The sequence below is a fragment of the Nesterenkonia sandarakina genome (assembly GCF_014138825.1).
In the GTDB taxonomy this organism is placed as follows: domain Bacteria; phylum Actinomycetota; class Actinomycetes; order Actinomycetales; family Micrococcaceae; genus Nesterenkonia; species Nesterenkonia sandarakina.
Window position 1 is genome coordinate 2,167,247 of the sequence record NZ_JACJIH010000001.1, and the last position, 56,177, is coordinate 2,223,423.

58 protein-coding genes (2 of these 58 running past the window's edge) are annotated in these 56,177 nt (G+C 66.7%); 41 read left to right on the forward strand and 17 right to left on the reverse strand.

Features of this window, described 5'->3' with window-relative positions:
* From HNR24_RS09785 to HNR24_RS09795, 3 genes are all read left to right on the forward strand, one after another.
* Nucleotides 1–1,168, forward strand: partial view of a protein kinase domain-containing protein gene (locus tag HNR24_RS09785; RefSeq protein WP_182495678.1) — the 3' portion only. Its footprint begins 1,112 nt before the window's first position; 1,168 of the gene's 2,280 nt are visible here — the last part of the coding sequence; its start codon lies off the left edge, out of view; it ends in the stop codon at nucleotides 1,166–1,168.
* 184 nt (nucleotides 1,169–1,352) lie between these two features.
* Nucleotides 1,353–2,666 carry a Mur ligase family protein gene (locus HNR24_RS09790; protein ID WP_182495679.1) on the forward strand — a complete coding sequence of 438 codons (1,314 nt, stop codon included), beginning with the start codon at nucleotides 1,353–1,355 and terminating at the stop codon, nucleotides 2,664–2,666.
* On the forward strand, nucleotides 2,666–3,415 hold the full coding sequence (locus HNR24_RS09795) for a type 1 glutamine amidotransferase (protein WP_182495680.1): 750 nt from the start codon (nucleotides 2,666–2,668) through the stop codon (nucleotides 3,413–3,415). Before HNR24_RS09790 ends, HNR24_RS09795 begins: the two co-directional genes overlap by 1 nt.
* A gap of 76 nt (nucleotides 3,416–3,491) precedes the next feature.
* On the opposite strand, the gene HNR24_RS09800 is transcribed toward HNR24_RS09795, so the two are convergent.
* A complete protein-coding gene (locus HNR24_RS09800) occupies nucleotides 3,492–3,788 on the reverse strand; it encodes a cell division protein CrgA (protein WP_310735425.1) in 297 nt (98 codons plus the stop codon).
* A 147-nt stretch (nucleotides 3,789–3,935) separates the two neighbouring features.
* Between HNR24_RS09800 and HNR24_RS09805 the strand changes: the two genes are divergently transcribed.
* The 3 genes from HNR24_RS09805 to HNR24_RS09815 are packed head-to-tail and all read left to right on the forward strand — an operon-like array spanning nucleotide 3,936 to nucleotide 5,537.
* A complete protein-coding gene (locus HNR24_RS09805) occupies nucleotides 3,936–4,697 on the forward strand; it encodes a class E sortase (RefSeq protein ID WP_182495682.1) in 762 nt (253 codons plus the stop codon).
* 2 nt (nucleotides 4,698–4,699) lie between these two features.
* Entirely contained in the window at nucleotides 4,700–4,903 is a 204-nt protein-coding gene (locus tag HNR24_RS09810) for a hypothetical protein (protein ID WP_182495683.1), read from the forward strand.
* Nucleotides 4,896–5,537, forward strand: coding sequence for an aminodeoxychorismate/anthranilate synthase component II (locus tag HNR24_RS09815; RefSeq protein ID WP_058887913.1), 642 nt, complete (start codon nucleotides 4,896–4,898; stop codon nucleotides 5,535–5,537). Before HNR24_RS09810 ends, HNR24_RS09815 begins: the two co-directional genes overlap by 8 nt.
* A 131-nt stretch (nucleotides 5,538–5,668) precedes the next feature.
* Here the strand turns inward: HNR24_RS09815 and HNR24_RS09820 are convergent, their stop codons facing one another.
* Nucleotides 5,669–6,610, reverse strand: a complete 942-nt coding sequence (locus tag HNR24_RS09820; RefSeq protein WP_058887912.1) for a hypothetical protein — start codon at nucleotides 6,608–6,610, stop codon at nucleotides 5,669–5,671.
* A gap of 137 nt (nucleotides 6,611–6,747) precedes the next feature.
* On the opposite strand from HNR24_RS09820, the gene HNR24_RS09825 reads away from it, so the two are divergent.
* Nucleotides 6,748–7,281, forward strand: coding sequence for a peptidylprolyl isomerase (locus tag HNR24_RS09825; RefSeq protein ID WP_058887911.1), 534 nt, complete (start codon nucleotides 6,748–6,750; stop codon nucleotides 7,279–7,281).
* Between the two features lie 201 nt (nucleotides 7,282–7,482).
* The gene (locus tag HNR24_RS09830; protein ID WP_232301702.1) at nucleotides 7,483–8,190 is read left to right on the forward strand and encodes a rhomboid family intramembrane serine protease; all 708 of its coding nucleotides are present in this window, start codon (nucleotides 7,483–7,485) and stop codon (nucleotides 8,188–8,190) included.
* Between the two features lie 251 nt (nucleotides 8,191–8,441).
* Here the strand turns inward: HNR24_RS09830 and HNR24_RS09835 are convergent, their stop codons facing one another.
* On the reverse strand, nucleotides 8,442–9,521 hold the full coding sequence (locus HNR24_RS09835; protein WP_058887910.1) for a CNNM domain-containing protein: 1,080 nt from the start codon (nucleotides 9,519–9,521) through the stop codon (nucleotides 8,442–8,444).
* Nucleotides 9,518–10,879 (reverse strand): hemolysin family protein, encoded by a 1,362-nt coding sequence (locus HNR24_RS09840; protein ID WP_058888157.1) that lies wholly within the window; start codon nucleotides 10,877–10,879, stop codon nucleotides 9,518–9,520. The genes HNR24_RS09835 and HNR24_RS09840 overlap by 4 nt, the downstream gene beginning before the upstream one ends.
* Nucleotides 10,880–11,379: 500 nt before the next feature.
* Between HNR24_RS09840 and HNR24_RS09845 the strand changes: the two genes are divergently transcribed.
* Complete coding sequence (locus HNR24_RS09845) at nucleotides 11,380–11,688, forward strand: helix-turn-helix domain-containing protein (protein ID WP_135446956.1); 309 nt, start codon at nucleotides 11,380–11,382, stop codon at nucleotides 11,686–11,688.
* An 11-nt stretch (nucleotides 11,689–11,699) separates the two neighbouring features.
* Here HNR24_RS09845 and HNR24_RS09850 read toward each other — a convergent pair whose 3' ends face one another.
* The 3 genes from HNR24_RS09850 to HNR24_RS09860 all read right to left on the reverse strand — a co-directional run bounded on the left by HNR24_RS09850 (nucleotide 11,700) and on the right by HNR24_RS09860 (nucleotide 13,232).
* Nucleotides 11,700–12,092, reverse strand: a complete 393-nt coding sequence (locus tag HNR24_RS09850) for a hypothetical protein (protein ID WP_135446954.1) — start codon at nucleotides 12,090–12,092, stop codon at nucleotides 11,700–11,702.
* A gap of 195 nt (nucleotides 12,093–12,287) precedes the next feature.
* The gene (locus HNR24_RS09855) at nucleotides 12,288–12,860 is read right to left on the reverse strand and encodes an ImmA/IrrE family metallo-endopeptidase (RefSeq protein ID WP_135446952.1); all 573 of its coding nucleotides are present in this window, start codon (nucleotides 12,858–12,860) and stop codon (nucleotides 12,288–12,290) included.
* A 3-nt stretch (nucleotides 12,861–12,863) separates the two neighbouring features.
* Nucleotides 12,864–13,232: a transcriptional regulator gene (locus HNR24_RS09860; protein ID WP_135446951.1), complete on the reverse strand. Its 369-nt coding sequence runs from the start codon at nucleotides 13,230–13,232 to the stop codon at nucleotides 12,864–12,866.
* A 313-nt stretch (nucleotides 13,233–13,545) separates the two neighbouring features.
* On the opposite strand from HNR24_RS09860, the gene HNR24_RS09865 reads away from it, so the two are divergent.
* From HNR24_RS09865 to HNR24_RS09890, 6 genes are all read left to right on the forward strand, one after another.
* Complete coding sequence (locus HNR24_RS09865) at nucleotides 13,546–14,505, forward strand: SMODS domain-containing nucleotidyltransferase (RefSeq protein ID WP_200489059.1); 960 nt, start codon at nucleotides 13,546–13,548, stop codon at nucleotides 14,503–14,505.
* Between the two features lie 26 nt (nucleotides 14,506–14,531).
* On the forward strand, nucleotides 14,532–15,116 hold the full coding sequence (locus HNR24_RS09870) for a ubiquitin-conjugating enzyme family protein (RefSeq protein WP_200492499.1): 585 nt from the start codon (nucleotides 14,532–14,534) through the stop codon (nucleotides 15,114–15,116).
* A complete protein-coding gene (locus tag HNR24_RS09875; protein ID WP_135446947.1) occupies nucleotides 15,103–16,401 on the forward strand; it encodes a HesA/MoeB/ThiF family protein in 1,299 nt (432 codons plus the stop codon). Before HNR24_RS09870 ends, HNR24_RS09875 begins: the two co-directional genes overlap by 14 nt.
* 23 nt (nucleotides 16,402–16,424) lie before the next feature.
* Nucleotides 16,425–16,955: a Mov34/MPN/PAD-1 family protein gene (locus tag HNR24_RS09880; protein ID WP_135446946.1), complete on the forward strand. Its 531-nt coding sequence runs from the start codon at nucleotides 16,425–16,427 to the stop codon at nucleotides 16,953–16,955.
* Nucleotides 16,952–18,256 carry an SAVED domain-containing protein gene (locus HNR24_RS09885; protein ID WP_135446944.1) on the forward strand — a complete coding sequence of 435 codons (1,305 nt, stop codon included), beginning with the start codon at nucleotides 16,952–16,954 and terminating at the stop codon, nucleotides 18,254–18,256. Before HNR24_RS09880 ends, HNR24_RS09885 begins: the two co-directional genes overlap by 4 nt.
* 109 nt (nucleotides 18,257–18,365) lie before the next feature.
* The gene (locus HNR24_RS09890) at nucleotides 18,366–19,868 is read left to right on the forward strand and encodes a nuclease-related domain-containing protein (RefSeq protein ID WP_135446942.1); all 1,503 of its coding nucleotides are present in this window, start codon (nucleotides 18,366–18,368) and stop codon (nucleotides 19,866–19,868) included.
* A gap of 58 nt (nucleotides 19,869–19,926) precedes the next feature.
* Here the strand turns inward: HNR24_RS09890 and mobF are convergent, their stop codons facing one another.
* Nucleotides 19,927–23,466 carry a MobF family relaxase gene (gene mobF / locus HNR24_RS09895; RefSeq protein ID WP_135447033.1) on the reverse strand — a complete coding sequence of 1,180 codons (3,540 nt, stop codon included), beginning with the start codon at nucleotides 23,464–23,466 and terminating at the stop codon, nucleotides 19,927–19,929.
* 187 nt (nucleotides 23,467–23,653) lie between these two features.
* Here mobF and HNR24_RS09900 point away from each other — a divergent pair, with 187 nt between their 5' ends.
* On the forward strand, nucleotides 23,654–24,826 hold the full coding sequence (locus HNR24_RS09900) for a restriction endonuclease (RefSeq protein ID WP_200489064.1): 1,173 nt from the start codon (nucleotides 23,654–23,656) through the stop codon (nucleotides 24,824–24,826).
* Between the two features lie 482 nt (nucleotides 24,827–25,308).
* Here HNR24_RS09900 and HNR24_RS09905 read toward each other — a convergent pair whose 3' ends face one another.
* The 4 genes from HNR24_RS09905 to msrB form a co-directional block, all read right to left on the reverse strand.
* Nucleotides 25,309–25,677 carry a thioredoxin family protein gene (locus HNR24_RS09905; protein WP_135446940.1) on the reverse strand — a complete coding sequence of 123 codons (369 nt, stop codon included), beginning with the start codon at nucleotides 25,675–25,677 and terminating at the stop codon, nucleotides 25,309–25,311.
* Nucleotides 25,678–25,926: 249 nt separating this feature from the next.
* Nucleotides 25,927–26,568 (reverse strand): TetR/AcrR family transcriptional regulator, encoded by a 642-nt coding sequence (locus HNR24_RS09910; RefSeq protein ID WP_182495685.1) that lies wholly within the window; start codon nucleotides 26,566–26,568, stop codon nucleotides 25,927–25,929.
* Nucleotides 26,569–26,801: 233 nt separating this feature from the next.
* Nucleotides 26,802–27,362 carry a peptide-methionine (S)-S-oxide reductase MsrA gene (gene msrA / locus HNR24_RS09915; RefSeq protein WP_135446938.1) on the reverse strand — a complete coding sequence of 187 codons (561 nt, stop codon included), beginning with the start codon at nucleotides 27,360–27,362 and terminating at the stop codon, nucleotides 26,802–26,804.
* Nucleotides 27,359–27,835: a peptide-methionine (R)-S-oxide reductase MsrB gene (gene msrB, locus HNR24_RS09920; protein ID WP_241548410.1), complete on the reverse strand. Its 477-nt coding sequence runs from the start codon at nucleotides 27,833–27,835 to the stop codon at nucleotides 27,359–27,361. Before msrB ends, msrA begins: the two co-directional genes overlap by 4 nt.
* Nucleotides 27,836–28,069: 234 nt before the next feature.
* Between msrB and HNR24_RS09925 the strand changes: the two genes are divergently transcribed.
* From HNR24_RS09925 to cysS, 7 genes are all read left to right on the forward strand, one after another.
* Nucleotides 28,070–28,522, forward strand: a complete 453-nt coding sequence (locus HNR24_RS09925; RefSeq protein WP_135446935.1) for a GNAT family N-acetyltransferase — start codon at nucleotides 28,070–28,072, stop codon at nucleotides 28,520–28,522.
* A complete protein-coding gene (locus HNR24_RS09930) occupies nucleotides 28,515–29,027 on the forward strand; it encodes a carboxymuconolactone decarboxylase family protein (protein WP_135446933.1) in 513 nt (170 codons plus the stop codon). Before HNR24_RS09925 ends, HNR24_RS09930 begins: the two co-directional genes overlap by 8 nt.
* The gene (locus tag HNR24_RS09935) at nucleotides 29,024–29,875 is read left to right on the forward strand and encodes an RNA polymerase sigma factor (protein ID WP_135446931.1); all 852 of its coding nucleotides are present in this window, start codon (nucleotides 29,024–29,026) and stop codon (nucleotides 29,873–29,875) included. Before HNR24_RS09930 ends, HNR24_RS09935 begins: the two co-directional genes overlap by 4 nt.
* A 570-nt stretch (nucleotides 29,876–30,445) precedes the next feature.
* Nucleotides 30,446–31,039 (forward strand): molybdopterin-dependent oxidoreductase, encoded by a 594-nt coding sequence (locus HNR24_RS09940; protein ID WP_135446929.1) that lies wholly within the window; start codon nucleotides 30,446–30,448, stop codon nucleotides 31,037–31,039.
* Nucleotides 31,039–31,770 carry an FAD-binding oxidoreductase gene (locus HNR24_RS09945; protein ID WP_241548411.1) on the forward strand — a complete coding sequence of 244 codons (732 nt, stop codon included), beginning with the start codon at nucleotides 31,039–31,041 and terminating at the stop codon, nucleotides 31,768–31,770. The genes HNR24_RS09940 and HNR24_RS09945 overlap by 1 nt, the downstream gene beginning before the upstream one ends.
* On the forward strand, nucleotides 31,767–32,024 hold the full coding sequence (locus HNR24_RS14385) for a DUF6510 family protein (protein ID WP_220477203.1): 258 nt from the start codon (nucleotides 31,767–31,769) through the stop codon (nucleotides 32,022–32,024). The genes HNR24_RS09945 and HNR24_RS14385 overlap by 4 nt, the downstream gene beginning before the upstream one ends.
* Nucleotides 32,025–32,073: 49 nt before the next feature.
* Entirely contained in the window at nucleotides 32,074–33,474 is a 1,401-nt protein-coding gene (cysS, locus tag HNR24_RS09950; RefSeq protein ID WP_135446925.1) for a cysteine--tRNA ligase, read from the forward strand.
* A 47-nt stretch (nucleotides 33,475–33,521) separates the two neighbouring features.
* Here cysS and mshC read toward each other — a convergent pair whose 3' ends face one another.
* The 4 genes from mshC to HNR24_RS09970 form a co-directional block, all read right to left on the reverse strand.
* Complete coding sequence (gene mshC, locus HNR24_RS09955; protein ID WP_135446923.1) at nucleotides 33,522–34,760, reverse strand: cysteine--1-D-myo-inosityl 2-amino-2-deoxy-alpha-D-glucopyranoside ligase; 1,239 nt, start codon at nucleotides 34,758–34,760, stop codon at nucleotides 33,522–33,524.
* A gap of 492 nt (nucleotides 34,761–35,252) precedes the next feature.
* Nucleotides 35,253–35,876: a TetR/AcrR family transcriptional regulator gene (locus tag HNR24_RS09960; protein ID WP_200489067.1), complete on the reverse strand. Its 624-nt coding sequence runs from the start codon at nucleotides 35,874–35,876 to the stop codon at nucleotides 35,253–35,255.
* Nucleotides 35,877–35,915: 39 nt separating this feature from the next.
* Nucleotides 35,916–36,539 carry a DUF1003 domain-containing protein gene (locus HNR24_RS09965; protein WP_135446921.1) on the reverse strand — a complete coding sequence of 208 codons (624 nt, stop codon included), beginning with the start codon at nucleotides 36,537–36,539 and terminating at the stop codon, nucleotides 35,916–35,918.
* Nucleotides 36,536–37,234 carry an RraA family protein gene (locus tag HNR24_RS09970; RefSeq protein ID WP_135446919.1) on the reverse strand — a complete coding sequence of 233 codons (699 nt, stop codon included), beginning with the start codon at nucleotides 37,232–37,234 and terminating at the stop codon, nucleotides 36,536–36,538. The genes HNR24_RS09965 and HNR24_RS09970 overlap by 4 nt, the downstream gene beginning before the upstream one ends.
* Before the next feature lie 597 nt (nucleotides 37,235–37,831).
* Here HNR24_RS09970 and HNR24_RS09975 point away from each other — a divergent pair.
* From HNR24_RS09975 to HNR24_RS10035, 13 genes are all read left to right on the forward strand, one after another.
* Nucleotides 37,832–38,740, forward strand: a complete 909-nt coding sequence (locus HNR24_RS09975; protein ID WP_135446917.1) for a helix-turn-helix domain-containing protein — start codon at nucleotides 37,832–37,834, stop codon at nucleotides 38,738–38,740.
* Between the two features lie 234 nt (nucleotides 38,741–38,974).
* Nucleotides 38,975–40,090 (forward strand): ArdC-like ssDNA-binding domain-containing protein, encoded by a 1,116-nt coding sequence (locus HNR24_RS09980; protein ID WP_135446915.1) that lies wholly within the window; start codon nucleotides 38,975–38,977, stop codon nucleotides 40,088–40,090.
* Nucleotides 40,087–41,061, forward strand: a complete 975-nt coding sequence (locus HNR24_RS09985) for a bifunctional DNA primase/polymerase (protein WP_135446913.1) — start codon at nucleotides 40,087–40,089, stop codon at nucleotides 41,059–41,061. Before HNR24_RS09980 ends, HNR24_RS09985 begins: the two co-directional genes overlap by 4 nt.
* On the forward strand, nucleotides 41,061–41,822 hold the full coding sequence (locus HNR24_RS09990) for a DUF2637 domain-containing protein (RefSeq protein ID WP_182495686.1): 762 nt from the start codon (nucleotides 41,061–41,063) through the stop codon (nucleotides 41,820–41,822). The genes HNR24_RS09985 and HNR24_RS09990 overlap by 1 nt, the downstream gene beginning before the upstream one ends.
* The gene (locus HNR24_RS09995) at nucleotides 41,819–42,217 is read left to right on the forward strand and encodes a hypothetical protein (protein ID WP_135446911.1); all 399 of its coding nucleotides are present in this window, start codon (nucleotides 41,819–41,821) and stop codon (nucleotides 42,215–42,217) included. Before HNR24_RS09990 ends, HNR24_RS09995 begins: the two co-directional genes overlap by 4 nt.
* Nucleotides 42,218–42,223: 6 nt before the next feature.
* The gene (locus HNR24_RS10000; protein ID WP_135446909.1) at nucleotides 42,224–43,117 is read left to right on the forward strand and encodes a hypothetical protein; all 894 of its coding nucleotides are present in this window, start codon (nucleotides 42,224–42,226) and stop codon (nucleotides 43,115–43,117) included.
* Nucleotides 43,114–44,133 (forward strand): ParB N-terminal domain-containing protein, encoded by a 1,020-nt coding sequence (locus HNR24_RS10005; protein WP_135446908.1) that lies wholly within the window; start codon nucleotides 43,114–43,116, stop codon nucleotides 44,131–44,133. Before HNR24_RS10000 ends, HNR24_RS10005 begins: the two co-directional genes overlap by 4 nt.
* Before the next feature lie 66 nt (nucleotides 44,134–44,199).
* Nucleotides 44,200–44,907, forward strand: a complete 708-nt coding sequence (locus tag HNR24_RS10010; protein WP_135446906.1) for a hypothetical protein — start codon at nucleotides 44,200–44,202, stop codon at nucleotides 44,905–44,907.
* An 18-nt stretch (nucleotides 44,908–44,925) separates the two neighbouring features.
* Complete coding sequence (locus tag HNR24_RS10015) at nucleotides 44,926–46,584, forward strand: M23 family metallopeptidase (RefSeq protein ID WP_135446904.1); 1,659 nt, start codon at nucleotides 44,926–44,928, stop codon at nucleotides 46,582–46,584.
* 6 nt (nucleotides 46,585–46,590) lie between these two features.
* Complete coding sequence (locus HNR24_RS10020; protein WP_135446902.1) at nucleotides 46,591–46,857, forward strand: DUF6112 family protein; 267 nt, start codon at nucleotides 46,591–46,593, stop codon at nucleotides 46,855–46,857.
* Between the two features lie 194 nt (nucleotides 46,858–47,051).
* Nucleotides 47,052–47,372, forward strand: a complete 321-nt coding sequence (locus HNR24_RS10025) for a DUF6112 family protein (RefSeq protein ID WP_135446900.1) — start codon at nucleotides 47,052–47,054, stop codon at nucleotides 47,370–47,372.
* A gap of 38 nt (nucleotides 47,373–47,410) precedes the next feature.
* Entirely contained in the window at nucleotides 47,411–48,823 is a 1,413-nt protein-coding gene (locus HNR24_RS10030; protein ID WP_135446898.1) for a conjugal transfer protein TrbL, read from the forward strand.
* Between the two features lie 6 nt (nucleotides 48,824–48,829).
* Complete coding sequence (locus HNR24_RS10035; protein ID WP_182495687.1) at nucleotides 48,830–50,302, forward strand: SCO6880 family protein; 1,473 nt, start codon at nucleotides 48,830–48,832, stop codon at nucleotides 50,300–50,302.
* Between the two features lie 12 nt (nucleotides 50,303–50,314).
* On the opposite strand, the gene HNR24_RS10040 is transcribed toward HNR24_RS10035, so the two are convergent.
* Entirely contained in the window at nucleotides 50,315–50,755 is a 441-nt protein-coding gene (locus HNR24_RS10040) for a hypothetical protein (RefSeq protein ID WP_135446894.1), read from the reverse strand.
* 119 nt (nucleotides 50,756–50,874) lie between these two features.
* Between HNR24_RS10040 and HNR24_RS14095 the strand changes: the two genes are divergently transcribed.
* From HNR24_RS14095 to HNR24_RS10065, 5 genes are all read left to right on the forward strand, one after another.
* Entirely contained in the window at nucleotides 50,875–52,107 is a 1,233-nt protein-coding gene (locus HNR24_RS14095; protein WP_240689143.1) for a hypothetical protein, read from the forward strand.
* On the forward strand, nucleotides 52,104–53,591 hold the full coding sequence (locus HNR24_RS10050; protein WP_135446892.1) for a putative type IV secretion/conjugal transfer ATPase: 1,488 nt from the start codon (nucleotides 52,104–52,106) through the stop codon (nucleotides 53,589–53,591). The genes HNR24_RS14095 and HNR24_RS10050 overlap by 4 nt, the downstream gene beginning before the upstream one ends.
* Entirely contained in the window at nucleotides 53,588–54,172 is a 585-nt protein-coding gene (locus tag HNR24_RS10055) for a hypothetical protein (RefSeq protein ID WP_135446890.1), read from the forward strand. The genes HNR24_RS10050 and HNR24_RS10055 overlap by 4 nt, the downstream gene beginning before the upstream one ends.
* Nucleotides 54,169–55,956 (forward strand): type IV secretory system conjugative DNA transfer family protein, encoded by a 1,788-nt coding sequence (locus tag HNR24_RS10060; protein WP_135446888.1) that lies wholly within the window; start codon nucleotides 54,169–54,171, stop codon nucleotides 55,954–55,956. The genes HNR24_RS10055 and HNR24_RS10060 overlap by 4 nt, the downstream gene beginning before the upstream one ends.
* A gap of 91 nt (nucleotides 55,957–56,047) precedes the next feature.
* Nucleotides 56,048–56,177, forward strand: partial view of a single-stranded DNA-binding protein gene (locus HNR24_RS10065; RefSeq protein ID WP_135446886.1) — the beginning only. It continues 317 nt past the right edge of the window; 130 of the gene's 447 nt are visible here — the first part of the coding sequence; it begins with the start codon at nucleotides 56,048–56,050; its stop codon lies beyond the right edge, outside the window.

Consider the following 56,177-nt stretch of genomic DNA (forward strand, 5'->3'; position numbering starts at 1 on the left):
GTTCAACCAGGTCCTGGCCGCAGGTGCCGCCCCGCTGGCCCCTCAACTCTCGGCGCGGACTCCCGAGGACCCGGACCTCTATCAGAGCTATGACCAGCCGCAGGAGCGACCACGTCGTCGTCGCGGAGGTCTGATCCTGATCTGGACGCTGCTCATCCTCGCCCTGGTCGGCGCGGGCACCTGGGCTCTGATGAGCACGCTCAACAGCTCTGAGGTCTCGATCCCAGATGTCACCGGGATGGATGAGGACCAGGCGCGCGAGGAGCTCACCGCAGCGAACCTGAACCCGAGCGTGGAGACCGAAGCCCACCCCGAGATCGAGGCGGACCTGGCGATCCGCACCGACCCCGAGGCCGAGACCACGGTGGAGCCGGACACCGCCGTGGTGCTCTACATCTCCACCGGGCCTGAGAGTGTGCGCGTGCCCGACGGGCTGCAGGGCTCCTCCGAGGACGAGGTCCGCGAGGCCCTCGAGGAGGTGGGCCTGGAGGTGGGAGAGATCAGTCGGGAGAACCACCCCAGCATCGAGACCGACATGCTGATCAGCACCGACCCGGAATCAGGCACCAGCGTGGAGCCCGGATCCGAGGTGGACCTGGTGCTCTCCACCGGACTGGTGGAGATGCCCGGGGTCTTCAACCGCAGTCTCACCGAGGCGCAGTCGATCCTGGAGAACCTGGGGCTGAGCGTGGCCACCGTCGAAGACGAGCGCACCGACTATCCCGCCGGCACCGTCGTGGGTCAGCGGGTGGGCGGGTCCTCCGTGGTCGCCGGTGACACCATCCCGCAGGGCTCCACCGTGACCCTGGTCGTGGCGGTGGCCCCGGAACAGGCTCCTGAACCTGAACCGGAGGAGGACGAGGCGACCGATCCGGAAGGCGAGGACGCTCAGGAGAATGAGGAGTCCCCCAGCCCGGAGCCGGAGGAGTCGCCCAGCCCGGAGCCCGAGGAGTCGCCCAGCGAGAGCGCCGAGGAGAGCGGAGATCCCGAGGGCGGCTCCGGGGAGGAGGAGGCTGACGCGGAGCAGGAGAACTCCGAGGCCCCCGAAGAGTCGCCCCAGGAACAGGAGTCCCCGGAGGCCAACGGCGGGGCGAACAACGGCGGGCAGAGTCCCAGCGGGGCAGGCAGCCCGGGAGCATCCCCGGGGCGCTCCGCCGGCAACCCCTGAAGCGGCGGAGATAGCGGAGACGACAGCGGCACCGGCAATCGCAACGGCGGCACCGGCAGCTGAGCCCCGGTGCCCCGAACAAGAACTGCACGACGGGGATCTGCACAACAGAGAACTGCACCACGGAGAACCGGGCGGCCCTGGCTGCGCGGCACCCCAGGAATGAGATGAAATAATCGACCCCATGTCCAGACTCCCCACCTCACCGCGCCGCCTCGGCGGCACCCTGAGCTCTTTGGGCTCGGTGCTCATCGGCCGAGCTGCCCGCACCGTGACGAAGCTGCGCGGGGGCGGCGGATCGGCCTTCCCCGGACTGGTCGTGGAGAAGCTGGACCCGCATTTCCTGGCCCGCACGCTGCACCGGCTTCCCCGCGGCGTCATCGTCGTGTCCGGGACCAACGGGAAGACCACCACCACCAAGATGGTCGTGGAGCTGTTGCAGGGCCAGGGCCTGAAGGTCTTCACCAACCGCAGCGGCTCCAACTTCACCCGCGGCGTCGTGGCCTCCATCCTCGAAGAGGTGCGGCTCACCGGAAAGCTCGACGCCGATATCGCGGTGCTCGAGCTCGATGAGGCCCACGCGGTGCACTTCGTCAAAGCCGTGCGCCCGAACCACAGCCTGCTGCTCAACGTGATGCGCGATCAGCTGGATCGCTTCGGAGAGATCGACACCACTGCCGGGATGCTGCGCACCATCGCCGCGCACACGGTCGAGGCCGTGGTGCTCAACCGCGAGGACCCGCGCGTCCGGGCGATCGCCGGAACCCTGGACACCCAGCGGGTGGACTACTTCGGTCTCAGCGAATCCCTGCGCAGCCACTTCCCCAGCGATGACGACTTCCACTCCTCACCGGCGGGCGCGGCGGATCATCCGCATGCCGATGTGGTCCTGGAGGAGCTCACCGAAGGCGGTGGCCGCTTCACCATCGACGGCGAGGCGGTGACCACCTCGCTGACCGTCAACGGCGCCTACAACACCTTCAACGCGGCGGCCGCGCTGGCGGTGGTGCGCCAGGCCCTGGGTGAGGCCGTGAACCCTCAGGCCCTGATCGATTCGCTCTCCAAGGTGTCTCCAGCCTTCGGCCGCGGCGAGAGCCTCACCGTGCAGGGCCGCCCGCTGGACCTGGTGCTGGTGAAGAACCCCTCCGGCTTCCGGCTGGGCCTGAGCTCCTTCGCGGCCGAGGGCGTCGCCACGATGATCGCGATCAACGACAACTACGCCGACGGCCGGGACATGAGCTGGCTCTGGGACGTGGAGTTCGCCTCGCTCGCCGAGCAGGGCGTGCGGATGGTCTCCGGGGTCCGCGCCTATGACATGGCGCTGCGGCTGAAATACGACGACGTCGACTTCGACGCGGTGGAGCCCGACCTCTCGCTCGCGCTCAACCGCTTCCTGGATGAGAATCCCGACAAGCCCGCCAGGATCTTCTGCACCTACACCGCGATGCTCGCGCTGCGGAAGCGGCTGAGCGCCTATACCGAAGTGGAGGCCTTCTGATGGCTGCATCCAAGCCCGTCCATGTCCTCCAGCTCTATCCCCGGGACATGAACATCTACGGGGACTTCGGCAATGCGCTGGTGCTGCAGCGGCGTCTGCAGTGGCGCGGCTATGAGCCGATCCTGCACAGCTATGACCCTGAGGACGAGTTCCCGGAGCAGGTCGACGTGGTCATCGGCGGCGGCGGCCAGGACAGCGGCCAGGACAAGATCCAGCAGGACCTGCTGCGCATCGGAGACAAGCTGCACCGCCTGACTGAGGGTGGCACGCCGATGCTGATGATCTGCGGGCTCTATCAGCTCTTCGGCCATTCCTTCCGCACCCGCGAGGGCCGGGAGATCAAGGGTGTGGGCATCCTGGACCTGCACACCGAGGGCACCGACACTCGTCTGATCGGCAATGTGGTGGCCGAGTCTGCGGAGTTCGGCGAGATCCTGGGCTACGAGAACCATTCCGGACAGACCTACCTCGGCCCGGGGGTCCAGCCGCTGGCGCGGGTGACCAAGGGCGAGGGCAACAACGCGAAGGACTCCTACGAGGGCGCGCGCTTCAAGAACATCGTGGGCAGCTATCTGCATGGTTCGCTGCTGCCGAAGAACCCTGCGATCGCTGACTTTTTGATCGCCAAGGCCGTGGAGAACCGCTACCAGGAGCAGATCCAGCCGCAGATCGAGCCTGCCGGGACGGGTCAGCCGGTGGAGGAGCTCACCCGCGCCGCGAGGGCCACAGCCACGAGACGGCCACGCTAGGCGCGCGCCGTCTCCTGCGGGGCATCCGCATCTCAGACGCCGTCATCTGCGGGGCATCGACACGTCCAGCACATCGTCACTTCCAGCGCATCGTCATGAAGAATCCGACCATGGTGATGCCGAAGCCGATGATGATGTTCCAGCCCCCGGCGGCCTGCACCGGGGCGGAACCCTGGGTGATGTACCAGACGATCATCCAGAGCAGTCCCAGGATCATCAGACCGATCATCGTGGCCCGGTACCAGAGCGGCAGCGACTCGTCCTCGAGGTCGAGGTCTCTGACGTCCTTGGGATCGGCGTCGTTCAGCGGAGACTTCTTCGCCTCGGTCTTGCCACGCGTCCTGCGGTTCTTGCGCTGCTTGGACTCAGCCACGTCGGTTCGATCCCCTCTGGATCCGGCACGGATCTCGGTTCGGTATCCTGGTCTCGCGGCCGGGCACCCTGGTGGTGCTGGCCGCGGTCTGCGCGTCATTCTACCGTTTCACCGTGATGGACGCCCCACCCAGCCTTCGGAGGATTCATGTCGGGACACCGCGGCGCTCGCCCCGGCGCCCGGATCCTCGGGGTCACCGGCGAGCTGCTGATCACCCTGGGCGTGCTCGGTCTGCTCTTCGTGGTGTGGGAGGTGTGGTGGACCGGACTTGATGCGAACCGGGAGGCTCAGGCCATCGAGGAGGAGTTCCACGCCCGCCTCGAGCAGCAGGACACAGACTCCACGCCGCAGCAGGCCGCACAGGTGCAGCAGGAGTGTCAGCAGCTTGGCGACGGAGAGGCGGCGGCGTGCCCGGAGAATATGGCCGCCGTGGAATCCGGTGCCATGGCCGTGGTCTACGCCCCCGCCATCTCAGCGGACTGGTCCGCCCCCGTGCGCTCCGGAGTGGATGACCAGACGCTGAACACCGGGGGTCTGGGGCATTATCCGGACACCCAGCTTCCCGGGGAGCCGGGGAACTTCGCCGTGGCGGGACACCGGCTTACCTACGGTGATGTTCTGCGCGATCAGGATCGGCTCACCGCAGGGGATGAGATCTACGTCGAGTCCCCCGACGGCTACTACACCTATGAGGTCTACGAGACCCACGTGGTGCTGCCCCATCAGTCCGAGGTGATCCTGCCGGTGCCCGGGGAGCCGCAGGCGCAGGCTGACCGTTCGCTGCTCACACTGACCACCTGCCATCCGCTCTTCTCCAACCGGGAACGGCTGATCACCCACGCCGAGCTCGTGGACTTCGCCCCGCTGAGCGCGCCGGCACCAGCTGCGATCTCCCAGGGAGGATCCTGAGCATGTACGCCTGGCTCTTCCGCTCCCTGCCGGGGCCTCTGCTGGTGCAGATCCTGCTGGCCCTGGCCATCCTCGCCGGTATCGTGTTCCTCCTGATGCAGTACGTCTTCCCCTGGCTGAGCCAGTACAGCCCGCTCAATGACTCCACGCTTGAATCGATGACCGCCCCGGCGCAAGGCCGGGCCGAAGGGACCCCACATGAGTGAGAACCCCGCCCGCATCCTCGTCGTGGACAACTACGACAGCTTCGTCTACACCCTTGTCGGGTATCTGCGCGAGCTCGGCGCCGAGGCCACCGTGATCCGCAACGACGACCTCTCGGTCGAAGATGCCAAGAAGCTCGCCGCGGAGCACGACGGCGTGCTCATCTCCCCCGGCCCCGGGACTCCGGGCGAGGCAGGCGTCTCAGTGGAGCTGATCCGCTGGTGCGCGGAGGCCCAGGAGCCGATGCTCGGGGTCTGTCTGGGGCATCAAGGCCTGGGCGAAGCCTTCGGTGCCACGGTCACCCACGCCGAGCAGCTGATGCACGGCAAGACCTCTCCGGTGACCCACACCGGACACGCCTCCTTCGCAGGGCTTCCAGAGACCTTCGTGGCGACCCGCTATCACTCTCTGACCGTGGCGCCCGAGACCATCCCTGCCGTGCTGGAGGTCACGGCTCGCACCGAGGACGGGGTCATCATGGGCCTTGCGCACCGCACAGCGCCGCTGTGGGGCATGCAGTACCACCCGGAGTCTGTGCTCACCGAGGGTGGCTACCGGATGCTGGGCAACTGGCTGGAGAGCATGGGCCAGACCGGTGCGGCCGAGAAGGCCGCGCAGCTCAACCCGATCCGCTGAGCACCGGCGGCGCAGCCGATCTGAGCTCACTCTGCGGCTGGTCCACCACAGGAGCCCGAACGTAGAAAGCGGACCTGGCATGATCGCCAGGTCCGCTTCCTATCTTGCTACGTTCTCCGCACGACGTCGGCTCAGGTGGCCGGCTTCGGGGAGGGGACGTTGTTGCCCTTGGCCTCGTCAGCGTTCTGCGCATTGACGTTGGTCACGCCCGAGGGTCCCGCCTTGGACTCCGGCGCGCCGGAGCTCTTCGGGGCGTCAGGAGCTGACTTCGGCGCAGCAGCAGGAGTGCCTGCCACCTTGCTCGGTGCCGCCGAACCGCCCGGTGCCGCCGGCTTGGGAGCCGATGCGGCGGGCGTGGTGGACGAGGTCACCGGCTTGGGAGCCGCTGTGGAGGAAGTCGCTGGCCGGGTCACCGGAGCGGGCTTCTTCCACGGATCCTCCACCGGCTGGCTGGCGCGCCATGCGGCCACTCCTGCCGTGACAGCCGCGGCCACCAGTCCGAAGACCAGCAGACCCTTCTTGCGGCTGTTCGAGCGCTGCTGCTTCTTCAGCGTCTTGGCAGCGCCCTTGGCGTAGTTCTCGGAGCTCTTGCGCAGCTTCTTGACGATCTTCTTGTCACCGGTGGCCTTGATCAGCGCCTTCTCCACACGGGGATCCAGCTCAGCGCGGTGGATCAGCTTCGCGGTCTTGTCTGCGTAGCCGCCGAGCTTTGCGGAGGTGGCGGGAACATACTCCGAGGTGAACTGCGTCTTGGCAGTGTCGTACTTGGCGATGACCTTGGCCACCTCGGCCTTGGCCTGCGGGGGAAGCTTCTCATACTGGGACGAGATGCCGCCGCCGGCGACCGAGGAGTACTCCTTGATCTTCTTCCCCGCCACCGAAGCGCCGTCGTTGACAGCGCTCAGAGCGCGGCCCGAGGCGTCGTGCACCTTCGGGGCACCCTTGCGGTAGGTGCCTTCGGCCCAATCTGCTGCCGCACCCAGTTTTGGTGCGGTCCAATCACGTGCGGTCTCCACCCCTGCGAGCACCAGGTGCTCCCAGCTGTGGTTCCGCTTCTTCTTCTTGCCGAACATGCATGTCCTCCGAATCCGGATCGGTTGCTGGCTTCAGCTTACGTGGTCTCTTCCTGGCCTGCTACGGCCCAGCCGATCCCTTCATCATGCACCGAGACTGAGAACACGCAACCACCAGGAGTGAGACAATGAGGCTCATGACTGCTATCGCAACACATCAGGCAACTATCCGTACCTCCCAGGGAGAGATCCGCGTCGAGCTCTTCGGCAACCATGCGCCGAAGACTGTGGAGAACTTCGTCGGTCTCGCCACCGGCGAGCGTGACTGGACCCACCCGGAGTCCGGCGAGAAGATGGTGGACACCCCGCTCTACAGCGGCACCGTCTTCCACCGGATCATCTCTGACTTCATGATCCAGGGCGGGGACCCGCTGGGTCTCGGCGTCGGCGGCCCGGGCTACAAGTTCGGTGATGAGATCCACCCGGAGCTGGACTTCACCTCCCCGTACAAGCTGGCCATGGCCAATGCCGGCCCGGGCACCAACGGATCCCAGTTCTTCATCACCTCGGTCGCCACCAACTGGCTCCAGGGCAAGCACACCATCTTCGGAGAGGTCACCGACGAAGCCTCGCAGAAGGTCGTCGACGCCCTGAACACGGTTCCCACCGATAACCGGGACCGCCCGAAGGACGATGTCGTCATCGAGAAGATCGACATCGAGAAGCTCTGAGGATCTAGAACGATCAACGCTACATTCTGTTCGCAGCACCCGGACAGGCCGGCCAGTGTGCAGTGTCAGCGCTGTGACCGCCCGGCCTGTCCTGAGTGCCTGCGTCAGGCCCCGGTCGGGTTCCAGTGCGTAGACTGCCTGGCGCGCGCCCGGGACGAGTGGCAGGCCCGTCGGCCACCGGCGCGTTCCCAGTTCGGCGCCGTGGTGCGACCCGGGAAGCGCCCGATCATCACCTTCAGCCTCATCGGGCTGTGCGTGGTGCTCTTCGGCCTGCAGCTGCTCAGCGGCACCATCACCGGCGCCAACCCCGATCCGGTGACCGCGGCGCTCTGGTATGCCCCGCTGCAGACCTCCCCGTGGGTCTTCGAGCCCTGGCGGATGCTCAGCTCCGCGCTGGTGCATTCTCCCAGCAACGCCATGCACCTGCTCTTCAACATGTTCGCCCTGTGGTTCATCGGGCGCGCCATCGAACCGGCCCTGGGGGCGCTGCGCTACCTCGCCCTGCTGCTGCTCTCCGCGCTCGGCGGCTCCGTGGCCGTGCTCTTCCTGACCCCCGCCATGACCCCCACCCTCGGCGCCTCCGGTGCGGTGTTCGGGCTCTTCGGCGCGCTGTTCATCCTGATGCGCGCCACAGGATCGCAGACCGGCGGAATTCTCACCCTGATCGGGATCAATGTGGTGATCAGCTTCGTGATCCCCGGCATCTCCTGGCAGGGTCACTTCGGCGGGCTCGTGGTCGGCGCGCTCTGCGCCCTGGTGTTCGCCAAGTCCGCTCCCGCGGCCTCCGGCGACCGACGCAGAGACTCTGCGCGGCAGGCCCGCCGTCAGGGTCTCGGGCTGCTGGGCATCACGGGGCTCCTGCTGCTTCTCACCATTGTGGGCATGCAGCTGGTCACTCCCGCCGGCTGAGTCTCGGCCGGGTTCTCCCCAGGTTGTGCAGGACTCCTCCACAGTTTTATGCACAATCTGCAGAATCCTGTGGATATCGTTCTGACAAGGGGAAACACACGCGTGTAACTTATGCACACTGTGGATAAACCCTGTGGATAACGCATCCCAGAGGGTTCTCCACAGAAACCACGATGCCGGACCCACAGGCTGTGGATCCTGCATCGTATGGCAAGGCCCGTGGAAGACGGGCCCGTGAGGCGGCGGCCCGCCTAGCGGGGTGCCGCCGCACTCTGTGTGCGGGCCTGGGCCGTGGCCTCAGATTCGCTCCACTGCTCCTCCATGGTGGGCCACATCCGCTTCAGGATGTCGTTCCAGGTGATCGCCCCGGCCAGCACCCCGTTGGAATAGACCACGGCGAGCTGTTCACCGGCCTCCCGCATGGTCTGGAACGCCTCGTAGACCGAGGCGCCGGTGGAGACGACCAGGGCCGGGCGCGCCAGCTCGCTGACCGGGTATTCCGGCTCCACGGTCAGGGTATCCCGGACATGGACCACCAGCGGACTGGTCCCCGACTCAGGCAGGACCAGGATCCGCAGGTGCCCGGTGCGCTGGGCGGCAGCCTGCACGTCGGCGGCCGTGGCGGAGAACGGCACCGTGGTGGTCTCCTGACGGGTGCGCGCTGCGATGACGTCGTCCACGGTCAGGGTCTCCAGATCGATCACGCGGGAGATCTGTGAGGCCGAGGCCTGGTCCAGCGTGCCGGTCTGGGTGGAATGCGCCACCAGATGTCGGATCGTGTCGGAGTCATAGCCTCCCGCGGCAGCACTGTCCACGGGTGTGACACCGGTGGCCGAGACCAGCCGGTTGGCAATGCCGTTGATCCAGAGCAGCAAGGGTCGGAAGCCCCAGAGGACCACCTGGGCGGGCAGCGCGATGAGCTTCGCCGCGCGTTCTGGATGCGCGATCGCCCAGGACTTCGGGGCCATCTCGCCGACGACCAGGTGCAGGAAGGTCATCAGGAACAGCGCCAGGGCGAAGGCCAGCACATCGGCGGCCCAGAGCGGCATGTTCCAGGACTCGAAGATCGGAGTCAGTGCGTAGTCCACCGCCGGCTTGCTCACCGCACCGAGTGCGAAGGTGCACGCGGTGATGCCCAGCTGGGCTCCTGCGAGCATCACGGTGAGCTCATTGAGCCCGCGCAGCGCGGCCCGGGCGGAGCGGCTGTGCTCCGCCTCCTCCTCCAGACGGTGACGGCGAGCGGCGAGCAGCGCGAACTCCAGGATCACGAAGAACGCCGAGACCGCGATGATGCCGATGGTGGCGATGGTCGGGATCAGCCAGTCGCTCATCGTTCCTCCTCGAAGTGTTCGGTCAGGCGCAGATGCACCGACTCGGGAACGTGGCGGTCCACGCTGATCACCGTGACATCCACCCAACGCGTCGGGGGCGAGGATTCTCCATAGTCAGCAGGATCGGCCGGCAGATCGATGCGCACCTGCTGACCCTCGGTCAGCAGAGCGCCCTCCTGGGACATCAGCAGCCCGGAGAGCGTCTCATAGTCGCCCTCTGGGAAGTCCTGGCCGATCACCCGCTCCACCTCGTCCAGGTGCAGGTCGCCGTCGACCCGCCAGTGGTTCTCACCGACATTCTCGATACCGGCAGGGGCCTCGTCGTCGTGCTCATCGGTGATCTCGCCGAGGATCTCCTCGGCGAGGTCCTCCATGGTGACCACGCCGGTGAAGCCGCCGTACTCGTCGATGACGCAGGCCAGCTTGGCATTGGCGTCGCGCAGGGTGCGCACCGCCTCGGGAAGCGGCATCAGCGTCGGCACGATCACCGGGGCGCGCATGATCTCGGTCGCCGCGGCCGCGTCGGTGAACTTGGTGCCCAGCAGGTCCACGAGATGGACGACGCCGATCGGCTCGTCCTGCGTGTCCACCACGGGATACCGGGTGTGCTCCTCGGCCATCAGGGCGCGGATCTCTCCCAGCGTGGTGTCTGGGTGGATCAGCCCGGTGCGCGAGCGCGGGATCATGGCGTGCTCGACGTCGTGGTCCGGGAAGTCCAGGATCCGATCCAGGGTCAGGTACATCTCCTCGGCGAGGTCGCCGCTCTCATGGGAGCTGGTCACGATGTGCTCGAGGTCCTTCGCCGTGGCGCTGGACTCGACGTCGTGCACCGGTTCGATCCGCAGCAGCTTCAGCAGCGCGTTCGCCGAGACGTCGAAGATCCAGATCAACCAGCCGAAGGCCGCCAGGTAGAGCTTGGTCGAGCGGGCGAGGCCCAGCGAGAGCGGGGTGGGGTTGGCGATCGCGTAGTTCTTGGGGAACAGCTCGCCGAAGATCATCTGCACGATGGTCGAGACGGCCAGCGCGGTGATGGTGCCGATGGTGATCCCCAGTGCGGCGGGGATCCCGATCCCGCCGAGCATGGCGCCGAGACTCTCACCGACCAGCGGCTCGGCCACATAGCCGACGAGCAGACCGGTCACGGTGATGCCCAGCTGAGCTCCGGAGAGCATGAACGAGGTGCGCCCGGTGACGTCCAGGGCGCGCTTCGCGGATTTGTCACCCTCAGCGGCCAGGGCTCGCAGCTTATTGCGGTCCACGGACATGTAGGCGAACTCTTGGGCGACGAAATAGCCGTTGCCTGCGATGATGACCAGGATTGCCAGGATGCCCAGCAGAAGGAGCAGGATTTCGATCACCGGGTCACCTGCCTCGTGCACCGAAGGCGATCAGGGGTTCCTGCGTTCGCAGCACTCGCGGGACGATATCGTCGGCGGCGAAGTGCTGCGCGTTCTAAGTCGTACACCTGTGTCAGGCACCTCTTCAGACTCTAGAGTGATCCATTAGATCGAGACTATAGCTCAAGTTCGCGCAGAAGGAAGTCCGCGCCCGAGGCTGGCCCGCCGTGACGTCACAGAAGGGATGCCCTCGCAGCGGCGCCGCGGACTCTTGAGCCCCGGCTCGGTGGAGCGTCCACAGCACGAAAAAGCTCCCCGCACATCAGATGCGGAGAGCTTTCTCGGTTCTCTAGCCTCGGGTGGACCTCCGTAGCAGCTTCTCAAACCCCCGGAAGCCGCTCGGATCGCTGATTTCCCGCGTTCTACGGGGTTCGCGGGCTCGTCGGCCGCGCACTCGGGGTGCTCAGATCGCCGATGAGCGCGGTCCGGTGCGTGAGAATTCGCGTCAGTCTCAAACCCGTTTGAGCGTCTCCAATCGAGCCGAGCTGATCGCCGGGTACGCCGATGGTGTGCCCGTGCGGGAGCTGGCGACGCGGTTCAACGTGCACCGCGGCACCGTGCGGGAGATAGCCCGGCAGGCGGGCCTGGCAGCGCGCCGACCGGAGTTGCCGGACGCGACCCGACAGGACGCCGCCCAGCTCTATGCGGGTGGGCTGACGCTCGCTCAGGTCGCCGCACGACTCGCAGTCAGCACCGAGGCCGTGCGCTCGGCGGTGATCGCAAGCGGTGGAACGATCCGTGCTGGCGGTCGTCGCCGGGTCGGTGCCTGAGTTCTCACACTTCACCGGACACCTATCGCGTCCACCGCGGCGCGCTCTTCGGCATCGTCTGCTTCGGAACGCAAGCTGGCGCGCTCACGACGGGCGGTGACGGTCTCGCGGACATGGGCGCGGATCAGGAGCACAGCGCTGACCGGCCCGATCCAGAGCATCTTGAGCATGTTCCAGATCGCCCACAGCACTACAAGGTGGAGCCATCCGGGGCCACCCTGCTCGACAAGTTCGACGCAGACGTTCGCGATCAGCAGGTACGGGATCGCGAGCAGCATCGCGGGGATACCCCACTTCAAGCCGCGTCGGCGGGTGCGGATCGCATCCAGCAGGATGTTGGTGGGCATATAGCGCCGCAGGAAGTAGCGGGTGTGGACGCTGACGGTCCAGATCAGACGGATCATGGTCTTGTTCCTCTCCATCGCACAGTGCATCTGGTGAGGCAGTGCGTTGGAGAGTGACCCGGGGGTCTGCCGCGAGCGGCGCGCTACAGAGGAGAAATCCACCTCAACGCCGAGTATACGCCCGGGCCGGACAGGACGGAAGGGACCGGCGAACTCGCGCCGAGCGCGGGTCGATCGCCGGTAGCGGGATCGCGGTTAGCGGTAGGAGCTGGCTGTGTTGGCCCACTTGGCGCGAGCGCGTTCCATGACCTTGCGGGCGCCGCTGTGGTTCATCCTCCAGCGGGCGACTGCGAGGCTGACGTCGTAGGCATCTGCTGCCTCCTCGTCGGTGGCGTTCGCTCGGGCGAGCCGGAATGCTCCGTCGTTGGGGATCAGCATCTCCCCTGAGAGCCAGTCGGCTTCGGCTTCTTGGTCGCCGCCGAGCCCGCACTTCCTCTCGTCGGAAAGAGAGACGCCGAACTTGTGCTCCAGGACGACGTGGGCGAGTTCGTGGCACATGGTGGTGCGACGACGGGTCAGTGGCTGAGCGTCGTTCTCCAGGATGACCACGCCGCTCCCGTTCGGGATCAGCGCCCCGGACAGTGCGCTTCCGTCCGCTCGCAGGAAGTGGTCACGCGCGCCACCATCGAGGTCGCTGAGTTGGACGACGGGGATGCCGTACTCAGAAGCGAAGGTGTAGGGGTCGAAAGGCGCGTGGGCGTCGAGACCGATCTCGGCTCGTAGCTCCAGTGCGAGGCTCTTCGCCTCGGTCTTGAATCCTCGACGCACGAGTCATCCCTGTGCCCGTGCACGTTCGATGGTCGCGCCGATGACCTGTTGCAGGTACTTGACGTCGGTCTCGCTGAGGTCCTTCCGGGCGCGCAGGAGCGGCGCGAGCTGCGCCATGAGGTCGGGTTCACGGTCGTCGTTGGCGTCACGTTCTCCCTCGTGCTCGAAGAAGTCCTCGGCCGGGAGTCGGAGCCAGGCGATGATCGTGGCGAAACCGTCGGTGTCCGGCTTGAGGCCGTTGCCGAGCCGAGACAGCAACGAGGGGCTCACGCCGATCTCGCCGGCGAGTGCCCGCCAGGAGATTTGCCGCTCCTGACGCGCGGCGTCGAGGGCGGAGTGGAGCGCGGCCGTGTTGATCGTGGTCTTGGCCATGCACCCAGTGTGTCACATCTGCGACACCTCGTCGCCTCCGAAACGGAGTGTGTTAGAATTGAAACGTAGCATCGAGTGTGGAACGCAAAGGAGGTGAGGAGCATGGCAGGCAAGCGAGGGCGTAGCGCGGTCACCGGGCGGTTCGTGAAGCAGTCCACGGTGAAGCGTCACCCGAAGACCACGACCAACGAGAGCAACGGCAGGCGAGGCAAGAAGAAGTAGGCAGCGAGCCTGCCCTGCCCCGCGCAGCAATGTCGGTGGCAGTAACTACGGTGATCGAACAGACGGACCAATCAGGAGAACGATTATGAGTGTGACTGACGCCTTCAAGACCTTTCAGGACGTCGTGAATGCCGACATCACACACGTCCGCGAAGCACGCACTCGCCGCGATCTCTTCAAGGGCGCCTTCGGCACCGAGGACGATGTGAAGGAAGTCATTGCGTCCGGATCGCTCGCGCGAGGGACACACAAGGACCCGATCCATGACGTCGATGTGATCGTCGTCTTTGATCAGGATGAGCATCCTGAGTGGGGCTCGCCGGGAAGCTCCGCCGCGGACGCTCTCGATCACACCCGCGAGCGCGTCAACACGCTGCTCGGGGCAACGAACGGCACATACGACCAGGCGGTCCGCCTGGCCCGGTGGCGCAACCATGCCGTCAAGTGCTTCCTGGATGACCCTGATGATCCTCACGCGTTCACGGTCGACGCCATGCCCGCGCTTCGCCGCGATGGGCGACTCCTCATTCCTGAAGCACTCTCAGAAGATTGGGTCGCTTGCGACCCCGAGTTCCTAATCGCCGAGGTCGCGGATCGACACGCGCAGTGGAACAAGTTCGCCGGCACTGTTCGGATGCTCAAGTGGTGGGCCGCCGAGCAAGACACCAAGATCAAGTCTCTCGTCATGGAGGTCCTCGCACTCGACTTCCTGCCTACGGACGTCAACCAGGCGGCTGCGATCAAGCAGTTCTTCGTAAGCGCCTGCTACCACATCGAGGGCGGGAACGACGTCGCCGATCCCGCTGGACTCTGCGGACCGATTCAGCCTGACATCGACTACGACGCGTTCGCCGACGCCCTGCGGTCCGCGCGAGACAACGCCATCAAGGCGTTCCAGGCACAGGCGAACAATGACGCTGCGGCTGCGATCAATCACTGGGGTGAGGTCTTTGGGGACGACTTCCCGAAGCCTCCTGCCTCCACTGGCAATCCGGCGCCCGCGGTCGTGCCCGCGGCGCCCCGTCCGGTGAAGGACACTCCGCAGGGATGACTCGCGCAAAAGGTCCAGATCGCGGTGTGGGCACCACGGCGCTCAACCCCGTCCTCTGGACTGAGCGCGAACCTGTGCGACTGGCGCGCGATCAGAATGAGGTCCAGGCGTTCGCGCCATTGCTCGAATACCAGAGCCCCGCAGACGACGGCTTGCCGCACGGCGGATGGATCGGCGTCCTCCCCCGCTGGCCGTTCGAGCGGCCACAGCCCGATGCTCTCGATGAGCTGCTCGGGGACCAAGAACTGCGAGTGCTCGTCATCTACTCCGCAGCGCACCCGATGGTTCCGCCGACCATCTACTCCCTCGATCCGGAGCCGTCGATCTGGGAACAGACACAGTCCGCATGGCACGTTGCCCCAGGAGGATCGCTCTGTCTGCTCCAGAGCGATGGCGGCTGGCAGCCCGAGGCCAGCCTCACCGAGCTTCTGGCGAAGGCATCGGGGTGGCGGATCGAGTACGCCCTCATGAAGGCGGGAGTCATCAATGAGATGTCGGTCAATGGCATCGTCTCTGACCCCTCGCACGACCACCTGATTGACCGAGCGATTCAGCGAGCAGCTCCAACACCGGACCCGACCGAGGCGGGAGACACAGGTGTCTCCTCGTAACCCCTACATCGTGATGCCCAGAGACGCGGTCACCAAGATCGCAAGCTCCAACCTCTCGGGCGGAGCGCTGGTACTCCGCCGCGTTCCCGCGGACGATATGTACGTCGTCCAGGCCGTGGAAACCGGCAAAGACATCCGTCTTCCAGCCGACGTCCCACGCGAGTACGCCGCGCTTCGTTCAGGCGACCCCCACCATGCAGCTCAGTGGATCAGGGTGGCACCGAACGACGCCCATCTTCACCATCTCTTCTTGTCCAGGCGCCCCGATATCTCCATAGGCTTCAAGGATTTCAGGGAGCTGGTGCCGGGCGTTGCCGACCCCGGCAACAACCTTGGCGTGGTCGTCACTCACGACCCCGATCTTCCACCAGAACTGGTGGAGGCCGGTGCCTCGGAGTTTGCGGGCTGGGCCGTCCGGCGCGATGGTGTGGAACCGCTCGCTATCGAGATCGAGCCAGAAGTTGTTGGCCTGGCACAGTTGGCTGGCAAGTGGCCGATCGAGCAGCTCGCCGCCAACAGCATCATGGTCGTGGGCTGCGGCAGCATCGGTAGCGCCGCAGCAGAGGCGCTCGCAGGATACGGAGTCGGACGCGTGGAACTTGTCGACCCGGACCGATTCCTCTGGCACAACATGCTCCGCCACACTCTCGGAGCCGAAAGCGTCGGGCGATACAAGGTGACGGCCATGAAAGATCACCTGGCCCAGCACTGGCCGCAACAGACAGTGGTCGCCCACCGACGCGACCTGGTTGCCGAGGCCCACTACATCCGGCCCATCGTCGACCGCGTCGATCTGGTGCTGTGTGCCGCAGACGGTATTGCTCCCAGGCGTGTCGTCAGCCACCTCTCCAGACGCGCACAGAAGGCGGCGATCTTGGCGTGCGTGCTCGACAATGGCTCGATCGGAGAAGTCATCAGGCTGCGACCAACGCCCCGGTTCGGATGTCTCCTCTGTCTACGGCAGCAGCTTGCAGATCAGGGAGCGATGGACGCTGAGGCGGATCAGGAGTTGGATTACGGCACCGGGCGCGTCCATCAGCCTATGACGGCTGTGCCGCCCGATCTCCGATACGTCGGCACGTTCGCCGCGAAAGTAGCGATCGCGACACTGCTGGAATCGCTTCACGGCGACCACACCCAGCAGGTTCCCGGCGAACACGCCATCATCGGTCTTCGACCAACGGGTGACCTCGCAGCCCCGTTCGACCTCAGCCAAGCCGGCGATGTTCGGTGGTCGTCCATCCCCAGACCTCGCGCATCGTGTCCGACCTGCTCGCCAGGATGACAGCGCGGCGAGAGGTGACTCCGGTGACGATCACTGACGTCGCACTCAGCGCAATCGCGCGCGAGGCGTTGCGGTCCGTCGACGGACTCGAAACTGGCGGCATCTTGCTCGGGGACGACGCGACTGATGGGATCGTCATCCGACACGCCGGCGGACCTGGACCCAAAGCCACCCGCGGCGAACGCACCTTCATGCGCGACCTCGACCATGCCCGGCGTCTCGCGGACTCCGCCTGGTCGGAGGACCGTAGCCAGTGGATAGGCGAATGGCACACCCACCCGACCGGAGGACTCTCCCCGAGCGAGGTTGATCTCCACTCCTACATGCGCCATCTGCACGACCCCGAACTGGGGTTCGACAAGTTCGTCGCGATCATCGCTGGATTCGATTCATCGGCACGCGTGGTCGTTGCAACTTGGCTCGTAGAACGGGACCGCATCGTGGCAGTGGTACCCGAGAGGCTTCCTACGGCGCCTGCCGTAAACAGCCCGTACGCCAGTGATGCGGTGAGGCACGCCGCCTTCGTAGCTGATGAACACAAGGAGACGCCATGACATCCGATTCCGCCGCCCCTGACCCAGCAGACCCTGTCTTCATCTCGTACCGACAGAAGGACGGTACTGGTGTTGCTGGGGAGCTCGCCTGGCTCCTGCGGGCTGCCGGCATCCCTGTCTGGCGGGACCGAGACGATCTGCCGCCAGGCGACACCGAGGCCCGACTCAAGCAAGCGATAGCGGGCGGCATCTCCGGCGGCGTTCTTGTGACGACGCCGGACGTGGTGAACAGCAGAGTCGTGAAGACGCTGGAAGCACCTCAACTCCTTGAACTACACCGCGACCACGAAGTGTTTGCGCTCGGCATCGTCAACTCGGTGAAGACAGAGGACGGCGGAACAGATTACGACGCTCCTGACCGGCTCCTAGAGATTCGTCCCGGCACCTTGAGCGGTGTAGATCAGCGATCCGCCGAGCGCGATGGTCTGCTGGCATTGATCCGCGGTTTGGTCTGGCACCGGATCGCGTCTCTTCGCAAGCGAATCGAGGCAACCGACCCGACGTTCCGCCTGAGCCTCCAGACCAGGAACACGCCACAGGTCTATGACCGAACCGGTGACGAACTGGACATCCGGCTCAGGCCCTCCGATCACGAACGGCTTCCGAGCACCGAGGGGCTCCGAGATCTCAAGGACACCATTGGCCTCCTCCCCGATGCCGTGACCCGTTCCGGGGCACATCGCCTGCGTGTCGCTGGAGGGGCTCATCTCTCCGTGGCCTTCGCAATCGGGGCGGCTTTGCCTTCGTCTCGAATCGGGCACATGGACGTGATCGACCAACAGGGCGCCACCTGGGCGAGCGATGGCGAAGCGCGGTTCATCGAACAGCCGCAAGTACAGATCGCAGATCAAGGCGGCGACCCATCTGCCATCACGACCGGCCGCCCCTCCGTAGCCGTGTATGTCGATCTCCTGCCCCAACGCAGTGACACCGCCTTCACCCGCTATATCGAAGACCATAGGCCGTTTCTTGCGGCCTGGCGTCATCTCACAGGTGCGAGCGGCACGCTCCTCGACCCCGCTGATGCAGGCCTGATCGCTGCCGACGTCGCCGCGCACATCCGTGCCCTGTCGAACGACAACGCCAACGCCGAGGTGCACCTCCTGCTGCGGTGCCCGTTCCCACTTGCGCTTCTCATCGGGCGATTGACCAACACCCTGCGCGTAGTAGTCCATGAATGGGACGACTCCGACCCCATCGACGGTGAAGACTACCGCGCAAGGTACGTGCCCACGCTGCGTGTACGTACATCTGCAAGCTCCGGTGTCATCGAAGATGTGCTCCTCCCGGATGCGTCGTGACTGCGCCAACCGACCTTGCGGCCGCCCGTAACACCATGTTGAGCGTCACTCTCACGCGGAGGATTCGCTCAACGTTGAGACAACGGCGATCCGAAGGACACGGGCGTCTATGAGCTTCTCGCGCGATCCGAGCTTGTCCTACTCGGCATTCACTCAAGCGTGCCGCGCCTTCAAACCCAGCGAGCTGATCCCGGCGATCGCGCAAGCCTCGGCATCGCTCGGCGAACCGCCGTATCCAGATGCTGTGAAACATCGGATGCCGCCGTGGGGATTGGCTGCGGCCGCGCGAGATTCGCTTCTCTACGGCAATGAGTATCGCTCGAAGGTCGTCGATGAGGAGGCGCTGCGGAAGCTGATGCACAAGTTCCAGATCGCGATGGACATCGACGATGCCGATGTGGGGTCCGAGGACTTCCTCGTCAGACTGATGACTCGGGTCACGTACGAGCAGTTCCCCTACCAGGAGTCGATGTTCGAGGAACTTGCTCGCTCCCACGCCTGGATGGTCGAGGGCCTGCCCGATGTCGAGACCCGAGTGATCACAGAGGACTCGCTGGCGGCCATGCTCGACGGAGTTCCGTTCCGCGAGGCGATCGGCGCGACGTTCTTCCTCCAAGTGGGTGCCTTCCAGAACGGTGGAGCATATAAGCCTGGCTGGCTGGATCAGCCAAACTTCGCTGAGGTGCTGAAGCTCTATCCGCGGAGGAACATAGAGACGATCGCCTCTAGGCTCACCACGACACCCGCAGCCTTTCGGACTGCCTTCAACGACCACTCCGTCGGAACAGCCACAGCGGCCCGATTCGATTACAACCCGTTGATGGCGACGCCGTTCGTGGACATGGGCGACGGGGAGCCGGTTGCTCCAGCGACGCGTCTGATCATGCGGACGGTCACGCCGGGAGGCTTGTACTACGCCGGGATGGCCAAGCACGGCAAGGCTTTCGCGGATGATCTCGGAGGCCTGTTCGAGCACTACATTGGTCGACAACTCAGACTGATCGAGGACGCGGAGGTCGAACCCGAGATTGTCTTCGGCAAGGGTGGCGGTCACAAGAGCGTTGACTGGTTTGTGATCCTGCCCCATCTGGTCATCTTGGTTGAGGTCAAGTCTCGCCGCCTCGGCCCGGCAGCACGCGCCGGCGATGCGACGCTGATGAACTCGCTCAGCGAGACCCTGGGCGGCGCACGGAAGCAGTTGACCCGGACCGTCAGCCATCTTGCTGACAATCACCCGGCGTTCACGCACATCCCAACGGACCGCCCCATGTTGGGGTTGATCGTCACGGCGGAGCCGTTCTATACCGGGGCCGCATACCTTCTCGACCATGACGTTGCGGCCATCCCCGGCGGGAGGCTCCCAGATGTTCCTGTAACCGCGGCGAGCGCGCGTGAAGTCGAGTGGCTCGTGACGCACGGCAAAGACGTTGAGCCGCTGCTCCTCGCAGAGATGGCGAAGAGTGCAGGAGGTGTCGTCAGCCTGCGTGACATCGGTAAGAAGACTGATACCGAAAATCCGATTCTGTTGAACGCTTGGAATGCGTATCCCTGGCCGACCCGCAAAGGACGTGGCGATGGACAATCATCAGCGACGCCGACCGGCAATGGCTGACCCTCACAGTCAGACCAAGTCGATTGCAAGCTTCGGAAATGCCGAAATCGCGCCACGCTTACAACGAGCGCTCGACGTCCTCGCGTCCCGGTGAATGCTGCGGTACATCGCTCGCTTGGACGATGAAGCCACGTGCTCGATCGAGAGCAGTTCGTGCACGAGCGGCGTCGATGCTCTGCGCCGTGGACTGCGGCGGCGATCCCAGCGGTCGGTCATCCGTGACGCCGTATCTGTCGCGGTAGGCCGCGACAGTGCGCCCATAACGTCGCCACGCAGCGGCTTGGCGCTGACCGCGGGGTGGCTCGCCAAGATGCTGCACCCACGCTTCGCCGGTCTCACGTGCGGTGTCGAGCACGGCATCAGTGCGAGCTTCGATCATCTCGCGCCGCTCATCGAGTGCCTGCCGCATATCGCTTGCCATCGGGCCGTCCGCAGCCGGGATGAGTCCGGCGATCAGCCGCGGCGTCTTGCGAGCACGACCCGAGCCAGCCGGGCATGCTGTGGCGCGCGAAACGCGGTAGTGCAGCACAGAGGAGATGTCGTCGGCATCGGTGAACCCGCGGGCTGCCACGAGTCGCGGGAACAGAGTGTCGAGGTCGTGGTGGTTGGCCTCGGCACGGCGCAGCTCCGCGGTGAGCGCACCGAACGCCTCGGACTCGATCGCGGCGTCCGCCTGGTCGGCTGTCAAGCCCGAGGACTTGATCAAGGTGGCCCAGCGGTCTCGTTGGGCGGCGGCAGCAATCGTCTCGTACTCCGCGGCGAGCTGGGCGATCGACCCCCACTGCTCCTGTTCGGTAGTGATGGTCTCGTGCGCGGACAGCTCGGCTCCAACGTGTTGCAGGACGCCGTAGAGGACGGAGCGGGCCGTGGCGTCGGGGTTGTCGCCTGGGTGCGGGTGGGCGTGCTCGTTGGCCCGGTCGAGGATCACGTAGGCGTGGTTGGCGTGCTTGCCGCGGGTCATTGCGACGTAGAAGTTCTCCCGTGTGGTGGTCGGTTCCACCAGGACGTGTGCGGTGTCGACGGTGACGCCCTGCGCTCTGTGGGCGGTGATCGCATAACCCAGATCGACATGATCGGTCACATACGCGGCCGGGAGGACGATGGAGCCGCCGAACCGGCGGCCGGTCCTGCGGATCGTGATCGACCCGTCGTCGCGGACGCCGGTGATGGTCCAGGTGTCACCGTTGCGTACCCAGTCCTTCCCGGCTCGTAGGCGGCGGTCGTTGCGGCGGGTGACGACCGTGTCCCCCACCCCGGCAGTGGTGCCGTCATCCAACTCGACCTCCCGGCCCGGTTTCAGGCTGCCGTCGAGGATCAGGTCGGCACGTGCCCGCTGGTTGAGGGCGCTCACGTGGTCGCGGGTCTCGGCGACCAGCACCGACACCAACCCTCGCTGCCGGTCGGCGCGCCAGGCGATGTAGGCGGTGTCGCTCATCGCCTCGCCATCGCCCTCGTGGATGCGGTCGTGGTCGAGGTAGGTGTCGATCACCTGCGTACGACCGTGGCGCAGAGCGAGGGAGGCGGTCTTCTCCCAGGTGTTCACGAAGCGGTGCACGTCGACCAGCTCGGGCGCGTCGTCGTCGCGGTCGTTCACGAGGAGCCCGAACGCACCACCGGCGTCGACGGATTGGAGCTGGGCGAAGTCGCCCACGAGTAGCACCTTGGCACCGGCTCGTTCAGCCCGGTGCGTGATCCGATCCAACGACAGGGTGCCAGCGAGAGAGGCTTCATCGATGATGACGAGCTGACCGGCCTCGAAGTCGGTGCCGTACATGAGGTGGTTCTGCCACCACTTCGCCGTGTTCTCCGTCGCAATCCCCAAGTCCTCAGCGAGAACCTGCGCGGCCACCGCGGACAGCGCCAGCCCGACCACGGAGCCCTCGCCGTGCGCCTTCTCCCACGCACGCCGCAACGCCGACATAGCCGTCGTCTTCCCGGCCCCGGCCGGGCCCACCAGCACATCAAGGACACGGCCGGAGACCGCGATCTTCATGAGCGCGTCGGCCTGATCCTCGCCGAGCATCCGACCCTCCGCATCGGGACGAGCGGTGATCTTCTCGACCGTCGCCAGCGGCACGGTCGGCCCGGTCGTGGTGCGGGAGCGGTCGAGCAGTCGGTCTTCGGCGGCCAGGAGCAGCTCGGAGGAGAACACGGTCGAGTGCTTGGGCCTGAACACGCTGGTGCCGTCCACCCGCCGGAACGCGACGGGTGAGGTGGCGAGGTCGGGCGGCGTCAGCCGGAGCGAGGCTTGCTCGGCGGCGTCGGCAATCATCGCGACGACCGCTTCGCGGTCGTGCATGGTCGCGAAGCGCCAGCCCATCGTCTGCCGGGATGCCTCGGCCATGAGGTTCCAGCGCCGCCAGGTGGACCGTTTCTCGCCCACCACCTCGACCACGGTCTGGCCGAGTTCGCCGATGGCATCGAGCGGTACGTCGTCGGCGCGCAGCAGCATCGGCTTGTCGTTGTCGGTGATCGTGCGTGCCCAGTCGGTGGCGTCCTGGCCGAGTACCCCGGTGGCGCGGGTGCGCCACTCGGCCGTCAGGTCGGCCAGCGACCGCACCTGCTTCTCCGGGCGTGTGGCGAGGGTGGCTTGGGCGCGCAGCTTGATGATCGTGGCTGTGGAGGGTTGGCGGCCGTGCTTGGCGACGTACTCGGCGATGAGCCTGTTCTTCTCGGCGTCGATGTGCCGGGCACGGGTGGAGAACTCCTGGACCAGCTCTTCTGGCACCGTGCTGATCGCCCAGGCCGGGTTGCGGTCTCGGCCCATGTCGCGGGCTTCCCATTCGACGCCGAAGGTGCGGGTCATGTGGTCGGCGAACACCGCCTCGTGCAGCTCCGACAAGGCGACCACGGCGGCGTGCATCGGTCGCCCGTCCAGACTGCGCCATTTGCCGTCGAACGCGGTCTGGACCTTGTTGCTGATGACGACGTGGGTGTGCAGGTGGGGGTCGCCGGCGCGGGAGTCGAAGTGATCGAACGCCGTCGCCACCAACCCGGTGACATCGACCTGCGCAACGGCACCGTCGCCGGCGGTTGCGCCCGACCGGGTGGCTGCAACCTCACGCTCCATGAACGCAACCACCTCCGCAACCGCCGCATGATGCGCCTCACCGATCAGGGCTTGGGTCCCGGCGTCGGCGACCGCCCACAGTGCCGAGGCCGACTTCGGGATCGAGAAGGTGAAGTCGAACCCGGCCACCGCGCGACGCTTCCCACGCTCGGCCTCCTCAGCCTCAATTCGCGCGACCGCCTCACCTTTCGCGCCCGGACTCAGCGATGGGTCGAGATCGGCGATCCGGGCCTCGATCCGCTCCGGGACCGACTTGTAGGCGGGGAACGCGAGGCCGAGCGCGTCGCCGGTGATCGGATCACGACCCATCCCCATCACGAGCTGGAGCTGGGCCTCCGAAACCCGGTCCCCGACCGCGAGCTGGCCCTTGCCGAGTGAGGCGACGCCGGAGCCGAGCCACTGCCCGGGTGGGGTGCCCGCCTCCACGTAATACCTCGTCAACGGCGTCGAGAGAGTCCGATCGCCGTCTGCGGCCGCGACCGTACGCAGGAGGTACTTGTAGCCGTCTCCAGCGCTCATCACCCGCATCGAGACCGTCACGAGACCACCGCCTTTTCGGCAGTCAGGTGAGCAGCAGACGCCCGTGACCTCCGCCCCGGAAATGCCCGCTGGTGCGGCCGGCCGCGACATCCGGCATCCACTGCTTGGCTCCGTCAGTTCGACACGTCGACGCTGACATACATCTCCGGAATTCGGGTGCTGGGAGACTAGTGGGGTGAATCTCGACGAGTTGCTACAGGTGATGGATCGCGCCGCGGCAAACCTTGCCAAGCTCCAAGCGATCTGGGACCGCGCGGAGCCGATGATCCCGTCGAGCCCTCAGCGGGGTACGAATCGGGAGTATGAGGATCTGCGTCGGGCGTGGACGCCGCTGCTCGCGGGGCTGCCCCCGATCGACGGGTTCACAGTCACCGAGGAGCTGCCCGACATCGACGAGGCGGGGCAATCTTTCATCGATTACTTCGAGATCGGCGAGCCTGCTTTCGCTCTCATGAACGAGTTGGAGAAGCCGGGCCAACAGCTCGACGAGTACAGATTCAAACTTGCTCAAGCGCGTCGCCGGGCGATTCACGAGCGCCTCGACGATCTCGTGTCGACGATCAACGCGACCCTTGGTCAGATCACTGATTCCGTTGCGCGGGACTCGTCCGATCGCGTGGACGATCTCAGAACGAAGGCGGTGGAGGAGTCGATCAGCGAGATCGAGCGGTTGCTCGGCGACACCACTGACCGAAAGGGACGATGGGGCGATCTTCACCGGCATCTCCGTTTCAGTCAGGGGCACGATTGGCACGACATCGCCGAGATGGATTGGCCGTCTGTCCGGGCTGACATTGAGGCCGCGAGTCTCTCCGAATCCGACCCTTTGCCGGTGCCAGCGGTCGACCTCGGCGTAGCTGCTTCCGCGAAACCCGCAGGTGGTGCAAGCATCGGGCTCGATTGGGGTGCTCTTGATGACGACGGCTTCGAGCGACTGCTGTTTGACCTTTTACGCGGCTTTCCCAGTTACCAGAACGTCGAGTGGTTGATGAAGACGCGCGCGCCCGATCGGGGCCGCGATCTGTCCGCTGAACGCGTCATAAGGGACGACGGCGGGACGACGCGAACCGAGCGGGTCATCGTGCAGGCCAAGCACTGGACGTCCAAATCTGTCGCACCTGCCGACATCACGAATACCTTGGCGGCGCTGTCGCTCTGGGAGCCGCCGGTCGTTCGGACTTTGGTGATCGCGACGAGCGGTCGCTTCACCACCGACGCGGTGGCGATCGTCGAGAAGCACAACGTCGATGGGAAACTTCCGTTCATCGAGCTTTGGGCAGATAGCCGCCTCGAAACGCAGTTGTCGCAACGACCGGACTTGATCGCGAGCTACGGCCTCCGCTCGTAAGTCCGACGTGAGCGATTCGCGACACTCTACCTCGACCTGCAAGACGCGTGGCAACTCCGATGGCGGGCTGAGCGAGAGACGGATCGGCGGCGGCCTGATCGCCGGGAATGGGTGCGTCTCGTTGTGTCGTTCGGCGAGGCGTCAGCGGCGGTTGAGCAAGGTCGTGCACCTGGCGAGTGACCAGCCCGGCGAAGGGCTCCACGAGAAGTTCGGGTCCGGGGTCACCGAGCCGCCGGAGCCACCATGCGCGACCACACCCCTGCTGGCAGGCGCCGTCTGCGGGTCGGGTCCCTGTTCTCCGGATACGTGGTCTTGCCTGCCATATGAAGGTCTGCTTTGAGCGATCCTCGCGACCCTCTGGTCACCGCGTAGCGGATATCCTCAGGGCAGGAATACATCGCCGTTCTTCATGGCCTGCCCATCTCCGGAGTCCGCTGGACGAAACCTCGCCTGAGACTCGATCGTCCAGCGCACAGCAACTACTAGTGGACGTGGGCATGGCTCTCGATCTCGGCTCGCACTTGCACCATATCGAGGGCCCGTACCTGCGTGATCAGGTCGTCAAGCGCGGGCCTCGGGAGCGCCCCGGCCTGGAAGAACACCCTGATCGAGTCGCGGTAGACCGCGATTGTTGGTAGCGCGCGGATTCCGAGTGACTCAGACAACTGGTGCGCCGCCTCGGTGTCGACCTTGCCGAAGAGGATATCCGGGTGGTTCTCAGAGGCTGCCTCGTAGACTGGTGCAAACGCCTTGCACGCACCGCACCAGGTGGCCCAGAAGTCGAGGATCGCGATCCCATCCCGCTCGGTCACTTCGCGGAAGTTCTTGTCTGTCACATCAACCGTTGCCATCTTCCGTCCAATCGCTCGGCGACTCCTAAATGGACCCAAGGGTCCATCCATATGATGGTTGCTCGCTCCGAGCTGCGCAACCTGCATGACTCCCGCAGTAGCTATGGCTGGCTTCATGGGGCAAGCGGAGACAATACAGTACGTCCCCGCGCGTAGGGTCGTGAACGATTCTAGGACCTGAGAGTCCAGAAAATCTACCGACCCCGGACGAGGCTCAGGCTCACAGCAGCCGAGCGAGCCGCGGCACAGTCACACAGAGCCACTCTCCGTCGAGTACGCACGCACCTGTGCGATGGCCATGTCGAGGACCACCCGCATGGGACGGACGTCTCGGGCCGTCTTGGCGAGTAGATACCCTCCCTGCAGAGCAGCCAGCAGCCCGGTAGCCAACGCGTGCGCATCGGCGCTCGCGGTTAGCACGCCGCGCTTCTTCAACTCTTCAATCGCGTCGGTCAAGAGTTGGAGCCAGACGTCAAAATGAGCAGCAATGACCTTTCGTGTGTCTTCGTCATGATCAGCGATCTCATTCGCCAGCGCTCCGAGTGGGCACCCAAAGGCGCCGTTCCGGAGACCATTGCGCTCAACTAGCTCATCGCGCCAGAGTTCGAGTCCGCGCAGCGACTCGACCCTCGTAAGGCGACGACGTTGCTGCGACAGCAGAGCCTCCGCGCGTGCCTCAATGACTTCCTTCACCAGTGCGTCCTTCTCGGCGAAGTGCTGATAGAGCTGCGACTTCGACGTCCCACTCGACGCACGGACGTCCGCCAGAGTCGTCGAGGCAACGCCGCGCTCGTACATCAACTGATCGGCCGCCTCGATAATCCGTGCCTTCGTTGCGGCGCCGCGAGCCGTCAAGCGGCGCGGACGGGGGCCGCTGGCGCTGTCGGTCATGCCCCAAGGCTAATCGTCTCGGATTGGTCGGGCGCTCTCGCCGGCACTCAGATGCCAACGACCATCCATGTGGACCACCCTCGCGAGCAGTCGACGAGAGCCTCATGCCGTACGTCAAGGACCAGGGCTTCTCACGGTTGGGCCAGGCTGCCCAGGCGACTCCCGTCGCGGCCCGTCGGGAGTGGAGAGGTGGATCTCGACCCCAGATGCCCGGGCCCAACCGCAGAACCTTGCTACGTCGCCACGCTGGGCGAACGCCGCTCAGGCAGCACCCAGCCGTCGCGGGGGAAGTGGCAGGTGTAGCCGTTCGGATACTTCTCCAGGTAGTCCTGGTGCTCGGGCTCCGCCTCCCAGAACGGACCGACAGGCTCGATACTGGTGGCTGCCTTGCCCGGCCACAGACCCGACGCGTTGACATCCGCGATCGTGTCGTGGGCGATCCGCTCCTGCTCCGGCGTGACCGGGAAGATCGCGGACCGGTAACTCGTGCCCCGGTCGTTCCCCTGACGATTCAACGTCGAGGGATCATGGATCTGGAAGAACAGCGCCAGGATGTCGCGATAGCTCGTCCTCGAAGGGTCGAAGACGACCTCGATCGCCTCCGCATGGCCTGGGTGGTCGCGGTAGGTCGGGTGTTCGTTCTGCCCGCCCGTGTACCCGACGCGGGTTTCGAGGACGCCGGGCCGGCGGCGGATCAGGTCCTGCATGCCCCAGAAGCACCCGCCCGCCAGAACGGCTGTCTCCGCTCCCGAGACTTGCGTGATCTCCCCGCTGTCGTTGGTCCCGCTGGTCATGCGGTGGCTCCCTTCGTAGAGTCCTGGTCGGTGTCGAACAGTGCACTGAATTGGCCGTAGCCCTCCTCGACGAGCTTGGAGGCAGGAACGAAGCGCATCGCGGCCGAGTTCATGCAGTACCTCTGGCCCCCGGCGGCGGGTCCGTCGTGGAACAGGTGCCCGAGATGACTGTCGGCGCCCGCCGAGCGCACCTCTGTGCGGATCATGCCGTGCGTCCGATCCGCCTTGGTCGCGACAGCGTCGGCGGCGATGGGCGCCGTGAAACTCGGCCATCCCGTGCCGCTGTCGTACTTGTCGGTGGACGAGAACAGCGGCTGACCCGAGACGATGTCGACGTAGATGCCAGGCTCGTGGTTGTCCCAGTACTCGTTCCGATAGGCCGGCTCTGTGCCGTCCTGTTGCGTCACCCGATGCTGCTCGTCGCTCAGGCGGCTGAGCGACTCAGGGGTCTTGCGGTAGTCGTTGGTGGTCACTTTGGCTCCTCCTAGCAGGTGACGCGGCCGCGCCATCACATGCTGTAACGGACCCGGCGGTCCAACTATTCCACATGTCCTGCGGTAGAGTCGAGGCCAGACGATGCGTCGCCCCCGAGGCGGGGCGGCTGGTCTCGCGACGACCGACAAGACCGATGTAACCAGGCTATCAAGGGCTGAAACAAGACTCTTCGGCGATGCAGTTCCGGCGACAGAGGTCGGAGAGGAAGCGACATGAACGAACCCGAGGACCTGGGTCAGGTGACAGAAACTGTGGACTCACAGGACCAGAATCAGGCTGGTGGCGCCTTCACGGACGCAGGCGAACGGCATCACGAGCCCGGTGCCAGGTCGACGAACCTCGAGAACGGCTCGTCGTTCTCGATCGCGGTGGATGCTCAGGCCAGCACCTTCGTCGCAATCAAGGATGGTGTCGAGTTCGGAGCCGTCCCGTTCGCGGAGAAGAACGGCAGAGTGACGCTGCTGGCGACCTCGATCCTGCCGGACTACCGAGGACAGGGCTTGGCGACCGAACTCACCCGCAGGGTGCTGGACAGCATCCGCGCGGAGGGCAAGAGCGCGACCGTGAGGTGTCCCGTGTTCCGGTCCTTCATCGAGCGCAACCCCGAGTACGCCGCCATGGTGGACATTCCGGGCGTTGGACGGGACGGTCGGGGCGATGTCTGAGCCCGGCACCGAAAACCCGAAGCCGGTACTCGGGAGTCTCCGGTTCGAGAACACTCGCTTCGACCCAGACCTCACGCCGTTCCACGAACTCGCCAAAGACATGGCCACGCAGTTCGGCTACGCCGCAGAGCTGTCGGGAGACCGTGTCCTGCTACAGCTCCTCCGTCTGCGCGTCGCACAGCTCAACCCCTGCTCGTACTGCCTGATTCTCCACGCCGAGGTGGCGGCCAGGATCGGGATCCGGCCCGAACAAGCCGCACACCTGGCGTCGTGGCGTGAGAGCACCATGTACTCGCCCAGGCAGAGAGCCGCGCTCGCCTACTGCGAAGGTCTCACCTCGTTCCGTCACGAGGAGATTCCGGCCCTGCACGAAGAACTGCGGCTTCACTTCACGGAGCGCGAAGTCGCAGAGATCGCCGCGGTCGTCATCAACATGAACGTGTGGACCCGCCTGAAGCTGGCTCAGGGTGCCACTCCGAGCCTGGCGTCAAAGGAGTCGCCATGAGCCACGCACCAGTCAACGCGACCGAGCTGTCATGCGCCGAGTACACCGAGGAACTCACCCAGTTCCGAATGGGTCTTCTGGATGAAGCCGACGCCGAGGTAGCCCAGCAGCATCTCTACGCATGCCCGGACTGCCGGCTGTTCACGCACCAGGTCGAGACCGTCACTGATCTCGTGGCTGATGCCGAACCGCATGATCTGCCCCATCTGCCCGACAGTGTCTCGCTCCTACTTCACGACATCGTCGACGGCGAGACCGAGAGGCCCAGCGATCCCAGTGAGATCACTCGCCTCCTCTTTGGACTCGCCCGGAGTCTCGCCCCACACGTTGCGGAAGACCTGGTCCAAGAGACTCTGCTCTCAGCATTCGAGGAAAGCCCAAGGGGGTTGGACCCTCTGGCGCTCGCCCGGGACCTAGCCGATCGAGCATTCGCTGAGCCTGAGCCAACGGTACGGAGCCTCGACGACTATCGAACAAGAGCCGAGAACCAGACCGCCGAGCTGGATCCCGACGCTGATACTGCGGAGTTCTTCTACCCCGACTTCTACGACATTGGACCCGATGCTGGACGCCACATTGACGCACCGAACCGCTGGGGCCAGACCAATACCCTGAGCCCGGACGACGAGGTGTTCACCACCGATCTGTATCGAGTGGTGGACGGCGCCGTCGCACGTTTGGCCGATCCGCTCGGCCAGTTGGTACAACTCGTCGACATCGATGACGTATCACTGGCGGACGCGGCCTACGTGCTTCGCCTCGACAAGGTCGATGCCGTCGACGCTCTGCATCGCGCTCGGATACACCTCCGCGGCGTCGTCAACGAGTACATGGCTGTCAGAGCGTGACTGCGTCCTGCCGATCCAGCCGCCGTATCGAGGGCACTGGCGTGGTGACTGGCACCTATGTCCAGCGGATCACGCGCCGGTGGCCACGCCGCTCGGTCGGCTCTCTGCCAGGACACTCCGGCGACGAACTGCCGGCAGTGGCTCAAGACCATCGACACCAAGAAACGGGAGGTTTCACAATGACCCTCGCCGTCTTCCGGTGCTACGTCGCGCCCGAGCAGCGGGCCGAACACGACCGGCTCTACAACCAGATGCACATCCTCATCCAACAGAGTCCTAACCACATCGAGCACAAGATGTTCACCGCTGAGGACGGGGAGTCGGCACTGGTCGTCGAGTTCGACGACCTGCAGAGCCTTGAAGAATGGGGCGAAAACCCCGACCACAGGATCGCCAAGGCGTCGGCAAGCGGTACGTGTTCACGAGTTACGACGTCGCAGTCCGCGAAGTCGTCGAACGCCATGTCAAGAGCGATGTTCGTCCGGAACACCTACCCAGCATCGCTCCCTCGTCAGCGACGCCGACCGTTCGCGCAGGCCACAGTAGCGAGTTCCCGCAGGAGGGGCAGTCATGGGAGTGATCAACGGCGGGTTCGGAGGACGGCATGGCTCCAGCGACCCGCGACTGCCTCCTGGGCAGACCCACGTCTACGACTGGCCGGTGCTCTCGACGGGACCCACGCCCAATGTCGACGAGGGCCGATGGAGCTTCACGATCACGACCGAAGACGAGGTCACGCACCGGTGGAACTGGGGTGAGCTTCAGGAGGTAGGCGTCGAAGACGTCGTCACCGATATCCACTGCGTCACCCACTGGTCGAAACTGGACATGGCTTGGCGTGGCGTGCCCATGGACCGGCTGTTCGAGGATGTCGAGACCAGTTACGACTACGTGATGGTCCGTAGCTACGGCGGATACACCACCAACCTCCCACTCGAAGACCTCCTCGATGGGCAGGCATGGCTAGCCACCGAGGCGGAGGGCGAACCCCTTACTCCCGAGCACGGAGGTCCGGCCCGGCTCCTCGTGCCCCACCTCTACTTCTGGAAGAGCGCGAAGTGGGTTCGAGGAATGGAAATGATGCCCTCGGACGACCCGGGGTTCTGGGAACAGAACGGCTACCACCTCCGTGGCGACCCATGGCGAGAGGAACGCTACTGGTGATGACTCCTAGCCGAGTCCGGTGGCACCTCGGGCGGGTGCTCAGTCGGCAGTTTGAGACCGAGGCGGCCATCCGCCTTGAGCTGGATGTTCCGACCTGGCCTGGAAACGTCGCCGGAGCTCATCTCGACATCCGGCTCACGGCACCGGACGGGTACCAGGCGTCCCGGTCTTACTCGCTGGCGTCCTCGGGTGAGTCGACACGGGTTGTACTGGTGATCCAGGAGCTGCCCGGGGGCGAGGTGTCGCCCTTTCTCGTGCGCCAACTCGCAGAAGGTGAAGAAGTCGAAGTACAAGGACCGCTCGGACGCTTCTTCGTCTGGATCCCCGCTGAGCCCGAGCAGTCACCGGTTCAGCTCATCGCAGGCGGATCGGGGGTTGTGCCGTTGTTCTCAATGGCCTCAGCACGTGAACGTGAGCCGAAAGGCGCTGACTTTCGGCTGCTGTACTCGGTCCGCAGTCCGCGCGATGAGTTCTTCGCTGACGAACTGGCAGAACTCTCACGAACCATCGTCGAGATTGTCCACACGCGCGAATCAGCGCCCGGAGCGGGCCGGCCACCTAGACGATTGACGCGCGAGGCGCTCGCCGCGTCGACCTTTCCCGCATCGTTGTCGCCACGCATCTTCGTCTGCGGACCAACGCCGTTCGTCGAGGCCGTCGCGGGTTGGCTTGTCGAACTCGGTCACGACCCCGCACAGATTCGTACGGAACGATTCGGAGGCAGTCCATGACGCACGTCGACGGAAACGCCCTCGCAGGTGCCTTCGCGACTACTCTCGGTATCGAGATCACTGTGACGGTCGGTAGGTGCCGGAGCTGCGGCAGCTCTTTCAACCTCGCTTGCGCGCATGTCTTCATCACAGCCATGGGTGCAGTCATGCGGTGCGGCCATTGTCAGGCGGTGCTGGGCGTCATCGTCCGCGGTTTCCGAGAGACGCTAGTGAACCTCTCGGGCCTGGACTACATCAGGGTGCCCCACCTATGACTGGTCCGCTCGCCGCGATCGCGGCTTCTACCAGGCAGGGGGCTGCGGACTGATGCTTCGCATCTACGACAGTGCTGTCCGGAAGCTACGCAACTTCGTCCCGCTGAACCCAGGACGAGTCTCAATCTATGTGTGCGGGCCAACCGTGCAGTCCGCGCCTCACATCGGGCACCTTCGTAGCGCCCTCGTCTACGATCTCTGGCGACGCTGGCTCACCCACCGCGGCTACGCGGTCACCCTCGTTCGCAACGTCACCGACGTCGACGACAAGGTTCTGGACCTGGCAACCGAGACTGAACCATGGTGGGCACGCGCCTACCGTGTCGAGACGGAGTTCGCGCGCTCGTACGCCGCGCTGGGTGTTCTCCCGCCAACCCATGAGCCCCGAACTTCCGGTCACATCCCGCAGGCACTGACCCTGATCGAACGACTCCTTCGCCGCGGACACGCCTACGTCGCCAGCGACGGCTCCGGCGACGTCTACTTCGATGTCAGCAGCTGGCGGGCATACGGCAAGCTCACCAGGCAGACCCCCGGCGCCGTAGCGGACCCTGATAAAGGGCCTGGCGGGGCAAAGATCGATCCCCGCGACTTCGCGCTTTGGAAGGGAGCCAAGCCCAGCGACCCAGAATCCGCGCGTTGGCGCTCACCGTGGGGAACCGGCAGGCCGGGATGGCACATACAGTGCTCAGCGATGTCCCAGCACTACCTCGGACGTGCGTTCGACATCCACGGAGGCGGCCTCGACCTGCGATTCCCGCACCATGAGAACGAGCTTGCCCAGTCCACCGCAGCAGGCGACGAGTTCGCCAAGTACTGGATACACAACGGCCTCGTCACGATCGACGGGCAGAAGATGGCCAAGTCGCTGAACAACTCTCTGTATGCCGATGAACTCCTCCGCCGTGTCGGCCCGGCGACGCTGCGTTACTACCTGCTCAGCGCGCACTACCGCAGTGCCTTGGACTATCAGGAGAAGGATCTCACGCACACCGAGGCTGCAGTCACGAGAATCGCGACGTTCCAGCACCGAGCACGCACACGACTCGCGAACACAGCATCCGACGCCCCGACGCCGCCCATTGCCTTCGCGGCCGCGCTCGACGACGACCTGAATGTCCCAGCGGCGCTCGCAGTCCTGCACGACCACGTGCGCGCGGGCAACATCGCTCTGGATAACGGCGATCCAGCTGCCGCCATGTCTACGTACGAATCGGTGCTCGCGATGACCGAAGTGTTAGGGATCGAGCCCGGCGGCTTCACGACCGCCCCGCGAGCCGACGTTCATGGCAGCACGATCTCTACCCTCGTCGAGGTTCTACTCGCGAATCGCTCTCATGCGCGGGACGCAGGAGATTTCTCCACCGCCGACCGCATCCGGAACGAACTGGCTAGCGCTGGGATCGCCATCCAGGACCACACCTCAGGCACCACCTGGACGCAGGCGTAGCCAACTCGTGCACGATGGTCGAATACTTCCGTTCCGGGGTGATCCGATCAGAGCAAGAGACCGAGTGAGGCGTCCGCCAGACGTCGAACCGTCATAGGGGCAGAGCTGTCTCGCTTGTCTGCCACTGTGTCGGTACCAAGCGAGGCGTCAACCCACTCCTGCAAAATGGTGACTGCGGCCGGAGCGTCAAGGTCGGCGGCTAGTGCCGAGAGCACGGCCTGCTCGACCGGTGCTGCCGGCGCCCCGCTACCGAGAGCCAGGGCACGACGCCACTGCTTCAATGTGTCGAGTGCGGCCGAGATTTCGGCGTCTGTCCACTCCCAGCTTGATCGATAGTGGTGCCGCATGAGGGCGAGGCGGATGGCCGCAGGGTCCACTCCTTGCTTTCGCAGAGAGGAGACGAAGACCAGGTTTCCGCGCGACTTCGACATCTTCTCGCCGTCGTACGCAACCATCCCGGCATGGACGAAGGTCTGCGCGAACCGATGCTGTGGATGAATGACATGACCGAGTCCTGCGGACATCTCGTGGTGCGGGAATGCCAGGTCTCGTCCTCCGCCCTGTACGTCGAAGGATGATCCCAGATGTTCCTGGGCGATTGTGGTGCATCCGATGTGCCAACCGGGTCGTCCCGGCCCCCACGGACTGGGCCAGGACGGCTCCCCTTGCCGCTCGCCGCGCCAAACCAGGCAGTCGAGCGGGTCGCGCTTGCCTCTCCGATCGGGGTCACCGCCACGCTCGGCGAAGTCCTTCAACATCACATCGCGGTCGAGTGACGATACGCGGCCGAAGGATGGGTCGGCAGACACCTCGAAGTAGAGGTCGGTTCCCACTCGGTAGATAGAGCCGCGCTCCTTCAACATCTCGATGCGAGAGATGATCTTGGTGACGGCCTCGGAGACTCCGACGAAGTGTGCGGGTGGCAGGACGCGTAAGGCTGTCATGTCCTGTCGGAATCGCTCGGTCTCGCGTTGTGCGAGATCACTCCAGGGAATGCCTCGCGCGTGGGCGCGTTCCAGCAGCGGGTCATCGATGTCGGTGACGTTCTGAACATAGATGACATCGTGCCCGGCGTTTCGAAGGGCGCGGTTGAGTAGGTCAAAGCCGACGTAGGTTGCCGCATGGCCGAGATGAGTGGAGTCGTAGGGTGTGATGCCGCAGACGTACATCCGCGCGGCGTCATTCGGCGGCAACGTCACCAAGGATCGGTTCTCAGTGTCATAGACCGAGACTGCGGGCCCGTGTACATCCAAGCGTGGAATCTCTAGACGGGGCCATGCCAACATGTCGTGGTCCTCGTAGTCGATGAAGCCACACCAGAGGATTCGGCGTGGATTCCTGATCCTGCTGACAGAGTGTCGCGAGGGCTCATGCGGGCGTCCATCCGCGCAGGAATGCCAGCACCTTGGCTTCGGATACCTCACAGGGCCGTAGGTGCTCTGCTTTGCGAGTGCGGTACACGTTGGCGCTGATCAGGTCGTCCCCTCCTAGCTCCTCGGCCGAGATGCTGATGCTCTGGCCATGCACTCGCGTGGTACGGGTCAATCCGTATGAGCGACCTTCGTATGCGACGACGGTCCAGCCTTCAGGAACCCGATCGACCATTGCCTGCAAGCTGGCTGTGGCCTGACTCGCACCATCATGCTCGGGAGGCATCGAGTGGATAGAGCTCGAACTGTGAGAGTCGGGGGCACAACTCCTCACCATGGCATGGCTCGTGGAATCGCGCGCGAGCTCTGGAACTCGTGCTTCAGAAGGCATGTGCCCTCCCCCGCAGTTCACTCTGCGGCGCTCAGCGCGACGCGGATGGAATCGAGAGCCATGTCGAGCGCGATCGCCATGCTGCGCTCGTCCCGTGTGGTCTTGACGAGGAGGTACCCGCCTTGGACAGCGGCCATCAGACCGACGGCTAGCTCTTCAGGGTCTGCGTCCGGCCGTAGCTCGCCTGAGTCCTGCATGCGCTCCAGTCCGAGACGGAACCAGTGCTGCCAGACGCTGAATCCTCGTTGGAGATTCTCACGCGCAGTTTCACACCGGCCAGCGATCTCGCCCGCCAGCGACCCCATCGGACAGCCGTGAGCACCTCGCCAACCACGCACTCCTACCACGATCGCATCCCGCCAACGCTCGAAGCCGCGCATCGTGCGCAGGTCGTCGAGGAATGGTGCCTGCTCGCCAAGCACCCGTTCAATCTGGGCCCTCACGACTGCCTCAACCAACTCGGTCTTGTCCGAGAAGTAGTGGTAAACCTGAGACTTGCCCGTTCCGCTGGCCTCTATGACATCGTCAACGCTGGTGGCCTCAACGCCCTGCGTGTACATGAGATCGGCGGCTGCCGCGACGATACGCAGACGGGTGGCCTCGCCCTTGGCGGTCAGCCGTCGCGGCTTCTTCTCACTCACCGTGCCCCCAATCTGGACTGGAGCCGCCAGCCTCGGGGGTCACGATGAGTCCTGCGATCGAGTCGCTCCCGTCCGTGGTTTCTCAGGCGCACCGCTACCTCCCGGTGCGTCAACGGCACCTGACGACCGGTCGCGTTCCCACTGCTCAAGAACCGAGTTGATGGCATGACTGATCGAGTGCAGATCGGCTTCGGTGTTCTGAGAGATGTGGAACGTCTCGATGTCTCGCGCACGGTCCCGGTCGGACTCCCGTCGCTGAGTGAGCAGAATCAGCGGTCCCTGCAGAGCAGCGACGATCGCCAGAGCCGTTCCTAGATAGTCCAGCATGGCCGTCGGGTGGGGATAGAAGAGCGGCAAGATGGTGTTCACGACAAACCACGCGAGAATCGCCACCACCAGGATCAGCAGGAACGGCCATGAGCCCGCGACGCTCGCCACCCAGGCAGCGGCCTTGTCTCCAGGGCTCGACCGCGCTTCTCTGAACATGCTGAGTTGGTGCCCGCAGTGCGGGCAAGCGAACATCTCGCGGCCTACGATGTCGCTGAAGTGGCCGTCCATCTCGGGCTCGGAATGGTGTCGAGAAGCGCGGTGCAAACCGGCGCCACTTCCCTTTCCAGACTCTGGTGACTGCTCTGTTTGCTCGTCGCGCTCCGGCTTGGTCATCGCTCTCGCTCTCCCCGGGTGCTCTCCCCGGCACTGGCGCGTTCCTGCGCGATCTGCTCGCGGAAGTGCGCGTCCTCCTGCTTGACCGCTATGGCACCGAGCAGGATCTCGTCGATCTCTGCAGCGGGGATGATGACCGCACCCGACCCGTCGGCGAAAACATAGTCGCCCGGCATGACGCCGACACCGCGCAGCACCACGGGAACATTCGCCCGGTGTGGAGTGATCAGCGCACCGCCAGCCTCCACCGCCTCACCAGCGCAGTACGAGGTGAACCCGTACGTTCGGAGCTCAGTGAAGTCCCGGAGTCGGCCATCTGTCAGCACTCCGTCGAGCCCGTAGTGGTGCACGCGACCCAGCTTCGTTCCACCGCCTACCGAGACGCCTGGATGGCCATTGGTCGCGAGCACAAGAACTTTTCCCTCAGAGTCGTCCCCAACTGCCTCACGGAACAGCGATCGGAAATCGTGCACTGCGGGGTCGACGCTTGCAGCGCAACTGGGGAAGAAGGCGATCGTCACGGCTGGTCCGAAGAGGACCCTGCCGGGGGTGGGGCTCTCCAGCCCCAGGATGTGCGCGCCGTGGCGGTGGCGACGACCCAACGCATCGACTATGTCGGCACAACCGATCTGCTCGGCCTGCGCCCGCCGGTCCTTGGCGCTTGCGCGGTTGGTCGCACGAGGTTCTCCACTCACAGGACATCACGATGCCAGAGCCTTTTATGTACTGTCAAGTACGAAATACTGGTGCGCTGATGCACCCAGGGACTCCGGGGTCTCGAAGCCTGCAATACCGCCGGACGTGTTCACGGCGGAGGTCAGGACACGTCCCAATACGCGTGAACAGCACTCTTGACCACGGAGTGTCCACCTGCAGCGGTTCGGGACAGTCACGTTCCCTTCGCCCGAGGCTGACACCGACGCGGTCGACGCGGACCAATCCGTGGTAGTAGATTGTACTATCTGCTACATTTTTACACGCGCCGCGAGTCAGCACCGCTGCGGCGGAAGCCAGATCAAGCCCTCGGGGCGGGGATGCGAGCGCCTTGCCGCCGTGCGAGAGGACCAAGAACGCCGACCATGACTGCCCGACCTCACCACTGTGCGACCTCTCGGCCAGAGGGCTGCGCGCCGCAACACGCTGGGGTAGGGCCTCGCGACTCACACCCGCCTAGAGGTCGGCCGGACGTCGATGTCCATAGACCTCGGGGCGCCCCACCAGCGTTCGCGATGAGAGGGGCGCACGTCATGACCCAGTCCATACCTGGCGCGGGTCGGCAGTAGCGGGCGTGTATGCCTTCAGTGCGCTTTCAACCGATCGTCGCTCGTACTCGCAGCATCCGTGTGCCTATCGCGCCCGTGGCGCATGACTGCGTCAAGCTGATCTTCGTCCGCGCAGGGTCCGCGATCGTACTCAGCGAGTTCGGCGAGAGGCCAGTATGCGCCGGTGACGTCGTGGCCCTGGGCGCCAACACCCTGTGCGGAAGCGAACCTGAGGATCTAGTCACCGTCACCACGCTCTGCCTGGACCAAGACTACGTCGTCGACCAGATCTTCTGGCAGCATGCCGAGCTGCTTGCAGACCGGTTCGAGGCGCATGACTTCACCGACGAGCTCTACTCCGAGTCGGCCCAGATACTCCGCCTTGGAGAGGACCGCGCTCGGATATTTACACCACTCCTGGACGAGTTGGTCGCGCTCAGTGTCGATGGGCCGTGCACCGAGAGTTTCTATCGGATGCAGGCGCTGCTCTTTGGCGTGCTCGATATCGTAAGCCCATACGTGAAGACGTCGCCGGTGCGACGGACTTCGAACCTGCGGAGGACGGGTCGCCCTGGTACGCCACGCCACCGGCGGTTCACGCCTCTACGGGACGAGGCTCGCGAAGCGCTCCACCTGCTTCGCGACGCGCCGGCCGACGACTGGACACTTGGTCGACTCGCGGCCGCAATAAATCTATCGCCCTCGCAGCTCGGGCGGATCTTCGTGGACGCTTACGGCAAGACCCCCATGACGTACCTCACGACCGTACGAGCCGAGCATCTGGCTCGGCTGCTGCGCGAGACAGACCTGCCGATTGAGGCAGCGATGCGCGAAGTGGGGTGGTGCAGTCGCGGCCATGCTGCACGGATGTTTCGTCACGCCGTAGGTGTGACACCAACTCGCTATCGGATGATGATCCGGAAGAGAGCTGCCGCCTGATCCTGAAGGTACAGATCGCGGCATCGACGATACGGATCACCGCAGCCTTCCCGCCTCCCGGTACGGAAGGCGTCAAGTGCTGGTAGTCCGGTGGGGACTCGTCGGGTTGACCGCCGTACCTGACGGTCACATCGCCTGTTTCGTTGTCCGTCTGTCGTTGCTGGTTTTCGCGGCGTACCTAATGGTCACCGGGCCTGGTCGGCCGGGTGCTCAGAGTATCGGGAGGACACGCCGATGGCGACGACACGAGAGCGAGCGCAGGCGGCGCGGGAGGCGAAGCTCGATGAGCTGCACAAGCGCCTGACCGGGGCGGTCGAACACCTCGTCTCCGGTGAGGACTGGTCGCGCGCGCTCGCATTCGCGGCACAGTTCAGGGCCAGATCGTTCTCAAACACCCTGCTGATCTGGGACCAACATCAGGGTGCCTACGAGCAGGGTCGGGTTCCGGGGCCGTTCCCGTCGTATGTGGCCGGCTACAAGCAGTGGCAGACACTCGGCCGGCAGGTGGAGAAGGGCCAGCCCGGCTATCAGATTCTCGCTCCCGTGACGGGCCGGTTTGCCTCGGCGAACCCTGCGGATGCGGAGTCTTGGCGGCGTCTTGGGAAGGGTGAGAAGCCGCGTGCCGGTGAGGTGGTGCGCTCCAAGATGGTGGGCGTCCGCCCGGCCTATGTGTGGGACGCCTCGCAGACCTCTGGTGACCCGATCCCCGAGCCCCCAGCACCAAACTTGCTGGAAGGCGAGGCGCCCGCGGGGTTGTGGGACGGCCTCTCTGAGCAGGTGGAGGCGGCCGGGTTCGCGGTGCTGCGGGTGCCGCATGCGGGGATGATCGACGGTGCGAACGGGATGACCGACTACTCCGCGAACACGGTCGCGGTGCGGGAGGACATGGACCCCGCCGCGCAGGTCAAGACCCTCGCTCATGAACTCGGCCATGTCCTGCTCCACGGTCCCGACCAGGAGGAGGCGCGGCAGCATCGCGGGATCGGTGAGGTCGAGGCCGAGTCCGTCGCTTTGATGGTCGGCGCCGCCCACGGGATGGACACCTCCGGTTACACGATCCCGTACGTCTCCACCTGGGCCGCTCGGGTGGATGGCAAGGAGCCGGTGGAGGTGGTCAAGGCCACCGGGGAGCGGGTCCGCAAGACCGCCCTGGCGATCCTGGACCGACTCGACACCGCGCAGGTCGGTGACGGCACTCCACCTGGCTTGGAGCGGGACACGGCCCACCGCGAGGTAGCCGTACATGCGCGACCGGCAGCCGAGCCGACTTCGCCGCGGCGGGTGGCGTCGTTGCCTGAACCAGGTGCACGCTCCGTACCGGTGCCGGCGTTCGAGGCGCGGGGGCTGTGATGGCCGAGCACGGCGCCGTCTCCTCGGTCCTGCTTCGGATGAACGGGTCATGGCCGCTGTCGGCAGCCGCGCGCGAGTTCGCGGCTGCGGGCGTGCCGGTCTTCCCATGCACCTCGTATGGGAAGCGGCCGGCGACCGAGCACGGCTTCCACGACGCCACCACCAACCTGGATCAGATTGAGGCGTGGTGGCGGCAGTCGCCGGGGGCGAACATCGGCGTCCCGACCGGCGCCGCCTCGGGCGCGGTCGTGGTGGATGTCGATGTGCACGGCCCGGTCGATGGTCGCGCCAGCTTCGACCGTGCCCACCGCGCCGGGCTGGTGCACGGGTGGGAGCTGCTGGTGCGCACGCCCACCGGCGGGATGCACGCCTACTACCCGGCCACGCCCGGCTCGGAGCAGCGGTCGTGGCAGGCGGCTCGCGCGGGGATCGACTTCCGCGGCGACGGCGGCTACATCATCGTCCCGCCCTCGACCTGCTCCATCGAGGGCACCACAAGCGGGTACCAGGTCGAGCAGGTCAACACCGGCCCCGCCCGCGTCCTAGACGCGCAGCGGCTGCGGGACTTCCTCGACCCCCACCCCACACCGAGCCGTCCTGCGTCTGGCGGTGTGGATCGGGACGCCGATGTGGACGTGTCCCGGTTGGCGGCGTGGGTCGCCGCCCGTGGTGAAGGTGAGCGGAACCGTGGCCTGTTCTGGGCCGCGTGCCGCCTCGCGGAGAACGGGCTCCCCGCCTCGGATGCGCTGGATGTGCTGACCGCGGCCGCCAGTCACGCTGGGCTCGCCGAGCGCGAGATCGTCACCACGGTCCGTTCCGCCTACCGCACCGTCCACCCCGCACCTGCCCGGCGTGGCGCGCGCGATGGGTCGTCACCGGTGCGGGGTTCGTCGCCGCTGGCCGCGGACGGCTGGTTCAACCGTGATCCCGCTCGCCCGTCAACCGAGTCATCAAGGGTGTGGGGGTTGTGATGACCACCCCGATCGCGAGCAGGGCAGCGGGTCGCCGGTGGGCGGTGGTGACGGCGGTGTCCGGGACGGTGTTCATCGCCGCCGGCGCGTTCTGGCTCTCCTTCACCGCACTGGTGGACCTGGCCGCCAGGTCCGGGGTGGGTGCGGGGCAGGCGTGGGCGTGGCCGCTGATCGTGGACGGCATCATCGTCGTCGCCACCGTCGCCGTCGTTGCTCTCGCTGGGCAGAAGACGGCGTGGTATCCGTGGGCGCTGCTGATCGGCGGCGCCGCGGTCTCGGTGGCCGCCAACGCGATCCACGCTGTGGTCGCCGCCGATGCCGACGTGCCCGGCGTGCTGGCCGCCAGCGTGGCGGCGGTGCCGCCGGTGGTGCTGCTGGCGATCACCCACCTGACCGTCATTCTCACCCGTCCCGCACCCGGCACCGCCGGTCCCGAGGCCGCGGTCTCCGACCCCACGGCCTCGTCCCCCGCGGTCCTCGACGCACCGTCAACGTCACAGCCGCGAGAGCTGACCACGCCGCGCACCGCGGGCGAGCCAGCCCATCGGGCGGGCAGGAACGTGCCCGACACGTCTACGTCCGCACCGGCACTGGAGCGCAGGGACCGGGCGGCGGACCTGCGGGGCGCGGGGTGGTCGAACAAGCGGATCGCCCGCGAACTCGGTGTGCATCCGTCCACGGTCGGCCGCTGGTTCGCCCGTGCGCACCTTCCTGACACGAGCACCCCTGAGATGACCGATGGTGAGGAGGCGACCCGATGAACGGGAACCCGCACGATCAGCACGAGAAGCAGCACGAGACACCCGACCGGCGGCATGAGCAGTCGGAGCCGGTCGAGAAGACCGGCACGCCGGATGCGGTGGAGGCCGCCCACGTCCGCCGCGACGGCGACCTGGGCACGCCCATCGCCAGAAGGCGGGCGCGGGGTGTGGAGTGGGTGCGACCCACCGATTTGATCGCTCGGCACTCCGCGTCGCTGTCGGGGCGGGGTATCGACTTCGAGGCAGAGCTGGCCCGCCGCGCCCGCGCCCCGATCGCGAACCGGATGCACGACCTCGCCGACCGGGCGCGCCGGTTGCCGCCGCTGTCCGCCTTCGGCCGCAGCGGTGCTACTCACGAGTCTCCGGTGCGCTCGGGTGTCGGGATGAACAGGTGACCGACCATGACCACCACAACCGACCACCACGACGAGGCAGACTTCACCACCGGTGAGGGCTTGCGCACCCTGCTGACTCGACTGCACGAGGCAGGCGAGGGAGCATGGACCTCCGACCCCGTGGCGCGGGAGCTGATGGCCTACGCCGCGCAGAAGTACACCCCATTAGCGCGCAAGCACGGCCTGGACCCTTGGGAAGCCGCGTCGGCGGCGTTCGACGCGATGCAGTACGCCTCCACCCGGCGCGCGGACGATCCGTGGGCGATGGTCACTCACGGGGTGCGGATCACCTGCATCTTCGAGGAACGCGCCCAAGGACTGCTCTGCTCGGTCCACCAGGCCCGCCGCCCCCACGTGTCCGCGTTCCATGACCCGGAGCGGTTCGGCGATCGCGACAACGCCTTGATGGACTATGACCCGGCCTTCCACGTCACCGACCCCAGTGCCGTAGACACCGAGACCGACACCAGCGCCGATGCGGGCGATAGTGGTTCCGGCGGTTCGGATCAGGCGTGCATGTCCGCTGCGTCGGCGAGCGAGGACGCGATCGGGTTGCTGTGCCTGCTGGGCTGGGCACCGGAGACCGCGCGGGCGTCGGTGGAGCATGTCTGTGGGGCGCTGATGCGGGCCGGTACCCGGCAGAGCGCTTACGAGGCGTTGCGGCGAGACCGGCACGCCCGCGCCCTACTCGACCTGCCCCGCGCCTCGTGGACCGTGCTGCTACGGGCACTGCTCGGCAACCCCCACCCCGCCTACGCCGCCACCAGTGCCGGCAAGGGGGTGCTGTTGCGGCTGCTGATCGGCGAGACGCTGCCGGTGCTGCTGCGCGACGACGACCTCGTGCTCTCCCTCTCCCTGGCCGCCCCACGGCGCCGTCCCGCCGGGGGTGAGGCGCAGTGAGTTTCGATCCGGGACACATCGAGCTGGAGTGGACGGTCGAGTCCATCCGGGTCGGCCGGCGGCACCGCACCGAGCTGGGCGACATCGACGAACTCGCCGCCTCCATCGAACGCGACGGACTGCTGCAACCCATCACCGTCACCCCGGACGGCGTGCTCGTCTGCGGAGCGCGTCGGCTCGCGGCGATCAAGCGGCTTGGGGAGAAGAAGGTCAACGTGTGGGTCCGTTCCGGACTCTCCGACCGACTCGGACAGCTCCTGGCCGAACAGGACGACAACATGCTCCACAAACCGCTCACCCAGCGCGAGGCCGCCGCCCTGTACCGGGAGCTGAAGCAGGTCATGGCCGAAGACGCCGCCCGCCGCAAGGTCTCCACGCAGTTCAGCAGCGACTACCAGCCGGGGAGTGACGGTCCCGCAAATTTTGCGGGACCGTCAACCGCTTTGGGGGACTCGCGTGAACAGGCGGCGGCGATGGTCCCCGGCGGCGCCTCGCACACGACCCTAGAGAAGATCGGCTACCTCGAACATCTCGCCGCCGACCCCGCCCAACCCGAGAGCCTGCGCGCTGAGGCACAGGCGGGGCTGGAGCGGATCGAGGCCGGAGCCCCGGTGCATCCCATCTACCTGGCGGTTCGCGACGCGGCGATCGCTGCGCAGGGCGCGCGGGAGGCCGATCTACATCAGATGGCCGACGAGGCCGTCGCCCGCGCCACTGCCGCCAAGAAGCAGAAGGGCAAGCAGCCGGTGCCGCGCCCGGTGCCGCTGACCGGTGTCGATGGGGAGCCGGTGCGGTATCCGGTGCGGGCGTTCATCCACACCTGGGGCGAGCTGACCGAGTGGTGGACCCACTACGACCCCGACCAGCTCGCCGCCGAACTCACCGACGAGCAGATCGCGGGCTTCCTGGACACCGCCGAAGGCACCAGCCGGTTCGCCGAGGAGCTGCGCGCCGCCCGCGACCGCCGGGCAGCCGACGATGCCCCCGCGGCGCGGGGGCATCTGCGCGCCCTCTGACCGGGCCGTGCGCCATCGCCGTCCTCGGGTTCCTCCGTCTGGTCAGGGTGGGCGCACCTGCCGGGTATGAAGACCCCATTCGCCTCGTCTGATCCTCGTTCCCGTCACCGACTCATCGCACTCATCGCCGCGCTCGTGGCGATCGTGGTGCTCGCCGGGATCGGGGTCTACGGCCTGCTGGCCGGGCGACCGAAGCCCGATACACCCGGCGGGGACAGCGGGACGCGGCCGGGGCCGGTGGTCACCTCACCTGGCGAACCCGGCCCGACCGGAACACCGACTCTGCCTGCGCTGCCGGAGGTCGAGGCGTCCGATGACCCGGAGACCTTCGCCGGCAACGTCGCCGAGGCGTTGTTCGCCTGGGACACCGGCAGCGGGTTGATGCCGCTGGACTACAGCTCGGTGATCCTCGCCGTGGGCGACCCCTCGGGTGCGGAGCAGGCCGGGCTCGCCTCCGACGTCGCCGCATACCTCCCGTCGCGGGAAGCCTGGCTGGAGCTTCGTCAGTACACCACCGCCCAGCACCTGACCATCGAGGACGCCTATGTGCCGGAGGCGTGGGGTGAGGCGGTCGAGCAGGCCCAGCCGGGCCAGCTCGCGCCCGGCACCATCGCGTACACGATCGAGGGCACCCGCCACCGCACCGGGGTCTGGAACGACGAGCAAGTCGCCTCGGAGCATGCGGTGGCGTTCACGGTGTTCATCGTCTGCGCACCGACCTACGACACCTGCCACCTGCTGCGGCTGTCCCAGCTCGACAACCCCCTCCAGTAGCCAGGGGGTTGATCGGTCGTGTTGAAGAAGCTCGCCATCGCCACCCTCGCGGTGCTCTTCCTCGCCCCCTCCCTGATCCTGGTCGGGATCGGCGTGGTGATGAACCCCGCCCTCACCGCCACCGGCGCCTGCGTCGTCCCCGGCGGGACGAACCTCACCGTTGGCGACGTCCCCGACGAGCTGGAGGTCACCACCGCGAACGGTGAGACCTTCACCCTGAACCGGACCCAGCTCACCCACGCCGCGACGATCATCGAGACCGGCTCCGGGATCGACGGCGTGAGTCGCGACGGGCTGGTCATCGCGTTGATGGCCGCACTCACCGAATCCACCCTGCGGATGCTCTCCAACACCAGCGCCTACCCCGAGAGCGCGAACTACCCCAACGACGGCGACGGCGGAGACCACGACTCGTTGGGCCTGTTCCAGATGCGGCCACAGTCCGGGTGGGGAACCGTCGCCGAGCTGATGGACCCCGTCTATCAGGCGGAGGCGTTCTTCGGCGGACCCACCGGTCCGAACCACCCCTCGCCGCGGGGCCTGTTGGACATTCCCGGCTGGGAGGACATGGACAAGGGCGAGGCCGCCCAAGCCGTCGAAGTCTCCGCCTACCCCGACCGGTACCGCAACTACGAGCCGGTCGCGGAGGCCATCCTGTCCACCCTCACCACCACGACGGCCGCGGGTGGCGACGCGGTTCCGGTCGTACAGGCTGCCCGGCCGGAGTCCTCGCGGGTGGTGTTCCCGGTCCCGGAGGGCACCTGGGTCCTCACCTCCGAGTACGGGCCGCGGGTGCACCCGATCACCGGCGAGGACTCCTTCCACACCGGGACCGACTTCGCCGCCCCGGACGGCACCCCGCTGCTCGCGGCAGCCGATGGCGCCGTCACGGTGGCGGAGTTCTCCGGCGGCTACGGCGGGCTCATCGTCATCGAGCACACCATCGGCGGTCAGACGGTCGCGACCGCGTATGCGCACATGTGGGAGCACGGCATCCACGTCGCGCCCGGAGACCAGGTGGTCGCCGGGCAGCACATCGGCGACATCGGCAGTTCCGGCAACTCCACGGGTCCGCACTTGCATTTCGAGGTCCGCATCGGCGGCACGAACGGTGAGCACACCGACCCCGCCGCCTGGCTCAACTCCCATGACGCGGCCGACCTGCCCGAACCTGAGACCGGCCCCGGCACCCCCGGCGAGGACTGCGACCCTGAGAATGGCAGCGCTCCCGGTGGGTCGCCGGAGCCGTTCGAGGGCGACCCGAACCGCATGGTCGACGACCCCACGTCGGATGGGCAGATCACCGCGCGGATGCTGCACCTGTATCAGCAGACGATCGTCGCGTTCCCCGACACGAGCTGGGCCTGCTACTCACCCCGCCCCGGCTCCGTCTCCGAACACCCCCTCGGCCGCGCCTGTGACGGCACGTTCGGCAACGCCATCGGCCAGCGCCCGACCCCGGCGCAGCGCGAGCTCGGCTGGGACGTGACGAACTGGATGAAGACCCATGCCGAAGCCCTGGGCGTGGAGTACCTGATCTGGGACGGAAAAATCTGGTCTCTCGCCCGCGACGCCGAGGGCTGGCGTCCCTACGACGGCGGCGGCATGCACGACCCCGACAGCATCACCGGATCGCACGCCGACCACGTCCATGTCTCCGTACGAGCCGGGAGCTGAGCGGTCATGGACGTGTTCCCGGACTTCGACGGGCTCGGCGGCATCGGTGACCTCCGTGCGGTGATCGGTGCGCTGTTGACGTTCGTGCTGATCGTCGCGGTGCTCATGCTGATCGTGTCCGCGATCGTGTGGGCGATCGCCGCCGCAAACGGCAACCACGCCATCGCGAGCAAGGGCCGCACCGGTGTCCTCGTCGCCCTGGGCGCCGCGGTACTGGCCGGCGGCGGGGTCGCGTGGATGAACTGGCTCATCGCCCTCGGCGACCAGCTCTGACACCCCGCACGCCGCCGCCGTCATCCATCGTCGCGCCACGGATGCCGTCTCGCCCTGCCGGGGTGGGGCGGCATCCGTCTGTTGCGCCTCTCGGTGGTCGGACTCGGACACGTGGAGGTGGGGCGCACCTGATGCGTGAACCCCGTCCGTGTTCCCCGCCGTCTCTGGCGGGCTGTTCCTGTCAGGAGCCCATCGTGTTCGACCTCGCCACCACCGTCCTCGCCGCACCGCTCGTGGTGCCGATGGACATCAACATCGACCCCAACAGCGACGGCCTGCCCGGCATCGCGCAGCTGCGCACCATCGTCGGCGCCGTCATGACCGTCGGCCTGATCCTCTCCGTCCTGGCACTCATCATCAGCGCGATCGTGTGGGGCTTCGGCGCCAACTCCTCCAACCCCCACCTCGCGGGCAGGGGCAAGATCGGCGTCCTCGTCTCCTGCGGCGCCGCGGTGATCTGCGGGGCGTCGGTCACGCTCATCAACTTCTTCTGGAACGTCGGCCAGCAGGTCTGACCGCCCTACTCGACCCTGGCGTGAAGGAGTGATCTGCGGTGGGTGTGTGCGATATCCCCCTCGTCTCGACCGTCTGCGACACCGCCGGTGAGGCCGCTGCCAGTCTGGTGTCGGCGCCGTTCGACTGGCTCGCCGGTGCGATGGGCGCCGCCGCCGGGTGGCTGTTCGAGGCCGTCTGGGCGGTGTTCGACACCACCACGCTCGTGGACGTCACCAGCCCGGAGTACGTGAGCGTCTACAACATCCTGTTCGGCATCGCGGTGTTCGTGATGCTGATCTTCTTCTGCCTCCAGCTCATCACCGGCCTCATCCGACGCGACCCCACCGCCTTGTCCCGTGCCGCACTCGGGCTCGCCAAGAGCGTGCTCGGCAGCTTCGTCGTCATCACCCTGACCGCATTGCTGCTGGAGATCGTCGACCAGCTCTGCATCGGGATCATCCAGGCCGCCGGGGAGACCACCGAGAGCATGGGCGACAAGATCGCCCTGCTCGCCGCCGGCCTGGTCGGCATCAACATCGCCGCCCCCGGCGTGGGCGCGATCATCACCATCTTCCTCGCCGGCCTCGCGATCGCCGCCGCCGCCATCGTCTGGCTCTCCCTGCTGGTCAGGAAGGCGCTGCTGCTGGTGGCCATCGTGTTCGCACCCCTCGCCTTCTCCGGGGCGTCGTGGGATGCCAGTCGGGGATGGATCAGCAAGTGGGCGATGTTCGTCATCGCACTGATCTGCTCCAAGCTCGTCCTGGTCGTGATGTTCCTCGTCGCCATCACCCAAGTCAGCGCACCCATCGACGGCGACCTGGCCTCGGTGGCCGATCCGATCGCCGGGATCGTGCTGATGGCGATGGCCGCGTTCGCCCCGTATCTGACCTACAAGTTCATCGCGTTCGTCGGGTTCGACATGTACCACGCCATCGGCTCCGAACAGGACGCAAAGAACGCCCTCAACAGTCCCGTCCCGGTCCCCTCCAAGCCCGGCGGCAACGGCGGCGGTGAGCCGAAGAAGGTCCTCGACGACAACGACGGTGGCGGTGGTGGCGGTGGGAAGAAGCCGCCGGAGCCGAAGAACCCCACACCAGCCTCTTCCAGCGGCACCGCTGGCGCGGGCAGCAAGGCGGCCGCCAGCAGCTCCGCAGGAGCAGGTGCGGGCGGTGGGGCTGGCGCGGGTGCGGCGGCTGGTCCGGCCGCAGCCGCTGTCGTGGCGGCGAAGGTCGCCAAGGACGCCGCCACCGCCGGACCCAAGGCGGGCGAGGCCATCGGCAACCAAGCCGACTCCACCGCCGACTCCGCGGGCCAGACGGGCACCACCCCGCCGCCCGCGCAGGCGCCCCCGCCGTCGACCCCGGCACCCAAGACGCCCGGCGCGGGACCCACGGCGGGGCCGTCCCAGCCGGAGGCACGTCCGCCGAAGCAGCCCCCGCCGCCGGCGCCGAAGCCGACCGGGAAGGAGTGAGCCGCCATGTCCGCGAAGCAGACCGAGCCCGCTGGGTCGTCGGGTGAGCTGGTGCCGGTGAAGTTCTCCCGCCTCACCCGCCGCGGCGTGTTGTTGGGACTGTCGTTGGCGCAGCTCATCACCCTCGCCACCGGCGTCCTCTCGGTCGTCGGTGCCCTCTACGCCGGGGGTGGCATCCTGCTCGCCTACACCGCCCCCATCTGGGTCATCGCCGCCGCCCTGACCTGGATACCGGTCGCCGGACGGCCGGCGGTGGAATGGCTGCCGGTCGCGTGCTGGTGGCTCTGGCGCACCACCGGCGGCCAACTCCTCTACCGCCGCCACGTCGTCAAGCCCCGACCAGTGGGAACACTCGCGTTGCCCGGCGACATGGCGCGACTCCGCGAGTACACCGACCCCGAAACGAACGCGGGGATGATCCACGACCCCACCGCCGCCACGCTGACGGTGGTCTGCGAGGTCACGCATCCGGCGTTCGTGCTCCTCGATCCGGGCGAGCAGGAACGGCGCGTCACCTCCTGGGGCCGTGTCCTGGCGACCGTGTGCCGCTCCGGCCGCATCGCCACCCTGCAAGTCCTGGAACGCACCCTGCCGGACTCCGGTACCGGCCTCGCGGAATGGTGGGAAGCGCACGGCACCGCCGACGACACCTGGGCCGCACAGACGTACGCCGAGCTGATCGACCGCGCAGGTCCCGCAGGCGAGAGGCACGCGACGACGCTGTCGCTGGCGTTGGACATGAACACGGCCGCGCGGCAGATCAGGACCGCCGGCGGCGGCCTGCGCGGCGCGGCCGCGGTCCTGCGCCAAGAGATGAACACCCTCGTCGCGGCGCTGCGCTCGGCCGACCTGGCACCCTCGGGATGGCTCACCCCAGGACAGATCGCAGTGATCCTCCGCTCGGCCTATGACCCGGCGATCGCCGCCACCCTCGAACGCCACGGACAGCTCGGCCAGTCCCTCGCCACCGCCGGGCCGGTCGCGGTCAACGAGTCCTGGTCGCGGCTGCGCACCGACTCGGCGCACCACGCGGTGCTGTGGGTCTCGGAGTGGCCCCGCTCGCTGGTCTATCCCGGCTTCCTGTCCCCGGTGCTGCTCTCGACCGGGATTCAGCGGAGCTTCTCGTTGCTGTGCACGCCGCTGCGCTCCGATGCCGCGGCCCGCGACATCCGGAAGAAGAAGGTCGAGCACATCTCCGACCAGGCTCAACGGGCGAAGATCGGGCAGATCGAGGACGCGGCGCAGACCGCGGAGTACCACGACGTGCTCCAACAGGAAGCCGACCTCACCGCCGGCCACGGCATCCTCCGCTACACCGGCCTCATCGCCGTCTCCGCACCCACCGTCGAGGAGCTGGACGCCGGGGTGGCGGCGATCGAGCAGGCCGCGATCCAAGCCTCCTGCGAGACCCGCCTCCTGGTCGGGCAGCAGGCCGCCGCGTTCACCGCCGCCGCCCTTCCACTCTGCCGCCGCGTATGAGCACGCCCGCAGTCAGGTCCGCTGGTCTGGGAGGGTGCCGTAGCTGTTGGCGTAGGTCTTGCCGGGCTTGGGGTGGGTGAACTTCAGTCCCGACCAGACCTCGTCGATACGCAGGCAGGTGCTCTCGACCATGTTCAGTTCGTAACCGATCGCGATCACCGACTTGATGGTCAGGTCGGTGCCGAGCTTGCCGCCCTTGGGCCACGAAACCCACAGCATCCCGCCCGGACGGAGTCGGTCACGCAGCTCGCCGAACTGCTCACGCAGCCGGTCCTGGGTAACGACGAACAGATGCAGGTAGTCCAACTCGCCCGTCAACGTCTCAGGAACGTCGAGGTCAGGAAGGCCCATCGCCGTGACAGCCGTCGCCGGCGCGTCGCGCAGATACGCACGCAGGCCGGGCTTGACGCCCATCTTCTGCGCGACAGTCCGCGTCTGCTGAATGCTCGTCATGTCATCGACCGTAGACGCCACCACGGACACCTCCTGTCCGCTATCAGTGGCTTCCGTCGATAAGGGACACCCCGCGCACCTGAGAGCACACGCCCTCAATCAGTCTGGGAGACCCCATCATGCCGACGTTCCGCGACCCGCTCACCGATGCCGCCGAGGCGTCCGAAGCGATGCGGGGTCTCGCCCACGCCTCCCGTGTGTTCGATGACCCGGCCGACACCTACACCGTGTTCGGTGACCTCACCGCGACCATGCGATCGCTGCGGCAGGTGCTAGACCAGCTCGCCAATACTCACCTCGCCCACCGGGACCGGGCACAGCACGATGACGGCGACCACCTCGCCGGGGACCGCTCCGCGCTCGCTGCCGCCGACGAGCTGCACCGAGCCGGGACCCTGCTCGACCAGGCCCACGACCACCTCAACACCGCGTTCTCCCACTCCGGGCGAATCGCGTGGCACCCCGAGCCAGTCGTGGATCGAGACGCTGCCCGTGAACGACTGGCCGCGCGCCTCGATGGCGACCCCGCGACCACGACCGTGCAGGCCGGGACACTCACGTTGACGGTGTGGCCCGATACGCCGGCGGGTGAGCATCAGCGCTATGCCTACCGGATCATCGACACCACTACGGGGCGGGAGCTGGAGGGTCGGGACCTGTTCACCGGCGCCGGCCAGCCCGTCGACCCCGACCATGCGATCCGCGACCTCGCCACGTTCCTTGGCGCCGCCGGCGAGGCCCGCCAGTACGCCCTCGACCATCCCGACAGCACGCCCGAGCACACAGGGTTGTTCCCGGAATGGGTGGCCGAGGCAGCCCGCACCAACGCCGACGCGCTCACCGAGCTGACCGAGCCCGCCGAGCCGGCCCCGGCAAGCGAAGCGTCCGGGACGGGCCGGCAGTGGATCAGCGTGGTGTTCCTCCAAGGCGAGGAAGCCGACCAGGTACTCGACGTGATCGACCGGGACGGCACCGCCGCGGCGCTCGAACACCTCGCTGGCTATGACTACGGGGACGAGACCACCCAGGCCGCACTGGAGAACGGCTACGTCTACGACAAGCCCCCGACCGGGCCGCTGGACCGGGTGATCACTGGCGAGGACGGCTACACCCTCACCTACAACCCGTTCGCCGGCCACGTCAGCCTTCTCCGCGAACACCACACCCCGCCCGCCGACGTCCTCGAAGACTCTGGTGTGGTGCCGGCGCGGGAGGCAATCGCCGGGATCGGCGCCCCCGAGCCGGAAGCGAGACAGGCGGCGTCCGTGCCGTCGCGGAGGGCGCCCGATCCGTCGTGGTTCGAGCATCCCGGTGTGGCTGCGGTGAAGCAGTCCCGAGGACTCTCGCTGTGAGCGCGAGTGAGCCCGAGCGGCTGCACACCTCGGTCTTGGTCGCTCCTGCCGCCGAGCGACGCCGGCTGCGCAAGCAACGCCGCCAGGCCGCCGCCCGCCTCCAGGCCGAGCAACGTCGGGCCGAGAAGCAGGCGGCGCGGGCGAAGGCCGAAGCTGAGAAGGCCGAGCGCCGGGCGACGACCTACCTGCCTGCCGTCGGCGAACCCGGACCCGCTGCGCTGAGGTCGCCGGGCCGGTTCCGGCTGCCCCGCCATCAGGACACGTCCGCGACGTTGGCGGGGGCGTATCCGTTCGTCGCCGAAGGCGGCCTCGGCTCCGATGGCGTGTTCGTCGGGCAAGACCTCTACTCCGGCGGGTCATTCGTGTACGACCCCTGGGTGTTGTATGCCCGCGGCATCATCACCGCGCCCAACATCGTCCTGGCCGGGATCGTCGGCTCCGGCAAGTCATCCCTCGCCAAGAGCCTCTACACCCGGTCCCTGCCGTTCGGCCGCCGCGTCTACGTGCCTGGCGACCCCAAGGGCGAGCACACCGCGGTCGCCGAAGCGGTCGGCGGCAGGGCGATCGTCCTCGGTCACGGGCTGCACACGAGACTGAACCCGCTCGATGAAGGCCACCGGCCCTCCGGCCTGTCGGATGAGCAGTGGGCCTCCACGGTCGCCTCCCGGCGTCGCGATCTGATCGGCGCCCTCGCCGAAACCGTGCTGGCGCGCGGGCTGACGCCGCTGGAGCACACCGCCATCGACCTCGCCTTGACCGCGACGGTGCGGGAGAACACGGTGCCGATCCTGCCGATGGTCGTGGACCGCATCCTGTCCCCATCCCAAGACAACGATGGGCGCCTCGGGGAGGATGGCCGGCTCGTCGGGCATGCCCTGCGTCGCCTGGTTGCCGGGGACCTCGGCGGGCTCTTCGACGGCCCCTCCACTGTGGCGTTCGATCCGTCGCTGCCGATGATCAGCCTCGACCTGTCGCGGGTGACGGAGAACTCCACCCTCATCTCGGTGCTGATGACGTGCTCCAGCGCATGGATGGAGTCCGCGCTCCTGGACCCGGCCGGCGGGCAACGGTGGGTGATCTACGACGAGGCCTGGCGGCTCATGTCCCACCCCGCGCTGCTGCGGCGGATGGACGCGCACTGGCGGCTGGCGCGCCATTACGGGATCGCGAACATGCTGATCTTCCACAAGCTCACCGACCTCGACAACGTCGGCGACCAAGGTTCCGCGATGCGGTCCCTCGCCAACTCCTTGTTGGCGAACGCCGAGACCCGGATCGTCTACCGGCAGGAGTCCGACCAGCTCGGCCCGACCGCCGCCGCGCTCGGGCTGACCGGGACCGAGCAGAAGCTCCTCCCCACCCTCGGCGTCGGACAGGGGCTGTGGAAGATCAAGTCCAGAAGCTTCATCTCGCAGCACCAGCTCCATCCCGTCGAGCTGGAACTGTTCCGGACCGATGCCCGCTACCTGGGCGGTCAGTCATGAAGGGCCGCAACCCGCTGCACCACACCCCGTCCCAGCAGCCCGACGAGACACCGGTGGCGCTGCCACACGTCGTCATCACTGTCACTGAGAACGGCGCCCTGAACGTCACCGTCGACGGCACGCCGTTCCCGTCACCTTCCGCGGGTTCGGAGTGGACACGGGGCACCTTCGGGCCGCTGCTGGACGCGGTAACCCACGATCGCACCGTAGCGGTGCGGATCGAGGTCCGCGAGGTCGACGGGACCGTGTTCACCGACCTCATCCGCGCCCGCAAACCCACCCCACCACCACCCGACGACGAACCGGCCGGGCCGGGGACGCAGCGTTCACGCCGCGCCAAGCACACCACGCAGCACGAGCCTCCGGTGCTGATTGAGGTCACCGGGGACGGGTTCGTGCCCGGTGAGGACATCGCCGTCGCCGTGATCGTCGCCCACACCGACGCCACCGGCACCGGGGCCGCCCGAGCCCTGCTCGACCAGCAACAGCTCGACGCCGCGCTGCCTGAGGGCGACGACGCGGGCGAGGCGGTGCTCTACGGGCGTATCTCCGGCACGATCGTGGTCAGGCGGGTGCCGTGAGCAGCCCGCAGGGCCGGCAGGCCGGGTCGTTCGGGGACGAGCTGACCAACGCCGCCCTGATCGGGCTGGTCGGCATGTTCGGCGTCGCGCTCATCCTGCGCGCATCAGGCAGCGTGGCCGCGTTCCTCACCGGCACCAACCAGCCCGCCGCGGGACCGGCGTCGGGGCTCGGGGTGCTGTTCAACCCCGCCGACCCCGCCGCCGCGCTCGACGCCGCAGGGTTGAACCCGGTCGTCTACTGGATCGTCACCGGCCTCCTGCTCGCGGGCCTGTGCGTCGGTGGCGGGTGGGTGTGGGTGTGGCTGCGCCGTCACACCCGCAAGACCGAGACCGACCCCCGCCGCCTGGCCGGCACCGCCACCGGCCACGAAGTCAGTCAAACCGCCTCCGGCAAGGCACTGCTGCGCCGCGCCGGCACACTGCGCCCCTCCGTGGAGCAACCCTCACCAGGCGATGTCGGGTACCTGCTCGGCACCAGCCACGGCAAACAGGTGTGGGCATCGGTGGAGGACTCGATCCTGCTGCTCGGCCCACCCCGGTCAGGCAAGGGCCTGCACGTGGTCATCAATGCCATCTTGGATGCGCCGGGAGCGGTCGTGACCACGTCAACGCGGCCGGACAACCTCACCGCCACCCTGAAAGCCCGAGCGCGGGACGGGCGGCCGGTGGGAGTGTTCGACCCCCAGCACCTCGCCGAAGGCGTCCCCGCCGGCCTGCGGTGGTCCCCGGTGCGGGGGTGTGAGGACCCGTTGACGGCGATGATCCGCGCCACCGGCCTCGCCGCCTCCACCGGCCTGTCTTACGGCGGTGTCGAGTCGGGCGGGTTCTGGGAAGGCAAGACCCGCACCGCTCTCCAAGCCCTGCTGCACGCCGCCGCTCTGGACGGCCGGCCGCCGGCCGAGCTGTTCCGGTGGACCCTGGACCCCTCCATCGCGGCCGAAGCCGTCGCCGTCCTCACGAACCACCCCGGCGCAGCCACCGGATGGGCCGACTCCCTCGGCGCGATGATCGACTCCGACCCCAAGACGCGCGACTCCATCTGGCAAGGCGTCTCCCTCGCCCTCTCAGCATTGGCCGACCCGCGCGTCCTCGACGCGGTGACTGCTCGCGAGGGCGAGGACTTCGACCCCGAAGCCTTCCTCCAACAGCGCGGGACCCTGTTTCTCTTGGCGACGGGTGCGGGTGCCGGGGCGTCCGCGTCCCTCGTGGCCGCGTTCGTGGAAGACCTCGTGGAAGCCGCCCGCCGCCTCGCCGCCCGCTCACCGGGTGCCCGGCTCGACCCGCCCCTGCTGCTCGCCCTGGACGAGATCGGCAACCTCAGCCCGTTGCCGTCGCTGCCGACGCTGATGGCCGAGGGCGGCGGCACCGGCATCACCTGCCTCCCCGTCTTGCAGTCCCTCGCACAAGCGCGGGAGAAGTGGGGCGACAACGCCGCCGGCGCGATCTGGGATGCCTCCATCGTCAAGATCATCCTCGGCGGCGCCTCCAACTCCCGCGACCTCCAAGACCTCTCCTCGCTGATCGGCGAACGGGACGAGTACACCGATTCGGTGACCCTCGGCGACCACGGCACCAGATCGAACCAACGCTCCATCAGAAGGGTGCCGATCCTCCCGCCCGACCGCATCCGCACCCTGCCCTTTGGCACCGGCGTCACCCTGCTGCGGTCCGCCCCGCCGATCGTGACCGGCCTGCGGCCCTGGCCGACACGCCCCAACTCCGCCCAGCTCGGCACGGACGGCGCGGCCATCGAGGCGCTGCTGCGTCGCCCCGCCGACACCTGACCTCCCTTGTCATCTGTGGGGCGCGTGGGTGCACCTGCCTGACACGAGCGGTTCCTAACGGGGGTCGCGTGAGTGTCAGGAGGAGAGTCCGATGGCTATCCAGACTCAGCAGTCGTTCTCGGGGTTTGTCGCGTCCGACCCGCAGCTCAGTCGCACGGAGAACGGTGATGCCCGGCTGTATATGAAGGTCGGCAAGGAGCACTACCGGCAAGAGCAGGACG

Bases quoted from the DNA above. Each gene is read 5' to 3' on its own strand.
- HNR24_RS10010 (WP_135446906.1), top strand. From the start codon at position 44,200: ATGAAGACCCCATTCGCCTCGTCTGATCCTCGTTCCCGTCACCGACTC.
- HNR24_RS09905 (WP_135446940.1), bottom strand. From the start codon at position 25,677: ATGGCAACGGTTGATGTGACAGACAAGAACTTCCGCGAAGTGACCGAG.
- HNR24_RS09940 (WP_135446929.1), top strand. From the start codon at position 30,446: ATGGGAGTGATCAACGGCGGGTTCGGAGGACGGCATGGCTCCAGCGAC.
- mobF (WP_135447033.1), bottom strand. From the start codon at position 23,466: ATGCGGGTGATGAGCGCTGGAGACGGCTACAAGTACCTCCTGCGTACG.
- HNR24_RS09945 (WP_241548411.1), top strand. From the start codon at position 31,039: ATGACTCCTAGCCGAGTCCGGTGGCACCTCGGGCGGGTGCTCAGTCGG.
- HNR24_RS09965 (WP_135446921.1), bottom strand. From the start codon at position 36,539: ATGACCAAGCCGGAGCGCGACGAGCAAACAGAGCAGTCACCAGAGTCT.
- mshC (WP_135446923.1), bottom strand. From the start codon at position 34,760: ATGTTGGCATGGCCCCGTCTAGAGATTCCACGCTTGGATGTACACGGG.
- HNR24_RS09815 (WP_058887913.1), top strand. From the start codon at position 4,896: ATGAGTGAGAACCCCGCCCGCATCCTCGTCGTGGACAACTACGACAGC.
- HNR24_RS09810 (WP_182495683.1), top strand. From the start codon at position 4,700: ATGTACGCCTGGCTCTTCCGCTCCCTGCCGGGGCCTCTGCTGGTGCAG.
- HNR24_RS09930 (WP_135446933.1), top strand. From the start codon at position 28,515: ATGTCTGAGCCCGGCACCGAAAACCCGAAGCCGGTACTCGGGAGTCTC.
- HNR24_RS09980 (WP_135446915.1), top strand. From the start codon at position 38,975: ATGGCGACGACACGAGAGCGAGCGCAGGCGGCGCGGGAGGCGAAGCTC.
- HNR24_RS10055 (WP_135446890.1), top strand. From the start codon at position 53,588: ATGAAGGGCCGCAACCCGCTGCACCACACCCCGTCCCAGCAGCCCGAC.
- HNR24_RS09910 (WP_182495685.1), bottom strand. From the start codon at position 26,568: ATGACCGACAGCGCCAGCGGCCCCCGTCCGCGCCGCTTGACGGCTCGC.
- HNR24_RS09820 (WP_058887912.1), bottom strand. From the start codon at position 6,610: ATGTTCGGCAAGAAGAAGAAGCGGAACCACAGCTGGGAGCACCTGGTG.
- HNR24_RS10000 (WP_135446909.1), top strand. From the start codon at position 42,224: ATGACCACCACAACCGACCACCACGACGAGGCAGACTTCACCACCGGT.
- HNR24_RS09825 (WP_058887911.1), top strand. From the start codon at position 6,748: ATGACTGCTATCGCAACACATCAGGCAACTATCCGTACCTCCCAGGGA.
- HNR24_RS10035 (WP_182495687.1), top strand. From the start codon at position 48,830: ATGTCCGCGAAGCAGACCGAGCCCGCTGGGTCGTCGGGTGAGCTGGTG.
- HNR24_RS14385 (WP_220477203.1), top strand. From the start codon at position 31,767: ATGACGCACGTCGACGGAAACGCCCTCGCAGGTGCCTTCGCGACTACT.
- HNR24_RS09890 (WP_135446942.1), top strand. From the start codon at position 18,366: ATGAGCTTCTCGCGCGATCCGAGCTTGTCCTACTCGGCATTCACTCAA.
- HNR24_RS09995 (WP_135446911.1), top strand. From the start codon at position 41,819: ATGAACGGGAACCCGCACGATCAGCACGAGAAGCAGCACGAGACACCC.
- HNR24_RS09835 (WP_058887910.1), bottom strand. From the start codon at position 9,521: ATGAGCGACTGGCTGATCCCGACCATCGCCACCATCGGCATCATCGCG.
- HNR24_RS09795 (WP_182495680.1), top strand. From the start codon at position 2,666: ATGGCTGCATCCAAGCCCGTCCATGTCCTCCAGCTCTATCCCCGGGAC.
- HNR24_RS09805 (WP_182495682.1), top strand. From the start codon at position 3,936: ATGTCGGGACACCGCGGCGCTCGCCCCGGCGCCCGGATCCTCGGGGTC.
- HNR24_RS09990 (WP_182495686.1), top strand. From the start codon at position 41,061: ATGACCACCCCGATCGCGAGCAGGGCAGCGGGTCGCCGGTGGGCGGTG.
- msrA (WP_135446938.1), bottom strand. From the start codon at position 27,362: ATGACCAGCGGGACCAACGACAGCGGGGAGATCACGCAAGTCTCGGGA.
- HNR24_RS09885 (WP_135446944.1), top strand. From the start codon at position 16,952: ATGACATCCGATTCCGCCGCCCCTGACCCAGCAGACCCTGTCTTCATC.
- HNR24_RS09860 (WP_135446951.1), bottom strand. From the start codon at position 13,232: ATGGCCAAGACCACGATCAACACGGCCGCGCTCCACTCCGCCCTCGAC.
- HNR24_RS10040 (WP_135446894.1), bottom strand. From the start codon at position 50,755: ATGACGAGCATTCAGCAGACGCGGACTGTCGCGCAGAAGATGGGCGTC.
- HNR24_RS10020 (WP_135446902.1), top strand. From the start codon at position 46,591: ATGGACGTGTTCCCGGACTTCGACGGGCTCGGCGGCATCGGTGACCTC.
- HNR24_RS09975 (WP_135446917.1), top strand. From the start codon at position 37,832: ATGCCTTCAGTGCGCTTTCAACCGATCGTCGCTCGTACTCGCAGCATC.
- HNR24_RS09935 (WP_135446931.1), top strand. From the start codon at position 29,024: ATGAGCCACGCACCAGTCAACGCGACCGAGCTGTCATGCGCCGAGTAC.
- HNR24_RS09925 (WP_135446935.1), top strand. From the start codon at position 28,070: ATGAACGAACCCGAGGACCTGGGTCAGGTGACAGAAACTGTGGACTCA.
- HNR24_RS09850 (WP_135446954.1), bottom strand. From the start codon at position 12,092: ATGATCCGTCTGATCTGGACCGTCAGCGTCCACACCCGCTACTTCCTG.
- HNR24_RS14095 (WP_240689143.1), top strand. From the start codon at position 50,875: ATGCCGACGTTCCGCGACCCGCTCACCGATGCCGCCGAGGCGTCCGAA.
- HNR24_RS09790 (WP_182495679.1), top strand. From the start codon at position 1,353: ATGTCCAGACTCCCCACCTCACCGCGCCGCCTCGGCGGCACCCTGAGC.